This window comes from Acidaminococcus hominis, assembly GCF_022484025.1.
GTDB classification, from domain to species: Bacteria; Bacillota; Negativicutes; order Acidaminococcales; family Acidaminococcaceae; genus Acidaminococcus; species Acidaminococcus hominis.
The window spans coordinates 115,344-170,442 of the sequence record NZ_JAKVMG010000001.1 but is presented as its reverse complement, the minus strand read 5'-3'; the positions used below and the strand labels follow the sequence as shown (position 1 = coordinate 170,442).

Below are 55,099 nucleotides of genomic sequence, written 5' to 3'. Positions count from 1 at the left end.
GTAGTTCGGCATCAGATACCGGCTGATGTACAGGTCTTTTGGCTCCAGCACGATATTATTCAGCCGGACAGTCAGGTTAGGCGGCGGGGTCACCACCACCCCGACCTGCGTTCCCTGCGGCATTGCTCCATCGGCTACCTGGTGCATTACATCAACCACCTTAGCCATGGACTGGGCCGCAGATGGAATTTCAGCCATGGTTACACCTTCCTTTCAAAATCGGACAGTTCCTGTTTGTTCATCAGGTTTTCAAATTCGATTTCCAGCTTCATTGTGTGGATACCGTTTTCGAATGTGTGGCTGTCTGACTTAATCCAGAACTGTCCGGTCATCTCGGGCAAGATATCACTGATTTTGATGGAGTAGGAAGACTTTGCCCGGTAGTCTCCCAACATCTCCAGGACCCCGGTTCTGTCCGGACCATGAAAGATCTTGGTCAGCTGGTTCTTCATGGCTTTGTTTGGGTTCTGCTTGTAGACAGCCTGGACCATAGAATACTTCTTGATGGAATCATCCTTTGATTCATAGCCGGTCACGTTCCCCTGCTGATCCGTGAGCATAATCTTGTTCACAACCTTTTCAATGGATTCCTTGTACCGGCTGTTCATGATGTTGGCATATTGGTTGGCTTCGAAATTCTCGATGAGAGCGCCTTTGCGGATTACATCCAAGGCATCACCATTCATGATTGCCTGGAAGACCACATCCGGATCATCCTTGCCCTTGTTGGCATTCATTTTGGCAGCGGCCTCTGTGTACGCCATCATGATGATTTGGTACCCTGTTTTGTCCTGAGCGATGAATGATACAGCCACCCCAGTTTCTGCCAGGTTACCGACTTTAATCCCCATCTCCTGGCAAACAGACCCGGCAATGTCTTCCGCCTTTATATTCACAAATTTTCTAGTGGTCTTGGACCGGGTCAGGATAAACAGGTTGTCGTAGCAGAGCACATGGACGGAAGAAGCCTGGACATTCTTTTCAACGCTGTACACGTTGCCCTGGAATTGCAAGTTTCCAGATTCATCGTAGGCATAAATCGTTTCCCCGCAGTTGATGACATAGTTGGGCAGGTTCGGATCCCGGGCATCCTGGGCATAAGTGAATTGGAGCCTACGGGCAACCTGCAGCCGGGAGCCTTCCCAGGATACCTTCCCCATGATCAGGGTGGACAGGTCATCCATGGATTCCGTTGTTTTGGTAGTCTTGTTGCCATTCCGATCTGTGGTGGTTTCTGTCTTGATGGATTTATGCTTGATGATCATAGCTTCTTACCCACCATTCTCCCGATTTTCCCGGCATTGTTGATGATCAGAGAACTCAGGTTATTGCTCTTGGCCACCCTGCGCCAATGGTTATAATCACCATAGGCTTTCTTGGTGGCATCGAGGAAGTCCCCGGCCTTTTTCTGCCAGGTAACTTTCTTGGGCGTTTCCCCTTCCGGCCGTTTCTTCAGCCCCGTTTTTTCATCCACAGGCTTATTATTGTTGGCACTGGGGATGTTCAGGTCTTTGTATTCCGTGAAGGAAAGTTCGTAATAGATATCCCGGGTACCGTCTTTCTCGAAGTAGTTAAAAGACATCAGTCCCATCATCAGGTTGACAGGGCTGTCTGTGATGATTACCCGAACAGGTTTCCGGGCCTCTTTGACTTTGATGAAGTACTCCACCAATTCAGTGGGGCTTTTTGTGCTATCCACTGCAAAGGGATAATCATGGTTCAGATCCGGAAAAAAGCTGGAAAACGTCAGTGTCCTGGCTTTAGGCATCCCGAAGATAATGGCTTCCCCCACACGGGTAATATCCACTACCTTGTTTTTCTGTCCCCCAGTCATCTGGTACTTTTCTGGCGTAACCGGAATGATGACTTCTCCGAACTGTTCCGACTTCACCAGGATCTGCCTCCTAGTATTGACGAAATTCATTTCGTTGAAGAAGGCAGACAACACATTAAGAGCTGTTCCGAATGTGGTCATGCGTATCCACCTCCATAATTCTGCTGGCCCTGCATGATCAGCTGAGCCAATTCATAGGCAATCTGCTGGATATCGCTTTCCTGTCGGACAATAAAAGTATTTCCGCTGATGGTTACAGTAGGTGCACCAGCAGGGGCGGCTTTGGAAAACTGTTTTTCCAGCATCCTTTCCGTAGTGGCATGGGGATAAATCCGGGAACCGCCTGGCAGGTCGATAATTTCTCCTCCGTGTTCGTTGACTTCCGTTAAGCCTCCGGCATAGTACTCAGATCCGGTAGCATTATGGTCCCACCATTTGCCCAGGGACGTCCCAGCAAACCAGCTTTGAGCACCGGCCAAAGCATTGGAAGCTTTGGCTCCAATATCGGCCCAGGCACTGGCAGCCGATTCTTTGATATCCGCCCAGATGCCGGCAGCTCTGCCTTTCAGTCCTTCCAGGGCGCCTTCGATGGTACCAATGGCATCATCCACATAACCGCCCCATTCGCTGGTAGTTCCAGATACGGATTGGGCAATGTTTTCCCAGGCATTGCTCATAGATGTCTGCATTTCGCTGGCCTGGGTACCAATGCTTTCGCCCAGTTCCCCCATGGCCGTTCCAATGCCAGACAGCTTTTGCTGAGCAGTTTGCTTCATATTTTCCCAGTCCTGGTTGAACCGGTCTGCCATGCCGTCCATGGAATTTCCCCAGTCATCCATAGCACTGGGTGCGTCACTGCTAAACAGCCAGTTCTTGAAGTTGGCCGTATCAGTCTGGAACCGGGAGGCTATATCCTGGCCATTGCCCATGGTGTCACCATTGACGCCACCGTTCGTGCCCAGCCGGTCATCATAGGATGGCTGCAGGTACATTTCAGAACCAGCAGAACTCCGCTGAGAAGACCATGCCGGGTCCTGGATGGCCTGGTTGATAGCATCACCTACAGCGAAGCCCACAACAGTGCCCGCCGGGCCACCGATAGCCGTACCCAGGGCAACCGCCCCCGTTTGCACAGCACCACCAATTCCCACCCGGGTCTTTGCGTCTTTGCCTTCTGTCTTGACTACATCATAGGCCGTTTTCACTCCGGTCAGAATGGCCGGAAGATATCGGACAAAAGTGGCAGCCGCTGCAGCTCCACCAGATTTCTTTCTGCCGCCGGGGACCGGCACGGTGCCCCCTCCGGCAGAACCGGAAACTGTACCATTAACCACCACATTTCTGGCGTTGATCACCATGTCATTCATGCCGACACCTGTACCGGAAACTCCTCCAGACGTGCCAGTATTTTTAAACAGGCCATTGAACTTCTTCATCAGCCCAATTAGCTTCACCAACCCAAAAGCCAAAGTGCCGCCAGCCAGCACAGAGCCCATCCCATCCAGTTGGACGAATTTGTCAATGAGTTGCTGCACAGCAGTTTTTGCCACATCTACCAGGTCTTTAAACTGGAAACCATCTTCCAGGCTTTTGGTGAATTTTCGCAGGTCGATAGTAGCTGCATCCACGAATTCTTTCATTCCGCTGCCGGGCCCCTGGCTCATAATGCCCAGTTGCACCGCTTCCCAGGCTGACTGCAGCCCTTTAATGGATCCCCAGAGATTGGATGTGGAAATGTTTTCCATATTTTTTGCTGCGCCCTGGGAATGATCAATGGCTGTCTCCAGTTTCTTCCAATCTGATTCATTGGCATTCATGATAGCCAGGAACCCGGAAATGGCATCTTCTCCAGCCAGTTGTTTGGCCAGCCTGGTCTGATCCATTTTGCTGAGCCCCTTGAAGTCTTTCCGCAGCTCTTTCATGATGGACCGCAGGCTTTTCACCTTTCCGGCAGAATCCGTCATAGAAAAGCCCAGTTCCGCCATGGCAGAGCTGGATTCTTTGGTGGGTGCAGCCATACGGGTAAACATGGATCGCAGAGCAGTTCCGGCCTTTTCTGCCTTGATGCCGCTGTTTGCCATGAGCCCGATAGCCAGAGCCGTGTCTTCGATGTTGAAACCTAAAGTACCGGCCAACGGGGCCACATACTTGAAGGTATAGCCCATCATGCCCACATTGGTATTTGAGTTGGTGGCTGCCTGTGCCAGTACATCAGCAAAATGCCCGGCATCTTTCGCCTGGAGTTTGAAAGCGCTCAAAGCATCCGTCACAATGTCGGATACCTGCCCCAGATCTTCTCCGGAAGCCGCAGCCAGAGACATGATCCCGGAAATGCCGTTCAGCATATCTTCAGTTTTCCACCCAGCCATAGCCATGTATTCCATGGCTTTCCCGGATTCTGTTGCCGTGAACTGAGTCATCATGCCCTGTTCTTTGGCTTTTGCCGTCAATCTGGCAAATTCATCGTCAGTGGCTCCGGCAATAGCCTTTACCCGGCTCATCTGGTGAGTAAAATCCGTATAAACCCGCAGAGTATCGGCTACGCCATACCCGATGCCGGCGAATCCTACCAGCTGAGTCGGCAGCCCGGACAGGAACCCGGAAGTCGCATTGGACAGTTTGCCTTTAATGTTCCCCAGCGGGCCGGAAATCTGCTGCTGGATACCCACCCGGATGCTGTGCGTTTTGGTGGTCAATGCCTTGATTTCATTGGCCACCTTTTTCACAGTGCCGGTAGCGGAATCATTGGTCTTGAGGGTCGCTGTGTAAGTCCCCTTCAGGCCTTCCAGGGATTTTTTTGCCTTATCTGCTTTGGCGGCTGCCGAAAGAGCAGACCGCCCCATCTTTTCCATGGCGCTGCCGGTTTTATCGACAGATCCACTGGCGCCTTCCAGTGTGCTGGCAAAGGATTTCATGCCGCTTTTGGCTTTATCTACTACCGCGGTGAATTTATCCTTCAGTTCCAGTGTGGCGCTTAACTTGTAGTCGGCCATAAGCGAGGCATCCTCCCTTCTGCAATCGCCATTGTTCTTTCTCTCTGTTCCTTCTTTTCCTGTTCTACAGCGGCCCAACAAAACAGTTTTTCTGTTTTAGACAGGGAAAAGAAATAGTCCAAAGGGTGCCCATGGAGGACCAGATAAGCAGCTGCTGCCGCCTCCCAGTCCTCTCTGATCAGTTTTTTACTTCTTCATGGATGACCGCTTCGATTTTTTCTCCATAGCCCGCTTTGGCCATGATGGATTTCACGATTGCCACCACTTCACCAGGTTCAAAGAGCTTATCCACGATATCCGTAGGCTCTACACAGCCATAAGCCTGCTGCAGGGCATGGTCTTTCAGGGACGGAGCCACGCACAGGTTGTACAGCGTATATTCGTCAGATCCGGTTTCCAGATCCAGTGCCTCCGCCACAAATGCTTTGGTAGGCTTTTTGACGGTAATAGTCCCGATGGAAGTTGCCAGATCATACCGTTCTTCCTTTTTCTTTTCGATTTCTTCCCTGCGGGAAATCAGTTCTTCAATGGATACAGCCATGATTCATCCTCCTAGTCAAAAAGAACTGAGCCAGCAGCACAGCCGGCTCAGTATGATATTCATTCCACAGTTTCCAGGAACTGGGCATCCTGCGGGGTAAAGCCAAAGGGCAGTTCCTTTTCCACAACCTTGCCTTTTTCAAAAGTCATCAGCTGCAGTTCGTTGAACCACACATTGTCGATGACTACCCGTTCCTTCTGTCCGTCAACAGCATCCGGATCATCAATCAGCCCGGTCAGCTGGAACCGGGGATCATGGCCGTTCTTCCATTCTTCCAGGACGGCAGCAATATTTCTGTTGATGACGCTCTTGATGGTGATGGAGCCTTCCCCTTTCAGGCTCACAATCTTGGAGTCATCAGAGATATCACAGGTCACATCTTCCCGGTTGGCCGTAACCTTGCATTCATATTTCTGGATTTCAAAGATCAGTTCGCCGTTGCACCAGACCTTCCCATAAGATCCGTTCCAGCGCCGGCGGCCTCTGTATTTCACATCATATTCGCTTCTGTTCATCCTTCAGGACCTCCTCAGAACGTAAAGTTGATGGTCAGATCTTCCATGGCGTTCACCGGTTTCACATTGCCGGCCAGCACCAGCTGGGTCCCGGTGTTATACTCGCGGATCTGCATCTTGGTCATCTGGGTAGGATCATCACCATGGAGCTTGGCATAGTTGGCCTGGAATTCTTCATCGATGTCCACCGTGTTGTCCCAATCTTTATCCAGGACATTCCCCTTGATGCCTTCGAAATAAACCTTAATGGCACCGATAAACAGCATCTTGTGGTCATAGTCGTTGATGTACTTGCCCACATAATACTTTTTGAAGGTATCCCGCAGGTCATCCGTGATCATGTCCAAGGCTTCGATGATCTTGATGTACCGGTAATCTTCCCCTTTGTCCGTAGTGAAAGTTACCAGGGAGTTGCAGGCTCGGGCAATCTTGACACCATCCCCGTCCTGTTCGTCCAGCAGCAGCAGCTCCCCTTTATCGATCAGGGTGTCGATGTCTTCGTAGACTTCGACACTTTCGACTTCGGTCAATTTGAAGTACGTAGCGCTGCGGTCCAGTGCCAGGCCGGCCAGGATGCCGGCAATCCGTGCCGTATACTGGAGAGCCGTGTAAGTCGTATAGACAGCCTTCCCGCTGGAATCGGTATCAGTCTGAACTTTGATATTGTTAGTGCAGAAGTTTACAATGCCTTCATTGTCGGCAGCCTGGTCACTCAGGACAGCTTTGAAGGTCTTCCGCTTGTTGGTCCGCTGGGTCTTGATCCAGCTGGCCAGGTCCTGCTGTTCCTGGGTCGTTGCCGTAGGCGCGCACAGCCAGTTCCATTTGATGCTGGCCAGGATCTTCAGCACATTGGCCTGGGTATTCTTGGCCCCATCCACGGAAGTCAGCGGCAGGGTATAAACCAGGATCCGCAGGGGAGTCCCCAGCAGACATTTCTTGATCAGATCCACGTTTTCCGGAGTCAGCCCGGAATCCGGAATGTCAGACACATCCCGGATTGCATAATTCTTGATTTCGTCTGCACTTTCATTGTGCAGGATCATGACTACAATACCACGGGCAGACCGCTTGATGGCCGTAGTAGCCTTGGTGCGAAAATTGATAATGACCTGCGGCAGGCCAAATACTTCGGCTTCATTCGCCATTGTCATTCCTCCTTTATTCTCGTTCAGTCAGATCAGCCCTGTTTAGCTGAAACTCCAGGGACTGCATCAGTTCACCACGGATTTTTCCAACCTCTTCGTCAGTCCAGGCATCTGTAAACTGGAGGTCGAATATGTAGTGCAGCACATCATCCACCATGGTCGTTTCGGCCGACAGGATGGTGATGTACCGGTCCCCCACCTGCAGGTAGGGCCTAAACATCAGGTCCAGTGCATCTCCCACATCGAACACAGCGGAACGGTCCACCCGGCCCTTGGCGTCCTTGGGATGCACATACGTCACATCCACCTGGATAATCCTGTCCGTGTAGGTTTCGTCCAGCGTCTGGTGGATACTGGTGGTGAATTCCACATAAAAATAAGGTGCATTTTCCGGCTTCTCTACATTGTCGAAATGCACCTTACAGTTGGGATATTTGGTTTTCAGTTTGGCCGTTATGGCGGCCTTGATGGATCGCAGAGCAATCAAAGGCATCAGCCTCCCAGCAGTTTCTTGTAAATGGCGGCACCGTCAGCTTCAAAAGCTTTCCCAGATTGGAGCATGCCTCGGTGGAGCATTTTTCGGCCTTTTACAAAACCTCCGTTCCGGGTCCGGTGGCCATATTCCACATGGGCTGCATAGTCCACATTATTGTAAATCTGGCACTGTCCGCCGGAAGCTGGTGTATGATGCCAGCCAGCACGAAGATGGCCCCCATTCACTTTTCTTACAGGAGTATTGTCCTGCACCCGACCCTTGATGACTTCCGCCTCCTGGTCCAGGAAGTGGTCCACCACCTCCGGGCCCCGGTCCACAATGGTCTCCAGTTTGTCGCTGAATTTGTCGAAGCTGGAAAAATGGATTCCCATCAGGCTTCCTCCTTCCGTCTCACGCTGATTTCCACATGATCAGGATAAGGGAAAGGCTTTGCCGCATTCAGCTGGAACTGGTCTCCCTCATGGGTAATGGTCAGAATGTCGTTTGGCAGGATCTTGATATCCGGATCCACGCACAGCCGCAGATCATTGCTCATGGTGAAGGCCCTGGCTTCCTGCCCGCTCTGCAGTTCCTTGCCGTACTGGCTCAGCTTGCAGGGTACATCTTTATAGACGTCCTGCAGTTCATATGTATCAGCCCCATCTTCATCTACAGCAGCAACCTGCCTGGTGACGGTGACTTTATCCCTATACATATATTTAGCCAGGTATTTCCGGCAGCGCTCCCAGGGCGGGGTCATTGCGGCCACCTCAGTTTCCTGTACAGGTTCAGCCGGGGACGCAGGGCCGCGATATCGCTTTCCAGAGTACTGCCAGCCTGGGAAGCATCGGACACTGCAAACTGGTATTCCGTGTCATCTTGTTTGATGGATTTCAGGGCGGACCTGCCGCCATTTTCCAGATCGTCCAGCCACCGGCCAATGATTTCAGCCCCGGTCATACAGAGCGCCTGGGGAAAATCGTCCCGGTTGCAGTAGTCCAGGATCTCTGCCACAAAATATTTTGCATACAGGGCCAGTCTGGCCGCAGCCGTTTCATCCGCAGGTTTTCCCCGGATGGTGGCCACATTGCTCTGGATCTCCGTTTCCGCTGCAGAAGGTTCCAAGTATGTAGTCATAAGCATCACCTCATTTCAGGCATGAAAAAAGCACCAGGCATTTCTGCTAGGTGCTTTCTGTTAGATTTTATTCAGCTTCTGAATGCGCTGGTTCGTATTGAATCCCATGATCACCTGGATACGGCTTATCATGCTTCACCTTTTCGGTAAAAATATCAAAAGGAATCCCTTTTGGAAATGCGTCACAGTAGGGACATCCCCGCATATCTTCCCGCGGATAAACCACATAATGCTTACAGCACCTACATCTATTTATCGGAAACATATTCCAAGACTCCTTCCTTTTTTAACAAATTTACCACGGTTTTGGCATATTTGCAAGGGATTTTACGAAGCCATGCAGCAAGTGCATCTGCTGTAAATTCATACACATCAAAGGCTGAATTACCAGTAAGATATTTCCCAAACTTTCTTTGGTATAAAAGATGGAGTTTGGAACGAGGATGGTTATCCAGGAATTCCTGAGTTGCACAATGTGCCCATTCATGAGCAGCTATAAATTTTAAATCTGCTTTAGAAGGCAATATGTTTCGTTTTATAAATTCTTTGATTCCATCCTCAGCTAACAACTTCGAATTAAAATAATTTGCATTAAGGATTAAATGCTGACCAACCACTTCAGCAAAATCTGAAAATCCCAAATCTATGACGGTAATTTTGTTCAGTTTACCAACATTGTCATAGGCTTCATTCAATTCTTGAAAATATTCCAAGAACGGTTCGATAACATCAGCATTTTTCAATGCTGCAGCATCAAAAGCATTGACATTCATGACATCGTTTACGAATTTTTTTACTCGTTCGACACCTTCCTGATCCTCTGCGATTTTATACCGCGGATCAGTCAAGTCAAAGGTAATGGGCTCTTTCAGCTTCTTTTCAGTAGCCAGCCTATGAGGGATTTTCTCCCCTTCATACACCTTCACCGCGTCTCCGCCATTGCTTTCCGGTGTGATATCCACCAGGACCGCCTTGCCGGCATGAGGATTCTTTGGGAGCACCTGGGCCTTCACCACATACTTATCGTGCCATTGGCTATAGGTCATGTCTGCCGGCACATAGTAGTTCCGCCCTTTTTCGTCCCTGGCAATCCGCTTGCCTTCCTGTTTGTGCCCGTCTTCAGGACCGTACAGGCTGCCGGCAATAGTAGACCGGCAATTCGGGTGCAGGGGCGGCAAATTGTCCCCAGGAGAGGCTTCTTCCACACTTACGATACGTCCATCGTGTTCCCGGCAAATCGGCGTTGTACGGTTGTCCAGGGTGGCAATGAACCGGTAGTAATCCATGCCAGAAGCCCGGATGCTGTCCAGGGCCGCCCGGTTCTCCACATAGTTGAGTTCCGTCCGAACCAGGCGGGTGGCGTTTTTAGTAGAGACGTTCATCCGCTGGGCGATCCGCTTGGAAACAGCCTCGACAGACTCTCCTCTGTGGACGGCAGTAACCATTTCCTGTTTTAAAGTCTGCCCCAACAGTTTCTGATTCTTCCAGATCCGTTCTGAGTAATTTTTCCCGCTCCAGCGATCCCGCAGCACATCTTCCAGACTTTTGCTGGAAACCACCACCCGGGGAGATTTCAGCCCTACCGTGCGTCCGATTTCGTACATGGACTGGTAATAGTTGTCCTTGTAGGCATCAGAGAGGAACTTCTTCATGGAAGCGCTGGTCTTCCGGCCCAGGCTGTCCAGCTCCATCACCGTATCTGAATACAGCTTGTCCAGCCGGCTGATCCGGCTGCGCATGGCAAGGGTGTTGAGTTCCTTCAGGAGCCCCGTATTTCCAGCATTGATCTGTTTCACATACTCCTGGATAGTGTAGCGCCATTCCCGGAATTCCTGCCCCTGGAGAAGCTTTCTGGCTTCCACCTGACTCAGATGATTGTCAGCAGCGAATCGTCCGTAAAGGGCCTGGATATCTTTCTGGATTTCAGCCAGCGACCTGGCATAGTACCGGGCCAGTTCTTTTTCAATGGTCTCTTGGGACTTCTTGTGCCAGGCCCGTTCCCTTGCATCGGCCCGCCTGGCCCAGTACTTTTCGCTGTTCATCCAGAATCACTCCCATCAGCCCAGTTTGTGTTTAATGGCTACCAGGCGCACCTGCTTCGGTTCGTATACCAGGTTCCAGTTGGTCCCGTTGGCCAGTTCTGCCCGGGTAGGAGATTCTACAGCGGCGCGGGCCTTATTGGTCCAGGCAACGCCCCGGGGATGCATGATGATGGCATGGCGGTTGTACAGGATATTGACGCCAGCGCCCAGGTTCGGATCCCGATCCACTTCCGTCTGCACAAAGTCCACAGGGGTCCCTTCCCCGAAAGCAATGGCACCCTGGCCAAAGAGATAAGTAGTATAGACGCCATCTGCCACAGGGCAGCCATCATCCACGATCACCCGACGGTCCTGGTAAGTATCGAATTCCACAGAGTTGGAATCCCGTTCCGTTACGATCAGGTTCTGCTTCTTCAGGTAGGCTTTGGTAGCAGAATGCATGGCTACCGCCGTCAGCCGGTCCTGGGCGTCTCCCATCAGCTGCAGACCGTCAATAAAGGCGGAAGCAGAGATGTTGGCCGCTTTGCCGGTACCGCTGGACAGATCCAGCACATGGCTCTTCATGGAAGTGGAGGCGAATACACCAGCCAGGATAGCCAGCAGTTCCTTCTGGTACTGGCGGGCCCAGTAATCTGCCACCAAGTTCCCAATGGCTGCCATAGGATCAGATCCAGCTAGGGCGCCGGATAAGTTAGTGGCGCTCCATGCATTCTGCCGCATGATGGTGGTGGATACATCCTTGTTGGACGTAATTTTGTTCTGTTCGATTTTCGTGCCTTCCACGATGTTCTGGGCATCGCCATTCAGATCTTCGAAGAAAGGCATATTATGAGTCCGGGCCGCTTCACTGGCCAGGGCATCGAATTCCGCAGTCCGCTGGATAATGCCGGACTGAAACAGGGCAGAGCGTTCTGCCGTATGGTTGATCACATAAGGGGTAAACAATTCAGGGACGATAACGTCCGCAAGAGTCGTACCAGGCATAAATCTTTCCTCCTTAAATCTTTACCCCAGCCGCGGCGGCCATTTCCCGGGCTTGTTCGGGGTTTTCTCTCAGCATTTGGCCTTGTTTCGTCAGGTTGAAGGTCTCTTTGGCAAAGGGATTGTCAACCTGCGGACCCGTACCGCCATGGGGCTGGTAAGGATTCGTTTTTTCCTGCTTGAACAGGAAGGGCTTCTCTTTCATGAGAGCTTCCACCTGTTCCTTCAGGCCGGAGACTTTTCCGTCTTCTCCCAGGACGATGGCATCACGTTTGATCAGGCCGGAAACAATATCCAGATCCTGGACAGAATCTCCCAGGGCCAGCTTGATGGCACTGTCCATCTGGAGAGCCTTGAACCGCGCGTCCGCGGCTTCCTTCTGTTCTTTATTGGCTTTCTGGAGCCCTTCGATTTGGGCTTTCAGCTGTTCGTTGTCTCCCACTGCCTTTTTCAGGGTGGTCAGCTGTTTGTCCCGGTCAGCGATCTGGGCCGTCAGGTCCTTATTTTTCTCATTTACTTCGTTGAAGCGAGACTTCGGGATGTAAGCCCCGTCCAGAAAGCTTTTTACGTGGCTCGTGGCCGTTTCCATCTGATCAGCCTGGATGCCCAGCTGTTTCAGCAGTTCTTCAATGTTCATAGGTATCTCCTTCCGGTTTTTACCGAGGTTGACCTGCCTCGAGAGGGGATTTTAGATTGCTTCGGTTCCCGTTGTGGCAGCGGCAGCAGTAGTGGCTCCGTATGCCTTTTTGGTCTCCAGGCATTCCTGGATCATTCGACAGATTTCATATTCGTTCCGGTCCTTTACTTTGGATATCGGGAAATCTGCCCCAAACTGATCAATGTAAGCCAACAGCAGTTTAAGCATCTCCATCACCTCCTTCATCCTTCAAATCATCATAGGGATCCAGCTTGTCAGCCTGGGCTTTTTCCTCGGCTTCCAGCTCTTTTTCTTCGTCACTCACATCTTCCACAAAAGGATGATTCTTCAGCAGCGTCTTCCGGCTCACGATGCCTTCAGATTTGGCGCACATGTCAACCAGTTCGGCGTCGTTCCGAATGGCCGTCCTGGTCCATGTCTGGATGATGCCACCCTTTGTCCTGGCTAAATCTTCCTTGCCATGGAACCGGAGAATGGCCCGGATCAGCTCATTAAAGCTCAGGGAGAATTCCGTCTCTGTCATGCCTGCCTTCAATTCCAGGAGAGCATACAGAAATTTCATGGCTTCTCCGGAGGTTTTGTCCATCCCCTGCTGCTCCGGATCCACGCCCTGGCCCATGGAGAAAATGGCCTTTCGGGTAATGTCCAGCATCTTGTCCCTAGCTTCTACCGGGATATTGATGGTCAGCGTGGACACATTGCCGCCGGATCCAGTGCCCCCGTCTTCCAGGCTGATGGCTTTGTAATACTTCAGATCTTTCAGGAATTTCCCCAGATCTTCTCCGCCATAGTTGGTCAGGACGAAGATCACTTCCTGGATATCTTCCAGGTCATTCAGGAAGCCGGAGAAAACCCGGTCATAACAGTCAATCAGCTTCTTGACCTGTGCCAGATCACTTGTAGAATGGCTGTTGTTCTGGAAAGGGATAAACGGCACCCTGCCGAAATCGTGGTCAAAAACATTGGTGTTACCGTCCGGCAGACCGATGAGGAAGGCCCCGGTGGCGAACCTGGCCCAGGGAACCAGACTGCTCAGCCCTTCATCATTCCGTTTTTTGTAGGTCTGGCACTGCCGGTCATCCCAGATTTCATACAGATCCCACATGTGGCCGTCATCATCAATATCCTGATAGGCCCGCAGGCAGGCCGCCAGGCTGTGATCCAGATCAGAGGACCATACCGGGATTACCTCTTCGGACGGAACCACACCCCAGTGGAACTCGTTGTCGTTGCCTTTCCAGTAATGGACCCAGCCAATGCCGGCATTGCAGGCATTCACGCACAGTTCCATGCACTTCTTCTTGTAGGCATCTCCCAGATCTATGGAGATCTGCTCATTGGCTTCCTTGTCTTTTACGTCAAAAAGAGGCGGGGCCGTGAACATGTAGGAAGCCTTCTGATTTACCAGAAGCTGATAGAAAGAAAAGGGAATCCGGTTGTCTGCATTCCGCAGCGGATTCTCCATAGCCGATTCCCCGTTTTGGACTTCCTGCTTCTGTTTCTTCGGAGCATATAAAATATCATTATTGACCAGGTAATACCGCTTGGCCGTCATAGCCTGGGCAATGAAAGCTCCATGCCCGGCTGTATATTTTTTGATGAGCTGTTTGGCAGCTTCAATATTCATTAATCTCACCTCAGTATCCTGGCACGGCCATGAGGCATGCAGGGCTGCAGCCCATACCGCACAGCATCAATGGCGTGGTTGTTTTTATCTGGGAAGGCATTGATGATCTGCCCGTCCCGGTTTCTCTCGTATTCGTACCCGCTGAACTCCCGCCAGGCATTGGGACAGCGGTTCTGATCAATATAGATATGTGCCCGGGACTGGAGCCAGTTGATACCGAATCTGACGCTGTCCGGGCCCTTTCTGGCCCCGTTTACATTGGTCCCATACTCCCGCATCTCATAGATGCTTTTCGGCTCTGCAGAGTCCCCCAGGATTCTCACAGCAGGATACTTTCGGTTAATCAGTTCCGCCGCATTCCGGTTGGTCAGCTTCTGCTGATAGATTTCATCGAAGATGTACAGATCTTCATGTTTAGCGTCGTAGTGCATGGCCACAAAGGCCAGCGGATCCACAGCAAAGCCAAAGTCCAGACCAAAATATCTGCGATCAAACTGTCCAATCTGTTCTACCGTCATGGGTAGCGCTTCCACATTGTCGAACACAGCCCCGCCGGTGCCGGTCACTTCCCCAAGGTAAACATGCTTGTAGAGTGTTTCGTTTTTCTGCTTCAGCTTTTCTGCTTCCAGGAAGAACTGTTCCCCCAGCCATTCCCTGGGAACGTCCAAGTAGGAAGATGTATGAACAATCCGGTCCGGCATATCCACCAGGGCATCCTGATTCACCCATGAATCTCTGGATTTTGGTGGGTTATAAGAATAGAAAACCCAGTATTCCGGCCCGCCCCGGAGCAGGGACCGTAGTGTAGTGTCAATTTCTGAAGGCCCGGAGAACTCTGCCAGTTCCTCGAACCACACAATGCCAAAATAGCCATTGGAACACTTGATAGACTTCCCTTTGTTCTCTTCATCTAGGCCCCGGAACAGGATTTTCTGCCCGGTCGGCAGGTAGGTCAGCTCCAAGGGTGAAAAGGTCTTTTTCCAGTAGGCTGCCACCCCCAGCTGCTGTATGGCCCACAAGAGCTGTTCAAAAATGGAGTTTCTGGCCGTGTTTCCGACTTTCCGGAATGCCACTCCGTTCACATTTGGATGCTTCATCATCTGAAGGATAATTTCCACACTGATGAAGGAGGATTTCGTGCTGCCACGGCCGCCCCGCAGCCAGTAATGGGTGTAGTCATGGTGTTTCACTGCCCGGTGCAGGCCATAGAAAGATGGAGCCAGGAGGCTGGATAAGCTCACACGAACTGCATCACTCATTACCCCCGCCCCCTTTCATCAATATCATCTACTATCACTGGGACAGGCGCATTTTCCAGCTTCAGCTTGTCGTTATAGATGCCATAAACCCTGCCCAGCAGTTCCGCTGCCTTGTTCCGGTCCCGGCTGGCAACCCTCACCTGCATTTTTCTGGCAGAGCTCCGGCCGTCTCCAGTGCCTTCCACAACAACAGTTTCATCCATCTGCTGGCCTCTCATGACTGCCGTCAGATACTCTAGCACTTCAGTGGCATCCGCCGTCCTCTGGCTCTTCAGTTCGGCCAGCCGGGCGTCAATGGCGGATTTAATCCTAGGTTTTCCTAGGTTCTCCAATCCTATTGCCTCAGCCGTCTTTTTCGAGTACCCGGCCTTCCTTGCTGCTTCCGTGGCATTCCCACCGGTTTCGATGTAATAGTCCACAAATTTGGTCTGTTTTTCAGTTAACTTGTGACTCATTACATCACCACCTAAATAAAAAAGACGCCCTGACGGACGTCTTCAATAAGCATATGAAGAAGGGGCCCATGCCAGGCCCCTTTCCTCCTAGGTTGTGGATCTCAGGAGGCATTGAGTAGGAAGTGCAGGAGCTCGGCAGATTTCAAGTCTGCTGCCCCCCAAACTTTCACACTACTATTGTACCATGTTAAAAGCGGCATTTCTGTCGATTTCTGTCGAAATGTGTGCCTAGAGAATTTCACCCTGTTCCTCGCTGGTATCCAGCTCCAGTACTCCCTGGATAGGAGAAGCCTCTGCCCCGTAAACAATTCCCGTTAGGATGTCCAGGGCCCTGCTGTACTGTCGCCGACAGTAGCTGGTGTCCTCTTCTCCCAGCCGGTTGGCGATCTGTACCCAGGTCAGCCGGCGGGTCTTGTATCCGCTCTTCCATCGAAGAATCCTGGCATAGTCTCCCGGCATCCGTTGGAGGCCTTTGTCCACCCGTTCCATCAGCAGCTTTTGGTCATAGAACTTTTTCTTTTTGGCTTCCAGCCGGGTTTCCAGTTCTTCCTGGCGCAGGCAGAAGGATTCTTCCGGGCTGGCCTTGGAACCCCCGCCATTTTCGCTGTCAGGGCCATATCTGGTTGTTTTCGGTCCCGGGATAGTATGGAGTGCAGCCGTATCCTGGATGATTTCTTCCTTGAGGATCTCCAGATTGGCTTGCAGTTCATAGCTGCATTCCAGGGCATATTTGATTCTCTTTCGATATTTCTCCTGCACCATCCTGGGGATGCACCTCCTATTTTTTGTCTTCTTTGCCGTACAGATATTCTCGCAGCATCTTGATACACTGGATGGCTTTGTCCAAATCCTGCTTCCCGTTTTTACGGGGATAGCGGTACAGGTATTTGACCGCGCATCCCAGTAGGTAAGCCTCCACACCGGTGGCCGTAGACGTCATGATTTTCACCACTTCGATGGCTTCCACTCCACGAAAGGTATAGTGATCCGGGTGCTTGATCATATCCCCTTCCCGTTTTTTCGGGGGGTCGGTATATTCTTCCCGTAACATTTTAATGCACTCAATCGCCAGGTCCAGGTCATGTGTTCTGTTCCTTCGAGGATAGCGGTAGAGCAATTTTATGATGGCTCTCATCAGATAGCCATCTTTACTTTCGGCTTCCCCGTCCATGATTCGGACAGCCTCGATGGCTTCCCTGCCCCTGAAAGTGTATTGGTCCGGGTGCCGGATTAAATCTCCCATAGGCTTTTTCATCTTGAGATGGTAGGGACATTTGGCCGCAGCCTTCTGGATGGTGTCCCGATAAATCCGACAGCGATAGAGGACGCAGAGCCTCTTGCCGTCCCAGAAGAAATCTTCAAGGTCACAGTAGTCACATTTCACACAGCGTTCCTGTTCAGTGTTCATCGAATATGATTCCTCCTCATAAAATCCCGCATGCACCGGTAGGTGCAGAATCTTTTTACCTGGCGCATGTAGTAAATCCTCCAGGGCCATTTGCCTGTAGTACCTTCGAAGTAGGTCAATTGGCAGTTGGCACACTGGTGGAAAGTACCCACATAGCTCAGCTTGTAATGGTTTTCACTCATAAGCAGCTCAACTCCCTTGAGATGACATTCTCCTCATTTTTCAACCTTTCCCGCAGCTTGCTGATCCGGTCCAGTGCCTGGATTAGCACGTCATGTTCCTGGCTCCTGGTGGCCGTTGGATTAATTTTCATGGACAGATAGGCAAACTCTGCTTCCGCAGTCCCCAATGCATTGCTAATGTTTTGAAGATTGACTTTGAGTTCCAGAAGGGTATCATTCATTTATTTTCCTCCTTTGCAAATTCAGCCATAACCTTTGCAATATGGTCAGTCACCCTCTTAAGCCGGACGTCCCCGAACCCGAATTCCGCCCTCAGGGCATCCCGGCAATCACTGATGCCCAGGTTGTAGATCTGGCTGCTGTACTCCAGCAGCCACAGCCTAAAATCCGGCAGGCTCATAGCCTTAATCTGCTTTAACTGCTGTCGGCTAACACCGGGGATCCTGATTCCCTGTTCCATTATGACAGCGCCTCCTTCATTCGCTCCCATTTCATGCTGTACATGCTCATTTTCATTCCTCCCGATATGGGCAAATAGTCACCTCAAAACATTTCTTTTCAGCACAGCCAGTACATGTCACAAACGGCCAAAGCCTGTCATACTCCTGGAACTCCTTGGGGCTTGCCCACTGACATCCAGTGCAGCGCTTTTTAATTCTGGCTTCCTGCTTTTTGGCGTCCACGACTTTCATGGCTTCCCTCCTGCTTCCCATTCCCTGTAAAGACGGAACCATGCTGATGCTTCCATGGTCACCTTCCATCCGGTCCCGTTTTTCCGATGGAATACAACCGGAATGTGTCCAGTAGTCTTGCCTGCATCCCTGGAAGCCTGGGCCAGGGCATCATCCAGGTTCAGGTGCTCCACCCGTTTGACTTCGATGTGAATGCCCGGTAACCCTACCACATCGGCAGTGCCATCTTCATTGTTTCCACAGTACTGGGCAGAGCGCCTGGCTTCATAGCCCTGTGCCCGGCAGAGCCGGACCACTTCCAGCTCCCCGTTCTTGCCTTTCTTCTTTCCGTTGATCAATGATTTCACCATCCCTTCTTCAACAGATCTTCAACAGCTCTTCAGCAATCTCAGCTCTCCTTTCGGGGGGTATCCATAGATGGATAATTTATGACTTCCTCAATAGCTGCTGCCACAAAGTTGCAAATCGGTTCGTCCAGATGGTAGTCTCCCGTTAAATGGTGCCATCCCTTTCTGTACCTGCATATTCCTTCGTTAATAAAATTTTCGAGATTTTCAAAGCTTGCTAAGGCATCTTTAGTGACTTCCCCTTCTTCTTCCAACTGATATCTGATAAACTCATTGACAAAGTCAGTTGCGTTTACCTTGAAATTCAATTCCCGAATCCAATCGATGTAGGCCAGCTTATCCTGGATACGGTATTCTTCAGCCGTATGTTCCGTATAGGCACAAAACGAATTCCGGATTTGCTGCCTGAATTGGTCAGTCACCACAGACTGAGGAGTAATCCTCACTTCAACGCCTCTTGGAAAGTACAAAATCTTTTCCATTTGTTTTTCTCCTTTCGTTAACCATTTTTTATAATACGTTAACACTTTTAAATTTCTGGAAATCACTTTTCAATGTGTCTGCCTGATGGATAGGAGAGGGACATGTGTGTGGGGAGATTTCATCCCCACACATGTTCCCCTATCCCATCAAGGACACATATAGGAATGGACATGACTATATATATAAACTGTCGTGTCCACATGCGAATAATAATTATCAATTATTATTCTTTACAAGATACCCATCTCGGGACATTAATTCCGTCTGTTCTTTTAGGTATCGCTTGAGTGTTTTGACCGAAATTTCCAGGTATTCCGCTACATCTTCCATCGAAGCTTCTCCAGCTTCGTTCACACAGCAATCAAAAGCAGCCGGGAGCATTTCCTGCTTGCTTCTGGATTTTGCCTGCCGGGCTTTGACTCCTTCCTTACGTCCGTCTTCCCGAATGGTTTCGATGCTGCCCTCTTCCGCTGCCATGGACAGAAGGCCGCTGGCATCCGGTATGTGAATGGGATACTGGAAGAACACATTAACCGGCGGAAATTTGGGGAACTCCCGGAGAGTCCCGTCAATCCGCCAGGCGGTAGAAATGTCGTCTGGATCCTGGTTCTTCACCCGCAGCTGGATCATATCCAGCATGGCATCCGGGTCCCGGGCAAATACCCCGCTGCCGCTGGCCCGGTCCATGGACTTCTTGAAGCCCTGGTTCCCCTTACTGTGGTGGTGACAGTAAATCACGGCACAGCCCAGTTCCGTGCAGATCTTGTCGAACTGATTACAGAAATGGGCCATCTGGTCAGCGCTGTTTTCGTCTCCTGTGATAACCTTGTAGATCGGATCGATGATTACCGCCATGTATTTCTTGTTAGCGGCTCGCATGATCAGCCTGGGAGCCAGTTTATCCATAGGGATTGCCTTGCCCCTCAGGTTCCAGATGTCGATGTTTCCAAGATTATCCGTAGGCAGCTGGAGAGCTCGGTACACGTCCCGGAACCGGTGCAGGCAGCTAGCCCGGTCCAGTTCCAGGTTTACGTACAATACCCGTCCCTGGGCGCAGTCGAAGCTCCCCAGCCATTTGGTGCCGTTGGCGATGGCAATGGTCAGTTCGATCAGGGCAAAGGATTTCCCCGCCTTGCTGGGCCCGGCGATCAGCATCTTGTGCCCCTGTCGGAGTACCCCGCCAATGAGAGGGTCAGCCAGTTCCGGCATATTATTCCAAACATCGGCCAGGTCTTCCGGGTTGGGCAGATCATCGTTGACAGTCTCGAACCATTCCTTCCATTCCTCCCAGCTTTGTTTCCCGATGTTGGTATCCACCAGGAACTGCTTGTGGTCACCCCGCCAGCAGCCGGGAATCCGGGATAGCCGGGAGGGGTTCCTGTTCTGCTGGTCGATCTGGAGTCCGTTCTTCTGGCAGACCTTGTACAGGGATTCCACGCGCTGCCGATATTCCACCATGTCTTTGGCATCGATCCGCACCAGGGCATGGAGGCTTTTGCCGCCGCTGTAAACCAGAGTGGCTACCGGCAGCTGGAGAATCCGGATGGCTTCGTTCTGCTTTTCCAGGGAGAGGGAATCCGACTCTACCAGGGCATATTTGAAATCCGTCACATCGTCGTTCTTGACCCCTTTGCCATCCAGGGGGTTAATCCGTATCCAGACACCGGCGTTATGGTCATAATCTCCCAGGGCATTGGTGATGTCTCCATTGCATTTCTCCAGGGATTTGATGATTTCCCCGGCTGTCCGGTCCCAGTGGCCTGCATTGGCCGGGATGTATTTTCCGGCCCGTTCGTCCTGCTGGGTGGATTCCGTCACATAACAGATCCGGTCGTTGTAGTCATACAGGGTGGAAAGGAATCTGATCATCTCCTGGACCGGCTTCCAGCTGCTACCCGGTTCGAAAAATTTCTTCCCGGTCAGCAGGTTGGAATTCACCAGGACGCCCTTGTCCGGATCTTCTGTAATCACATCATCCCAGGCCAGCTCCCGGGATTCTTTCTTCTGGCTGCTCCAGCCATTGGCTTTGGCCATTTGAGTGATAGTGGCCCCTGTGATGGGGTTGGGATTGCCCCGGAAGCCGCTCCATTTTCGGGCGCATTCTCCCGGGTGGTAACGCTGAGGATCGTTCTGACTCCACCCGTCCCAGGCCTCCAGGGGAAAGCCTTCCGCCTGGAGACCCATCCCCACCTGCAGCCATTCCTCATAGCTGCAGGCAGCAGGGTCGATATAGGGCAGCAGTTCCACAAGATTGATCCTGCTCATGCTTCAATGTCCTTTTCCGGGTTGTAGGTGGCCGGGATGATCCCTTCCGGGATATGCCAGCCGTTTTCACTGATCTGCCCGATCATGCTGCTGGCAGCAGCAAAGCTCCAGGTCCCCACATGGGGGAACCCCTTCCGTTCCAAGAACCGGATCTGTTTCGGTGTGGAAAGATGGAGCCCTTGTCGTTCCTTTAGCCGGTTAATCAGGAGAGACGCCAGCCCGGCATTGGCCACTTCATCTGCAAAGATGCCGTGGTCCCGCAGGTATTCAATCTGCTTCTGGGAGGCAGGTGCCTTTTCCCAGTCAAAAGTGGGGACATAATCGGATAGGTCTTCGGAAGAAATACTGATGGCGAACTGGATGGGATCCACCAGCTTTCGTTTCCGGGTGCGCATCTCCTGTAGCTCCCGGGCCAGGGCCGCTTCCCGCTGGGCTACGATATCGGTGGCAGCCTTTTCTTCCGCTTCTTCCAAGTCGATGGCTTCCCCTGCTGCTTCTTCCAGGTTGGCTGTCATTTTGTCGGCCACTTCCTGTTTCTTGCAGATCAGGGATGCCGGCCGGCACAGATCGTGGCGGGATGTGTTCCACAGGAAATCCAGGAGCAGCAGTTCCCCTTTCCCTGGAAACAGCCGGGTTCCCCTGCCCACACACTGGCAGTACAGTGCCCGGATCTTGGTGGCCCGCAGCATCACCACGCAGTCCACGGCCGGGCAGTCCCAGCCTTCCGTGAGCAGCATGGCGTTGCAGAGCACGTTGTATTTCCCGGCATCGAAATCCGCCAGGATTTCAGCCCGATCCTGGCTATTCCCATTGACTTCTGCTGCCCGGAACCCGTGCCGGTTCAAGATATCCCGGAACTTCTGGGCAGTGGCTACCAGGGGCAGGAATACCACCGTCTTACGGTCCCTGCAGTACTTTTCCATTTCTGTAGCAATCTGTTCCAGGTAGGGGTCCAGTGCATCCCCCAGCTGGCCGGCAGAATAGTCGCCGGCTGATGTTTTCACCCCCTGGATGTCCAGGGTGAGAGGGATGGTCAGAGCCTTGATCTTGCACAAATATCCGTCATGGATGGCCTGGGGCAGGGTATATTCATAGGCCAGGGAATCGAAATATTCCCCCAGGCAGGCCACATTCTGCCGTTCCGGGGTAGCCGTCACTCCCAGGACGTCTGCATCCTGGAAGTGGTTTAGCACCCGTTGGTAGCTTTCTGCCAAAGCGTGATGGGCTTCGTCGATGATGATAGTGCCATACTCATCCGGCCGGAATTGTTTCAGCCGCTGGGGCTGCATGAGAGTCTGGACACTTCCCACCGTAATCCGGTAGAAGCTATCCAGAGATGTTTCCGGCCCTTTCTCTTTGGCACATTGGAGCCCGGTTGCGCTGGCAATCTTATCCTGCGCTTGATTCAGGAGCTCATCCCGATGTGCTAGGATGAGCACTTTCTTTCCTTTGCTGACCATATCTTTTGCTACCGTAGCAAAACAGATGGTTTTTCCCGTACCGGTAGGAAGGACAAGCAGAGTCCGTTTATGCCCGCTGTTCCATTCGTTTTCTACTGCCTGAACAGCTTCCTTCTGATACGGTCTGAGGCTCATAGCCATTTAGAATGTGCCAGCCTGGAAAGAGGCAGTCGCGGGCGCTGCCGGTGCAGGTTGCTTGATGTCCTTGGGATCGATGAAGTACTTGATGTCGTTGTATTCCTTGCCGTTATAGGTCCGGGGCTTCACATGGCACATCCCGGTGGAGCCAGGGACGGCTTGCCAGTTCATCCGCAGCGGTTCCCCGTGCTTTTTCTGTCCAATGGCCAGGAAGAAAGAAGCCAGGGCCCATTCCTGGGTGCTGTGGAGGTACAGGTTGTGGGGAATTTCTACCACTGGTTCTTCGTCCTCCGGCTTTTCGTAGACCAATACCTTCAGCTGGGCATTCCAGCAGGTCGGGATCTTGCTCCCAGGTTTAGGATTGTACCGCTTTTTCTCAAAACCGGCGATCAGGAACCGGTAATCCCCTTCCGGCAGAATGACATGGGGCTTGCTGCCCCCTTCAGCGGTAATCGTAGAATTCCAGTCCAGTTCGTGTTCCTGATTTTGATTTACAATAGTTCCCATTTCTTCAAAAGCCATTTTTCATTCCTCCTGTTAACTGTTTTGGTCAATAAATGCTTTGATCTGGGGCCAGGCTCCCAGGAGGACGCCTTCCAGGAATTCCTGGTCATAATCCATGATGCTCATGTCTTCCGGATAGTAGCCACGGGCTGCCACTGCCTTCCGAACCTTGTTTTCCGTGATTTTTTCCGTCTTCAGCAGGTCGAACACCTTGCGGATTGTGGCCTGCTTCGGGTCCGCGGCCATGACTTCTTCGGCTGTGACTGCCGGAGGCTGCTGCGGTTTGGCAACTTTTGGCGGTTCCTGCTGCGGTTCCGCAGCAGGGTCAGGAGCCTTCTGGATACCGACTCCTGGGATGAACCGGGCAATGCTTTCGTATTCGAAAGGCATTTCCATGGGTAGTCCCCAGCGGTTCTTGGCGTCCCAGGTGCTGGCATGCTGGGTGTACATAACCCGTTTGCCCCCTACCCCTTTCTTTTTACCGTTGTCATCTGCCACCACTACCGTCTTGTAGTTGATGAACAGCAGTGCATCCGCCCATTCCTTGACGATGGCAGCCGTCTGGGCCGTGGTCTTCTTGTTCAGCTTCAATTCCCACCGGTCGTAGGCTCCCATTTCGTCCGGCTGTTCGAATTTTCGAATCTGGGCATGGGCGTTCAGCACCACATTGATGCCAGCTTTCACGCTCAGGTTCAGGGCTTCTAGCAGTTTGGCGAATTCTTCCAGCAGCTTCACGTACCCGCTGCCGTAGCCGAAATCTTCGATGCTGCCCTTTTTGTTGACGGCGCATACATGCTGGATGCACAGCTTTTCCGCCCAGTCGGCAGTATCCACCACCACCGTCTTGCAGGGTCGCTCCCGATTGATTTGGCTGATCAGGGACAGCAGCATTTCCCAGCTGTTGATGCCCTGGATCCGTTTCACGTCCAGCTGGCTGGTGCTGTCCTCGATATCCAGGAACAGCGGGTCCGGGAAGTGACTGGCAAAAGTGCTTTTCCCAATGCCCTCGGGGCCGTAAACCACAACCTTCTGAGGTCGTTTCAACACTCCACTGGTAATCTCCATTACGATACCTCCTTAAAACGCTCCTGCCGTGAATTTCGGCTTGCTGGGGGCAATTTCATCGGTTGTCCCCTTGACCATTCCGTCTTCGATGATGATGCTGCATTCGGCTCCCGTGGATACCCGGGTGGCGATGACCTGGAGCCCCTGGTCCTTCAGCCATTCTCCGAACTTCTGGAGGGTATCCAGATCCATCTGTTCTAATTTGTCCATCAAGACAAAACCGCATTCCGGGTTCAGCTTCCGGACGATGGCTGTGGCCACCTTAAGCTGTTCTGCTCCGCTCATGCCGTCCCAGGGAATGCTGTTGTAGATCAGCTTGCCTTCTTCCACCGAAAGCCCCGGCAGGGGGAGATCGGCTCCATCCAGTAGGGCCTGTTTTTTGTTCCTGACGTCATCCAGGGCATCCGTTAGCTGGTTGTATTTCAGACTGTAGCTGTCGGCTTCTTCTTCCGCTTTTTTCTTGTCTTCATTGATCCGGATCTTTTGGTTGATTTCTTCAATGTCGGCAATGTTCTTTTCCAGTTCAGCGGTGCTTTCGTCTTGAAGATCTTCAGCTGCTTTTCGGGCAATCATGCAGTCCTGTTCTGCCTTTTCTAGTGCCGTCTTGGCCTGTTCATAAGCTGCCCGGGCCTGCTTCAGTACCTGGTCATAGTGGGCGGCGTTTTCTCGTTTCCTTTGGTTTTCCCCATTTTTTGCCAGGATGGACTGCTGCTGTTTGATCAAATCGCTGGCACTGATGGGAGTTTCCGGCAGGTTCGGGTAACTGGGCATGTTTTTGGCTGCCTTTTCTTTCATATCCCGGTACCGGCCGATTTCCGTCCGCTGGAAGTACAGCTTCTTTTCCTTCTCTTCCAGGGCGGTCAGCTGGTCCCCTACTCCGATGATTTTCAGCAGGGTATCCGCTTTTTCTTTATCGGTGGCAGATAGGAAAGCCGGCAGGTCCAGAGCCAGTTTGCTGATGAAGGCATCCAGGAGCCGCTGTCCGGACTTTTTGCCAGTAGCATCCACTACTTTTAGGGCACTATTCACCCCCTTCCGTTCCACCACCAGGCCATTATCCAACTCGATGTGGATGGAAGGCGGTACCAGGGCCCCGGTCCGCTGAGGGACAGAAGGCCGGTACTTTTCTCCGCCCAGTCCCCACATAATGGCATCCAGGACAGAAGTTTTGCCCTGGCCGTTCTTTCCGCCGATGATGGTAAGGCCGTTGGCAGAAGGTTCCAGCTTGACCGCCTTCACCCGTTTGACGTTCTCGATTTCCAGCGTATTGATTTTCATACTTTTTCCTCCGTGGTATACTAGAGGTGAATCGGGATAGATTCACCAGGTCCGCCAGCACTGCCATGCTGACGGGCCTCTTTGTTTCCGTTCATCATTGGCTTACCCCCAGATTGCCAGGTTGATGGCGACAATAAGCAGGCTGATTGCCCCGAAGAAGCCAATCACGATTCCCTGGAACCGGGGACCCAGGACGTCAAATCCGTCAGTCAACGTATCAATCAGCATCAGGAGCACATCCAAAGCCATCCGGATTATCAAATACGGCAACAGGATCATCGTCACCAGGATTGGTGCATTCTTCGGCGTCTTCTTCATCTTCCTCATCCTTTCCATACTCAGGAAATCCGTCTTCCATCGCATCACAGAGCTCAGAAGCCAATTGCTTCATGTTTTCGAACTTTTCCAGACTTACCAGGACAACTCCGGCGCCATCCAGCGTGAAGAAGTTTTTGGAGGCCTCCATGACCGAATCAAGAAGCACATCCACTTTATCCAGGAATTCGTCCGTAATTTCATACGTCATTTTCATGCCTCCCTATCAATTCCCGCAGATCTATAAACAAGGCATCTGCGATTTTCCACCAGGTTTTGATACTGAAATTTCCGTAGCCATTGAGGACCTTGTTGTAATGACCCTCACTAAGACCCAGGGACAGGCTGAACTGTCTCTTGGATACCCCTCGATGGTGCCGGATTTTTTCCAGGTTTTCCATTCCTGTCCGATGTTCTTCCGGACTGAGGTACAGCAGCAGATTTGGTTCTGTCTTGACCAAGTCACTGAGCCGAAGCCCTAGGGCATGGGCCAACTTGATCAGGTCAGCCGGTTTCGGCTTTTGGATTGCCCCTGCTTCGAACTGCTGCACCCAGCTGGCATCATGACCTATAGCATCGCCGATGTAGGACCCTGACAATCCATTAGCAAGGCGGTAGTATCGGGCATTGGCCCGGATGGTTTCCATCATTGCATCATCCATCACATTCCCTCCTCTGAAATCGCTGTCAAAAGAGCCAGGGCAGCAGAACGGATTCTCTGGTTCCTTGCCCTTTCGTTGGCCAGCTCAGTCTGGAGCTGGCGGAATTGGCACGGGCTGTACTCTTCCTGGTTCTGTTTGAGCTTTGCCAGGGCATATACGTCTTCTGCCCGGAACCGTACTCCTGGCAGATCTTCGAGTTGATTCAGGACGTGCCGATTTCGCATGTCGTAAATGGATGAAATCCCAACATTCAAGATTTCCGCCGCTTCGTCGGCTTTCAGGACTAGTTTCTCCATGGTCATTCCCCCCCTTACAGATTGTTTTATAGAATTATTTTCTAGTCTGAAGGCGCAAAATTAATGTAGTCAGAGGGGAAATTATATGCTTCAGAAATCTTGTGCTGGAAAATAGGATTCACCAGCCCAGGGTTTCTTTCCCATTTAATCAGCGTATCCTTGCTGATTCCAATGGCCTTTGCGCCGTCCAGCAGGGTTAATCCTGCGTTTACTCTCGCTGCACGCAGGGAAATTTGTACCGGCATCATGCTCACCTCCTTTTGGTTCACACGCATAGTATACTAGAATATTTTTCTAGTGTCAAGAAAATGTTTCTAGTTTTATCGTATTTTTGTTGTTTTAAAAAGAAAAATATTCTATAATATAACCATAATCACATTAAGGAGGCACAAGATTATGCCTACATCTGAAGAATTGAGAGCCTTATTTAGTAATAGATTATCTGCTTTGCTCAATGAACATAATATCAATCAGGCTGAGCTGGCTAAAATACTGGGCGTTAGTGAGTCAACTGTTGGGAAATGGATGCTTATGAAGTCTTTGCCTAGAATGGGTATCATTCAAAAGCTATCGGATTATTTTGGTGTTCCAAAAAGCTATTTCCTGGAAGAAGCCGCTGAAAAGAAACAAGCTTACTATCTTGATTCTGAAACTGCCCGGCTGGCTCAGGAATTAAAAGATAATCCTGGACAAAGGATTTTGTTTGACGCATCCAGGGATCTCACTCCTGAAGATATAAAAATAGTCATGACTGTGATAAAAGGTCTCAAAGCAAAGGAAGGATTAGATGAATGACGATCATCTTGACTTATCAATCCCTCCCACCACATGTTCCCGCTCTTGTCCATGCCAACCATGATGATTCATATACGATTATCGTAAACAAAAATCTTTCTGAAGAAGGTCGAAAAGAAGCTGTTAGACACGAAGTTAAGCATATTACCGGCGGCGATTTATACAAGGAAGCCAATGTTAACACCATAGAAGCTTCGTGTCATGGGGATACAAACAATTGTCAGATAAATGAAAATCTGGAAATCTACGTGAAAGATGGGGAATAAGGTGATGCTATGCTTATACTAATCATTATCATTATTTGTGTAATCGTTCACTTGAATAAAAAGGCGAATGAGAAAATGATTGCAGAATCTCCCATGAAGCCGAATGAGCTCGACAGATTCCGGCTCCCTGAAACCAGGGGATTTGCAAGGGTAAGTCTTCCGGTGACAAATGAATACAGGGTCCCGATGGACAGCTTTGTGGCATTTGATGTTGAGACAGCCAATGCACAGCCATACTCCATCTGCAGTATTTCTGCTGTCAAAGTGGAAAACAGGCAGTTCACAGGATCCATCACATCTTTGATCAAACCACCAGAGGCAAAATTCACAAATTCCTATATCCATGGAATTACCTGGTCAAAGGTTCGTAATTCTCCGACCTTCAAGGAATTTTATGAATCTACCTTCCGTGACTTCATCAAAGGGTTCCCCCTGGTTGCACATAATGCAAACTTCGACATGGGCTGTTTAATCTACACTGCGAAAACGGAAGGAATCGTCCTGGATAAACCACTTCTCTTTGCAGATTCTCTGCAGAGTGCCAGATATACATACCGAAACTTGAAGGACTACAAGCTGGACACCATATGCAAATATCTCAACTTCGACTTGAACCATCACGAATCATTGTCGGATGCCAAAGCCTGTGCCCAGATAATGCAGGACACCATTGATAAAGGAACCATCCCCATCATCAAATCCTTGTACAAGTTCTCGGAAGAGCTCTTTGTAAAGAGTGTATTGTATGAAGCTGAGACGTATGTCGGAGGAATCTCCTATGAATCCTTATACAAGGAAAAGCCAAAGAATTACACGAAAGACGATTTCATCCGTGACTTCGTTAATCCTGGTACCTATGCCCGTCTTGTAGATGTTTCCAATGAGATTGAATTGAACAAGCTGCATAAGGTAGATTTGCAGAAGATCTTAGCAGATGCAGGCCTTCCTACGAAGGGCCTGAAAAAGGATCTTATTGCCACCATCATAGAAAAGAAACTTGCACCACCGCTTCCTGCTGATTATGTGCATCAGTACAAAATCAGAGAAGATAAATAAAAAAATCCCTGCCGGTACTGCGAATACCGACAGGGAGAAGCGTAACCCACCTACCAAAGGGGTTTACTCTATCATTGTACCACAGAGGCCCCTTTCTGCCCAGAAGGAGGCCGATTTTTTATGGAATACAGTTTCAGTTATCGAGAAAAGAACGGATCTGTATGCCTGATTTTGTCTTACAAGGTCGGGAAAAGATGGAAGCAGAAGACCAAACAAGGGTTCAAGACCCAAAGAGAAGCCAGGAAGTACCAGGATACCCTCCTGGCCCAGGTAAAAGAAACCGCCGGGCTGACGGATGATATCCGTCTGAAAGATATCTCCCTCAGAGATTTCTTCCCGATTTTTGTCCGGGACAGGGAAAATGCTCTTGCTTATAATACGCTGCGTAACTACCATGACGGGATTGCCAACCTGGGATCCGTGGCAGATATCCCCATCCGGGATCTTACTACAGCGGAAATCATAAATGCCCTGATGGCATCTGAATGCAAACCCAGCAGCAGGAAGTCACGGCTGCGCTTTATCACCCCAGTCCTGGAGCATGCCCTGAAAATGTACAACATCATAAAGGTCAACCCCGCCAAAGGAATCAAGCTTCCCATGGACAAGGCCCCGAAAACGCTGCGGGCTTTCACCAGGGCAGAGCTGGCCGCCTTGCTGAAGCTCCTGGAGCCCTGGCCGCTCCGGCATCTGGTGGTAACCCTGGGGGCTGGCACCGGTATGCGCTTCGGAGAGATAGCCGGCCTCCCATGGGCTGCCATCGACTGGGACAAACAGGCCATCACGGTACAGCAGCAGTATGCCCAATCTGCGCACAATCAGTACAGCATAGGACCCTGCAAGACGGCCAACAGCAACAGGGTCATCCCGGCTTCAGCGGCAGTCCTTCAGGAGCTCAAAGCATGGAAGAAAACGCAGCCGATGACCATTACCGGGACAGTCTTCCCTCTGGATCGTATGCCTACGGAGCGCACCAGCATCAACACCCTGATCCGGAAACATTTTCCCGGCCGGTCTCTCCACGCTCTGCGGCACACCTTTGCGACGCTGCTGCTGTCCAGGACGGGAGACATAAACCTGGTGGCCCACGTATTGGGGGATACCGTGGGAACGGTGTCATCCATCTATGTGAATTACACCGAAGACATCAACCAGGTTGCGGTCAAGGCCATAGGATCCCTGTACTAAAAATATTTTTGCCGTATTTTTGCCGTGAGCGCAAAAAAGCCCGTATCCACTAGGGGTACGGGCTTTAAATTACTTATTTCGGGTAGTTGTTGGAGGAATTTTCCTTCAGCAATACGTCGTGGGCACCGCCTTCTACCAAGCTGGTAGCAGAAACCAAAGTCAGTTTGGCTTTCTTCTGCAATTCAGGAATGGTGAGCGCACCGCAGTTGCACATGGTGGAACGAATCTTGGAGGTGGTCAGGTTTACGTTGTCCTTCAGGCTGCCTGCGTAAGGAACGTAGGAATCAACGCCTTCTTCGAAGGACAGCTTCTTGTCGCCGCCCAGATCGTACCGCTGCCAGTTGCGGGCACGGGCAGAACCTTCGCCCCAGTACTCTTTCATGTAGGTGCCGTTGATGTTCACCTTGTTGGTAGGAGATTCATCGAAGCGGGCAAAATAGCGGCCCAGCATGATGAAGTCAGCACCCATGGCCAGAGCCAGGGTCATGTGGTAATCGTACACAATGCCGCCGTCGGAGCAGATGGGCACGTAGATACCGGTTTCCTTGTAGTATTCGTCCCGGGCTTTGGCTACTTCAATCACTGCGGTAGCCTGGCCGCGGCCGATACCTTTTTGTTCACGGGTAATGCAGATGGAACCGCCGCCGATACCGATTTTCACAAAATCAGCACCGCATTCCGCCAGGAAGCGGAAGCCTTCAGCGTCAACCACGTTGCCGGCGCCAACCTTTACAGAGTCGCCATATTTGGCACGAATCCATTCCAGGGTCCGTTTTTGCCATTCGCTGTAGCCTTCGGAGGAGTCGATGCACAGCACATCGGCACCAGCTTCCACCAGAGCAGGAACGCGCTGTTCATAGTCCCGGGTGTTGATGCCGGCACCTACTACGTGGCGCTTCTTGTCGTCCAGCAGTTCCAGCGGATACTGCTTATGGGTGGAATAGTCCTTGCGGAATACCATGTACATCAGGTTGCCGTCTTTGTCAATGATGGGCAGGGTATTCAGCTTGTGTTCCCAGATAATGTCGTTGGCTTGCTTCAGCGTAGTATCGCTGGTACCAATGACCATATCCGCTACAGGGGTCATGAAGTCCTTTACCAGGTCCGTCATTTGCATCCGGCTGATCCGGTAGTCACGGCTGGTCACAATCCCTTCCAGATGACCATGTACGGAGCCGTCAGAAGTAACTGCCATGGTAGAATGGCCGGTTCTTTCCTTCAGAGCCAGTACATCAGCCAGGGTGCAGTCAGGCCGCAGGTTGGAATCGCTGACTACGAAACCGGCTTTATAGCTTTTTACCCGGGCAACCATGGCTGCTTCGCTTTCAATGCTCTGGGAACCGTAGATGAAGGACAAGCCGCCTTCACGGGACAGGGCAATGGCCATGTTGTCGTCGGATACGGACTGCATGATTGCAGACACCAGGGGAATATTCAATGTCAAGGGTGCTTGTTCACCCTTCTTAAATTTTACCAGCGGTGTTTTCAAACTCACATTTGCAGGAATGCATTCGCTGGAAGAGTATCCAGGCACCAAGAGGTACTCACTAAAAGTGTGCGCAGGTTCATCATAAATAAAAGCCATTGTAATCCCCCTTTTGAAGTATTTTTTCTATTCTAGCACCACACTGTCACAATTGCAACAATTTATTTCAATCTTTTTAAGGCTCTCCAGGCAATATCGTGACGATAGTGCACACCTTCAAAATGGATCTTTTCTACAGCGGCGTAAGCCTTCTTCTGGGCCGCAGCAATGGAGTCGTCCACAGCCGTAACACCCAGTACCCGACCGCCGTTAGTGACAATCTGGCCGTCCTTTTCCTTGGTCCCGGCGTGGAAAACCACCACCTGGTCCAGGGCGCCAGCTTCTGCAAGGCCGGTAATGGGCAGGCCTTTGGGATAGGATTCCGGATAGCCGCCGGAAGCCATAACCACGCACACCGCAGCCTTGGTGCTCCATTTTACCAGGTCCGGCGTCAGGGTACCCGTGGAGCAGGCCACCATAATCTGAGCCAGGTCGCTGTCCAAGAGGGGCAGCACTACCTGGGTTTCCGGATCCCCAAAACGGGCGTTGAATTCTACTACCTTAATGCTGTCGCCTTTGATCATCAGGCCAGCGTACAGGCAGCCCGTGTAGGTGCGGCCTTCCTTGGCCAGGGCATCTACCACCGGGCGCAGAATGGTTTCCACCGTCTTCTGCTTCAGGGCGTCCGTCATCACCGGAGCCGGGCAGTAAGCCCCCATGCCGCCGGTGTTGGGGCCTTCGTCCCCATCGTTCACCCGTTTATGGTCCTGGGCAGCCAGCATGGGCACAATGGTCTTGCCGTCCGTAAAGGCCAGGAGAGAAGCTTCCTCCCCTTCCATAAATTCTTCGATAACCACCCGGTTGCCGGCGGTGCCAAACTTGTGGTTGCCCATCATCTCGTCCAAAGCGTCCAGGGCTTCCTGCTTGGTCATGGCTACCACCACGCCCTTGCCGGCTGCCAGGCCGTCCGCCTTGATGACGATGGGAGCGCCCTTTTCCTCTACAAAGGCCCGGGCGTCCGCCAGGTTGTCACAGACCTTGAAAAAGGCCGTGGGAATATGGTATTTCTCCATTAGTTCCTTGGAGAAAATCTTGGAACCTTCAATTTCCGCAGCCTTGGCGCTGGGTCCAAAAATGGTCAGGCCCCGGCCTCTGAAAACGTCCACAATCCCGGCCACCAGAGGGGCTTCCGGCCCCACTACGGTCAGGTCGATTTGATGTTCCTCAGCCCAGTCCGCCAGCCCTTCCAGGTTGGTTACGTCCAGGTCCACACATTCTGCCAGGTTCTTCATGCCGGGATTGCCCGGTGCTGCATATACTTTATCCACACTGGGGCTTTGGGCCAATTTCCATACCAGGGTATGTTCCCGGCCGCCGCCGCCAATTACCAATACCTGCATCTTGCTCCCCCTTATGCCTTTTCGCTGTCCAGCTGCTTTTTCAGATAGGCGCTGATGGCCGTATCATAGGCTGCCGTATGGGCAAAGGCTTCCTGGGCCAGCATTTTCCGGGTATGCAGGTCGATATCGCCCTTTTCGTCCAGCAGCTTCATCAGGCCTTCATAACGGTCCGGATTGGTGATGATCACCACATCGTGGAAGTTCTTGGCAGAAGCCCGCACCATGGCAGGGCCGCCGATGTCGATGTTCTCGATGGCTTCCGCTTCCGTTACGCCAGGTTTGGCAATGGTCTGTTCAAAAGGATACAGATTGCACACCACCAGGTCGATGGGGCGAATGCCGTTGTCCTTCATGTCCTGCATATGCTGGGGATTGCTGCGGATGGCCAGAATGCCCCCGTGAATTTTCGGGTTCAGGGTTTTTACCCGGCCGTCCATCATTTCCGGGGTACCGGTCACGTCACTGACATAGGTGACAGGAATCCCTGCAGCCTTGATGGCTTTCATGGTGCCGCCGGTGGAAATGATTTCAATGCCTTTCTTATGCAGGAAAGCAGCCAGTTCCACAATGCCTTTTTTATCGGATACACTCAACAATGCTCTTGCAATGGTCATAACGCGCTACTCCTTCCGGATTTTTACTTTTCTGCCTTTGACTTCCAGCCGATTTTCCGCCCACAGCTTCACCACTTCCGGCAGGATGGTATGTTCCTGCACCAGAATCCGGGCAGCCAGGGTATCGTGGGTATCCTCATCCATGACAGGCACCGCAGCCTGCATAATGATGGGCCCCGTGTCCATGCCGGCATCCACAAAGTGCACCGTGCAGCCGGCAATCTTTACCCCGTAGTTCAGTGCCTGTCCCTGGGCGTCCAGGCCCGTAAAGGACGGCAAAAGCGCCGGGTGGATGTTGATAATCTGATGGGGCCAGGAGTTTACAAAATCAGCGCTCAAAATGCGCATAAAGCCAGCCAGGACCACCAGTTCCACCTGTGCGTCCCGGAGCTTTTTGTCGATGGCCGCCTCAAAGGAGGCCTTGTCCTTGTAATCCTGCCGGGCAATGGCATAGTGGGCAATCCCCGCCTTTTGGGCCCGTTCCAGGGCGTAGGCTTCCGGACTGTCACTAATCACCACAACCACTTCTATAGGAAGGTTTTCTTCCCGGATTTTGTCCAGGACGGCCTGAAAATTGCTTCCCCGGCCGCTGACCAAAACCCCGATTTTCCGCTTATTCACCGAATACGCCGCCTTTCAGCACAGTCTTCTTGGTGCCGGGTACCACTTCACCCAGTTCGTAGAAGGTTTCCCCTTCAGCCTTCAGATGCGCCCGCAGAGCCTCGGCTTCTTCCGGAGCCACAACCAGGACCATGCCCACGCCCATGTTGAAGGTGCGGTACATTTCCGGCCAGGGCACATTGCCCCATTCCTGGAGCTTCTTGAAGACCATGGGTACTTCCCAGGCATCTGCATGTACCAGGGCGTCGCAGCCTTCCGGCAGGATCCGGGGAATGTTGTCGTAGAAACCGCCGCCGGTAATGTGTACCATGCCGTGGAGGTTGAACTTGTGAATCAGCGGCAGCACCGTGCGGGGATACAGCCGGGTAGGCGTCAGCAGTTCTTCGCCCAGGGTTTTGCCAAATTCCGGAATCATAGTGTCCACGGACAGGCCCTGTGCTTCAAAGCAGATCTTCCGCACCAGGGAGAAGCCGTTGGAATGCACGCCCGTAGAAGGCAGGCCCAAGAGCACGTCCCCCGGTTTTACCTGGTCCCCGGTAATCATCTTGTCCCGTTCCACAACGCCCACGGAGAAGCCGGCAATATCGTATTCATCTTTGGCATAGAAGCCGGCCATTTCCGCCGTTTCCCCGCCAATCAAAGCACAGCCGGATTCCTTGCAGGCCCCGGCCACACCCTTAACGATGTCGGCAATCTTCTGGGAGTCTACTTTTGCCGCAGCAATATAGTCCAGGAAGAACAGCGGTTCAGCACCCTGCACCAGGATATCGTTGACGCACATGGCCACAGCGTCCTGACCAATGGTGTCGTGACGGTCCATCATAAAAGCAATCTTCAGTTTGGTGCCCACGCCATCGGTACCGGATACCAGGACCGGATCCTTGTACTTATTGCCCAGGGCAAACAGGCCGCCGAAGCCGCCCAGGTCCCCGATTACTTCCGGACGGTACGTAGCCCGCACACTGTCCTTCATCAATTCAACGGCTTTGTTGCCGGCATCAATATCTACACCTGCATCTGCATAGGTAATAACCTTTTTCTCAGTCACGCTGTTTCCTCCTCAGCAACTCGTCTCAAACTGGAATTTGGAGCCCAGCTCCATTTCTTTATCTGCTCCATCTGGATACTTGGCGTTGAAGCAGGCATAGCACATATCATCGGGGTTCAGCACGGACAGGGAACTGCGCAGACCTTCCATACTAATATAATGAAGGCTGTCAGCCTTGATGTATTCCCGGATTTCTTCTTCCGTCTTGCTGGCGGCAATCAGTTCCTTCCGTTCAGAAGTATCAATGCCGTAGTAGCAGGAATCCATAACCGGAGGAGAGCTGATGCACACGTGCACCGCCGTAGCCCCGGCATCCCGCAGCAGCTGGACAATCTTGCCGCTGGTAGTGCCCCGGACGATGGAGTCGTCCACCATCACCACGGATTTGCCGGCCACCAGGCTCCGGTTGGCATTCAGCTTCAGGCGTACCGCGTTCAGCCGCTGCTTTTGGGTGGGCTGAATGAAGGTACGGCCAATGTATTTGTTCTTGGTCAGACCTTCCACAAAGGGAATGCCTGCTTCCAGGCCGTAGCCAATAGCAGCAGGGGTACCGGAATCAGGCACGGAGATAACAATATCCGCCTTGATGTTCTTGGTTTCCCGAGCCAGCTGCCGGCCCATGTTGATCCGGGCCTGGTAAATGCTTTCCCCGTCCATAATGCTGTCCGGACGGGCAAAATACACGTATTCAAACACGCAGTGGGCCAGATGTTCCGGCTTGTGGGTGCTGTACATAATGCTCTTGGGTTCGGCGTTTTCATCGTCAATGACAATCATTTCGCCGGCTTCCAAATCCCGCACGTATTTGGCCCCTACCAGGTCCAAGGCACAGGTTTCCGAAGCCACCACCCAGCCCTTGTCCAAGCGGCCCAGGCACAGCGGCCGGAAGCCATAGGGATCCCGGAAAGCAATCAGCTGTTCGTCGTTCATAATCAGGATGGAAAAGGCACCCTTAATGGTGTTGGCAGCTTCCGCCACCCGTTCCGGCAGCGTTGCTTTCCGGCTCCGGGTAATCAAAGACAGCACCACTTCGCTGTCCACCGTGGTCTGGAACATAGTGCCTTCCTTGGCCAATTGAGAACGCAGCTGGGCTGCATTGGTCAGGTTCCCATTATGGGACAGGGCCAAGTTGCCGCCATCATAAAAAACTTTCAGAGGCTGAACATTGTAGGGAATGCTGGAACCCGTAGTGGAATAACGCACGTGGCCAATAGCCATATAGCCGTCCAGTCCCCGGACCCCGTCCTTGAACACATCATTGACCAAACCCATGGCCTTTTTGATATGCATATGGCGGCCGTCGGATACGGCAATGCCGGCACTTTCCTGGCCTCTATGCTGCAGGGCAAACAAGCCCCAGTAGGTATTGAGCGCTACATCATCTTTTTTCGAATAAATGCCGAATACGCCGCATTCTTCGTGCAGCTTATCCTCTGCAAAGTCTCTTTCCGTCATAGTTCCTCCTGAACTTATTGCTTATTGGCCGCAGCGCGGGTGGCAGCCAGTTTTTCGCCTTTTGCTTTTACTTCTTCCTGCATTTGTTTTCTATGGGCAGCCAGTTTTTCCACCAGTTCCGGATACTTTTCAGCCAGGATTTGGACAGCAAACAAAGCCGCATTCTTGGCCCCGTTAATGGCCATGGTAGCCACAGGGATTCCAGAAGGCATTTGGACAAAGCTCAAGAGAGCGTCTACGCCATTTAAGGCCGTAGCATTGATAGGCACGCCGATCACCGGCAGGGTGGTATAGGAAGCAATTACGCCGCCCAGATGAGCCGCAGCCCCGGCAGCCGCAATAATCACTTCTACGCCCCGGTCTCTGGCACCGGCAGCAAATTCCTTTACCAGCTCAGGAGTGCGGTGTGCACTGGCAACCACAACTTCCACTTCAACGCCGAAATCCTTCAAGGTTTTTTCAGCAGGTTCCAAAACAGGCCAATCAGAATTACTTCCCATAATCAATGCAACTTTCATATCAGCACCTCCAAAGAAAAAAGGCTCAAGAGTCCTTCTAGCATCAATGTATCGGTTACTCCCAAGCCAAACTGTGACCAGCTTAATTCGTATTATCATTCTATCAATGCTATTGGGCAATGTCAATATTTTATCGAACTTTTATCATATATGTTACACTATCGTTCGTAATAATCGAAAACTTTTCAATTTGTAGCCCCCATTTCACTAAAAGCATACTATAATAGTAATATAAGAGGTGATTCCTATGCTGCATTTTTGGCGAAAAGCAGCCCTGCTGCCGCTTTTCCTTTTTACTCTAGTGGCCGCTTTCCCCAGGGCAGGTGAGCTGTCCCCGGCTATAGCCGTGCCCCATCCTTCCCTGGGCAGCGGCTCCTCCATTCCTACGCCCCACGTAAGCCAGCCCCAGGTGAGCACCCATCCCGTTTCCGTACCCACCCCGGTGCCCCACGCCCCAGCCCGGATTCCCCAGGTGCGTTCCCTGCCCATTCCGGAGCCCCAGGTGACCACGCCGCAGGTGACGGCCCCCAGCCGTAGCCCCCAGCCCTATGTGAGCCCCGTGGTTCCCGGCGCCGGAGAAAAACTGGACGTGTACCGGCCCGGCCTTACCCTGTTTTCCTGGGAAGCACCCCGTACCTACGGCGTCTTTGGCCAGTACACCACCCTGTTCCCCTACCGCCACGACCCGAACTATACAGCCGGCTGGTGGAAGCCCTGGCCCCTCCTTTCCCCGGAAGACCTGTTCCGCACCCGTCTCTTGGGCCAGCCCCTGGAAACTGTCATTCATTAACAAAAATGACCTTCCTGCCGCAAAAGCAGAAAGGTCATTTTTTATTCACTTACTTCGTAAAGGGTACAACGCCTTCCACCGCCTGGGCAGCGGTAATCCGCTGTCCTTCATGGTCCAGGTCGATGAGCACATACTTGCTGTTGCCCATGCCCAGTTCTTCCATATAGGTCAGCTGGCGCAACCCGTGCCGGGATTCCATCCGTTCCACCAGGTCGTGGTGGTCCTTTTCCTGCATGGCGTACACCATATCAATGGAAGCCTGGTCCACGGACAAAATATCCAGGGACGCTGTAATGCCTACGTTAGGAGTTACCACCGGCTGAGCCGCTACCCCTTCGCAGTCGCAGGACACGGACATATTCCGCAGCACATTGATGTAGGCCACATGGCCGGCAAAATAATCAATGGTGGCCTTGGTGGATTCCGTCATCCGTTCCATAAATTCTTCCTTGGCAATATCCCATTGGTTGGGCTGCCCCGGAGTGGTATGGATCATGGCCTTGCCAATCCGGCCGTCAGCGCAGCCAATGCCGATGTTCTTGTCAGAGCCCCCAAAACCGCCCTGGACATGGCCCTTAAAATGGGTCAGGGCCAGCAGGGAATCGTAATTGGTCAAATGGCTGCCCATGGACATTTCCGTAAACCACTTGCCGCCCTTGACCGGCAGCATAACCGTGCCTTCCTCGTCCAGGATATCCACCGGAGCAAAGGTCCAGCCGTTGGTTTCCAGGGTCTTCCGGTGCTCCTCCGTGGTGTACCGGCCGCCCTCGTAATAAGTGTTGGTTTCAATAATGGAAGCCGTGGGCAGACGCTTTTCCAGCAGTTCCTTCACCCAGGGCCGGGGAATGATGTTGGGACCGTGGGGTTCACCCGTATGGAGCTTGACCCCCACCTTGCCGGTCAAATGGGCCGAAATCTTATCGTAAATCTTCAGCAGCCCTTGGGCGGACAAATCCCGGGTAAAATACACAATGGATTCATTGCCCGTTCTTTTTTCATAGGGAATATACGTATCACCGTCAAAACGAGTTACCTTTTTTTCTGTCATAGGAATTCCTCCTTCAGCTAAAACCATGGGTTGTGCAGAATTCGCACAGTCTTGCATACTACCATTGTACTCGCCTTTCAGGACTTTTTCCAATGCCTATCCTCTTTTTGCCGTTATACCAAAAAAGCATGGTGCCAAAATGCAGCCAGCGGCCGCCCAATTACAGGCAGCCGCTGCGCTTTGTTTCTAGGTGGTTTTGTTGGTTTTGCGTACCATTACCGCAGGTAGATGGAGAAGATGAAGGAAGCTACCACCAGCACAATCCCGCCGCCAACACGGCTGGACAGCTGTGCATAAGAAATCAGTTCCAGCCGGCGAGCTGCCCCCAGTACCGCAACGTCCCCGGCGCCGCCCCGGTTAGCCATGCACAGGCCGGCGGTAATGGCCGTATCGATGGGATAGAAGCCCACCAGTTTGCCGGTCAGGGCACTGCCGATAATGGCACCGATAACTACCATCAGGGCAATCAGCACATTGCTGAAAGTCAGGGCTGCGGCCAATTGGCCCAGGTCAAAGTCCACACCCATGCAGACCATGACCAGCACAGCAATAATGGAAGCTGTAAAAGACTGGATTTTCTTGGCCGCCATCCGTACGCCCGGAGGAATAACCCCCAGCACAGCCAGGATAACTACAAACAAAATGGTATAGGCAAAGGCATGAATCTTGGCTCCCAGCACCACCGGGAACAAAATCTTACTGCACAGCAGGCCTACCGCATAGGCCGTGCCGGCCAGGAACAGGGCACCCCGGTAATCGTCCTTGGAGGGGGTGATATCCAGGTCCGGTTTGATCAGGTTTTGGTCCGTAGGCATAATGTTGGTCCGGTCCCCGGTCCATTCCGGTTTCTTTTCGCCCAGCTTGTCCAAAAGAGCTCCGGCGAGAATGCAGATCAGGTTGGCAATGGTCAGAATGATAATGGCAAAGGAGTAATAGTTGGCTGCCGGCTGCCCTGTCACCTGCTCATAAATCTGGGACAGAGGAATGGCACCGGCCCCGTTGCCGCCGCCCATAATGGGCAGAACAAATTGAATCATGGCGTTAGGCGGGGTAACCCCAAAGACTAGGCCAATGGCAATACCGAAAATGGAAGCACCCAGAAGGCTGCCGAACAGGGCGGGAATATACCCGGCAAAGCTGCGGATTAAGACCTTCCGGTCCAGAGCCAAAATGGAACCCAGAATCAAGAAGATGATGAATACCGTCAAGAGGCCCGTGGTCCCCTGCTCCGTATCCATAATGGCCTTCACATATTTCACAGGAATCAGGTCCGCCTGCTTCAGGGCAGCCACCCCGAAGAATACCATCAGAAGGCCCCCGCCGATATACGTATTCCAGATGGGAAGCTTTTCCCCCAGCTTATACAGGAACAGGGTCAGCATCCCGGTAATGCCCAGGAACCCAATAAAGTCCGTACTCAGGACGCCTCTGGACATCAAATAAGCAACAATAGCAGAAAACAGCAGATATAAGTACCAGGGAAGTCCCCCAAACATCAAGAAATCACTTTTCTTTTCGTTCACGACTGCACGCTCCTTTTTTGTCGGGATCCGGATCCGATTGATACATTTAGTATAAGGTAATTCTGATTTTTTCGATAATACTAGCTTATTATCTGTTAATAAGTCTAGGTTATAAGCCATGAATAAAACTAATTATCCGATGCATTTTTTAGAAGGTTTGCTTCCGCTGACTTCACACACTTTTCCTAAATTCCTCTCATGCAGCAAAAATTTTCCAGTGCTACAATAAGGACAGTGAAACCTCACGAAGGAGCTGATTCCATGCAAACCTCTAAACAAGCGGCGCTTCTCTGCGCCCTCTGTCTGCTGGGTACCGGCACGGTCCTGGCCGCCCCGGCCGCCCCAGCAGCCTCTTCGGCAGCGGCCCCGGTGACCCAAAAGGCCCCCGCCTCTGCCGTTACTTCTGTCACCACCATTGCCCATAACTACGGCTTTGGCGAAGCCATTTCCCAGGTGGCCCTGCGCTACCCTGAAAAAATTGCCGCAGCCCAACTGTCCCCCAGCGATTTTCTGGTGCCGGGAGCTGCCATTTCTGCCGTCTATCCTTCTGACAAAGCCTACCCTGCCCAAAAAGCGGACAAGGGCCAATACGTGATTCTGGAGCTGGAGCACAAGAATCCCCAGTCCGATATGCCCCTGCCCCAGCGTGCCCCCAGAAAGGACGAGGCAGGAGCCAAACACCCCGGGGACGCCTCCTCCCACAGCGACCGGACAATGCCGGACCTGAGTCTTTCCGTGACCCAGCTAAAGCCCCTTACCAGCGTCAAGGGCACCACCTTTGCACCCACCACGGCACCCCTTACTGCCACCACTACCCTGGAACCAGAGCTCCAGGGCTTTACCGCCGGCACCTATACGGACCCCCAGGTGGGCGCCTCCATTCCCTATTATCTCTATCTGCCCGCCCATTATAATCCCAAGAAAAAGTACCCCCTGATGGTGTTTATTCCCGACGCCAGCACCAATATCGACAATTCCAAAATCACCCTGGTCCAGGGCAACGGCGCCACCATTTGGGCCTCCCCAGAAGAACAGGCCAAGCACCCCTCCCTGGTGCTGGCCGTCCAGTATCCCCAGCGCCTGGTGGATTCCCTGGGCATGATGACCACCGACGATAATGTCTGGACCCCAGGGCTGACCCTGGTGACCGACCTGATCCACCACATTGCGGACACCTACAGCGTGGACCCGGACCGAATCTACGGCACCGGCCAATCCCAAGGCGGCATGGCCAATATCGCCATCAGCGACAAGTACCCCGACCTTTTTGCTGCCCAGTTCCTGGTGGCCTGCCAATGGAATACCCAGGAAATGGAAGCCCTGAAGGACAAGAAACTGTGGATTCTGGTGAGCCAGGGCGATACCAAAGCCTTCCCGGCCATGAACGATGCTGTCAGCCGCTGGCAAAAACTGGGCACCCAGGTGGCCACCGCCCCCTACTGGGACAGCCATTCCACCCAGGAGCAATTCTCCCACCTGGTGGGCCAGCTGGAACACCAGAACGCCCCCATCAACTACAGCGTCTTCCAAAACGGCAACCACATGTACACCTGGACCATTGCCTATAATATCCCTGGCATCAGGGACTGGGTCTACCTCCAAAGCCGGTCGGACAAGCCCGTTTTCTTCCAAACGAACCAGCTTTCCGCCTGGCAGAAACGGGAACTGGCCGGCCAGCTGCTAAACCAGGGCATCAGCGCCTATAAGGAAGGGACTTCCCAGGGCGATGCCCGGGCCTTGGCCTATTTCCAGGAAGCAGACCGGCTGGGCCATTTCAAGGCCGCCCGGTACCTGGGTCTCCTGTACGCCGAAGGCCGGGGCGTGCCCCAAAGTGACAAAAAAGCGGCCGCCTTCTACCAGAAAGCAGCCAAAGCCGGGGACATTACCGGCACCACCCTGCTGGGTGCCTGCTACGAAAACGGGAAAGGCGTACCCCAAAATGATGCCAAAGCCCTGGTTCTGTACCAAAAAGCCGGAGAACGCGGTGATATTATTGCCGCCCCCGCCCTTTTTGCAGAAGCAAGGCTGTACGAATTGGGCAAAGGCACTGCCCCGGACCTGGCAAAAGCCAAGGCCCTGTATGAACAGGCCGCCAAGGCCGGCTACCAGCCTGCCAAGGACAAACTGGCCCAGTGGAAATAACGCATATTCTGCACAAAAAATGAGGGTGTGGAATAATACTTACCCCAGAACAAAAAAACGGCTTACGAGCTCAAAAGAGTTCGCAAGCCGTTTTTTGTTCGTTATGCCGTATCCAAACCTCAAAACTTCCTCAGTCAGTCCTGCGGACTGACAGCCCCTGAGTGGTTCGCCGTGCTCCGTTTCCCTCCACCCTACGGGTTCGGCTCACGGACGGCTATCACATGGCTCACATGATCCAAGAGTCCTTAGAAATTCTGCCGGACTCTTGGATGTGAGCGCAACGCTTTGGATGGGCCGGTCTTAAGCCTATACTGGTCGTGTGCTAAACGGGTTTTGAGATGAAATCATGGTATGTATATACTAGCACTACCCTTCTCTGTCACTTGACCAGTAGAGGTCTGGAATGCTTCCTGCAAGCATTGCGGCCGCATCCAAACAGCCCAACAAATTCTACAAGTGGCTGTTTGGTCAATAAGGCCCATGCGATAGCTGCCCAGGAATTGAGCCTGTAAGGCGAAAATGACTGGCTAGCAGCGAACCGCTCAGGAAGTGTCGCCGCAAGGCGACGATAGAAGTTTTATTTTTTCATCTGTGCTTATTTCAAATTTTCCTTAAAGAAGCTTTCAATCTTGTCAAACGGAATCACGTCCATCTTGTAGTACAGGTCCGTATGCACCGCACCGGGGATGATCAGCAGTTCCTTGTTATTGCCCTCCATTCTCTTGAACACATCTTCGCTGAAATACCGGGAATGGGCCTTTTCCCCATGGATCAGCAGCACCGGCGTTTCAATCTCGTCCGCATACACATCAATGGGCATATTGGCAAAATTCAATACCGAGCTCAGAGTTGCCCCAGTAGTGGAACCAAAGGAACGAGGATGGTACCCCAGTTTGGTCTGGTAGTAGTCATGATAATCCTTGACGAATTGGGGCGTATCCTTGGTCACTTCCGTAATTACCCCGCCGGCCATTTTGTAGGTGCCGTTTTTGTAGTCCAGGGTCCGCTGTGCACTGATGCTCTCCCGCAGGGCCTTCCGTTCTGCCTTGATGTCTTCGGGCTTCCGGCCGTTGTCAAAGTAGCCGTTGGCAATCACCCGGCTCATATCGTACATGGTGGAGGTTACCGTAGCCTTGATCCGGGGGTCCATGGCTGCTGCGTTAATGGCAAAGCCGCCCCAGCCGCAGATGCCCACAATGCCGATTTTCTGGGGATTCACGTCATTGCGGTTGGACAGATAGTCCACCGCTGCGGAGAAGTCCTCCGTGTTGATGTCCGGAGACGTGGTGTTTCGGGGTTCCCCTGCAGATTCCCCCGTAAAGGACGGGTCAAAAGCCAGGGTCAAAAAGCCCCGGGCAGCCAGTTCCTGGGCATACCGGCCGGACACCTGTTCCTTCACTGCGCCGTAGGGCCCTGCCAGGGCAATGGCTTCGTATTTTTCCCCGGCCTTGTGATTTTTCGGCGTGTACAGGTCCCCCACCAGGGTAATCCCAAACCGGTTGTGGAAGGTCACCTTCTGGTGAGCCACCCGCTGATCCTCCGGGAAAGTCTTATCCCAGGCATTGGACAGCTTGGACGCATCAATGGTTTCCTTGACTGCCACCGAAGGTTTCACTTCTGCCCGCTTAAAGTCCTCCGCTGCCTCTGCGTCCAGGCCAAAGCCTGCCATAAAAAGACCGCAGGACAGCATTACCAAAATCCGTTTTGCCAGCTTACTTTTTTGGGCTCTTCACGTTTTATTGTGGGATGGCAGATTTCTGCCATCCTTCTTTTATGTCTAGCAACATCCCACTGTCGCAATCTCTAGACAGTGCCGTTTCGTATAGATGGTAATGCTGAATATCGAATCAGAGTGAAAAAATATTCATCATTTTTGTATCCATACCCTATTCGTTTTGCAACCTTAATCTTGTTATTGACGCCTTCAAGCTTTCCTGTGGTAATCGGATGGGCTGAGTGAGCAATCAAACCCTCTTTGCGTTTTCGCTTTAAGCGGGCAAACTTTTGCAGCTGCGGTATGTTGCTCTCCTCGGCTCCTTTAAACCATTTTTCCCATTCTACGGCAGCTAAATCGGGGTTTCTAAGCTCGAATAGATCACTTAGTTCCTCTTTCATTGTATGGCAAACTGTCAAATTTTCATGTTTTTTAAGGATTTCCTTGAGATTTTCTGCCTTTTTATCGCTTAGTGTTTCTTCCTTGCAAAGCAGCGTCCAGCGAGCTTGTTTTACTTCCTTGTAAAGCCGATTCTCCTCTTTAATTGAATCCTCTGCTTTTGTTGCCTGCTCTTCAGCAATATTCTCTGTAATCCCAAGCTTTAGGTTATCGGCTTTCTCTTTGTGCTGTCTTGCTTCCTCCAGCCTTACGGCTCCCAGCACATCTCGTCCATACTGGGCTTGCATATGGTAGCGGTCGTATACTATTGCCGCATGAGGCAGATACTTTTCTACCAGGGTGTTGAACGATGCGTTCATGTCCATTGCGACAGCTTCTACTTCAGACAAATACTCCAGGTCTGTCTCTTCAAAAAACTTTGTAAAGGCAGCTATAGAGCGTCCCGCACCAACCCAGAGGATGTCTCCCATATCAAGGTCCATAACACAGGTTGCGTAAGTATGGCCTTTGTGCATTGCAAACTCATCAACGGCAAGATGCTTAGGACGGTAGCCACTTTTGCGAAGTTCCTCGCTTCGCGTTTTGAGAGCCTCGTCCATAATTTCCTTATGGATTTTAGAAACTGTTCCCCAATGGATACCGGTCAAATCGCTGACTGCTTTAATCGTCATTTGATGCATAAGCAAAATCTTGATCCATAAAGCGGCACGAGAAGTGACTCTGGTTCCAGGATACTTAAAGGTTATGTTTTCATTGAAGGTATGCCCGCATTTTTGGCACCGGTAGCGGTGGAATCTCACACGAAGAATCCGTGGCTTTCCGGGTATCCAGGGCATGTCTTTAAGTGTAGTTACAGGGTTGTCATGGACATGGACCTTACCGCCGCAGCAAGGGCATACAACGTCGGCTGTAGGCCGGGTACTATTTACATCTATGATCTCTTCAAAAAGAGAAGCAATACTCGTAGGAATATTAAAATTGTCCTGTATGTTTTTGCATAAATTTGCTATACTTGAGGTTGAGAGCACGTGGATCATTCCTTTCGTAGTTTTGTCGCTATTACTTAGAATGGAGCATCCCGTGCTCTTTTTCAATACCTTTTTTCAGTTTTTAAATTCTGTCTTAGATTTCGTATCCCCCAATTTTCCGTGATGAGCCCTTTTTTGCATCCTATTTCCTCCTATTCTCTAGACCGCCAGAACCGGCGGCAATTCTTGCATTTTCGCTAAAATTAGTGTAACATTAAACTCGAGTTTAAGGTCAAGCCCTTATTTCCAGATTATTTCAGGTCAATACCAAGGAGGAAAATTCCATGACCTATTATTCCATTCAGCAAGTATCCGAAATGACCCAGATTCCCGCCACCACCCTGCGCTACTACGACAAGCAGGGCCTGCTGCCCTTTTTGGAGCGCAGCGAAGCCGGCTACCGGGTTTTCCAGAAAAAAGACCTGGGTTCCCTGCAAATCATCCAGTGCCTGAAAAGCGCCGGCCTGTCCATTGTGGAAATCCGCCAATTCTTCCAATGGGTCCAGGAAGGAGATACATCCCTGAAAGAACGCCTGAACCTGTTTCTCAAACGCCGGGAAGAAGTCCAGCGCCAAATGGCCGAACTGCAAAAGACCCTGGACGTCATCAACTTCAAATGTGACTACTACACCAAAGCGGTAGCAGCCGGTACGGAAAAGGTCGTAGCCGATAACCAAAAACTGCCCCACTCCGACGAATTTATCGCCGGCCAGCCCCCGCTTTCCGCTGCCCAGCAGCCCCAGGCCCCTGCCCAGTCCTACTAAACGGCCCACACAAAAAAGGAGAGAACCTCGTTAAGAAGTTCTCTCCTTTTTTGTTTTGTCAGCCGCTTAGGACTTCAGCTTATTCGTGGGCCAGCGCCGCATGATGCGGTTCCGGTTTCTTTACCCTCCGTTCCCAGCCGCTGTAGCTGTAGTAGAGCCGCAGCAGGGTGGTGCACATCAGCCAGCCAATGGGATAGCCAAAGGACACGGCGATAATGGAGTCGGTAATGTGGGTAATAATCAGCAGATACAGCTGCCGGAACACCACAAAGGAAAACAGCATAATGTACATGGGCGCCCGGGCGTCCCCCACCCCCCGGAGCATACCGGCGTGAATCTGGTTCATACAGGCAAAAATATCAAACAAGCAGTTCACCCGGATGAACAAGGTCCCGTAGGCCACTACCCCTGGGTCCTGGTTAAACAGCCGGATTACGTTGGGCGCAATGATAAATTCCGGAATACACAATAGGGCCGTTGCCAAAACAGCCATACGGATGGAAACGGATACCCCTTTGCGAATCCGCTCCAAATTCCCGGCCCCGGCATTTTGCCCGGTAAAGGTGGTAATGGCCAGGGCAATGCTCTGCATGGGCATGATGATAAACATATCAATCCGGAAGTAGGCTCCCCAGCCGGCCGTACTGTCGGCGCCGAAGGAGTTGATGTAGGACTGGACAAATACGTTGGAAAAGGCCGTCAGGGCCATCTGGAACCCAGCTGGGAACCCTACGTTAATGATTTTCTTTAAGATCGTCAGGTTCAGCCGCATTTCCGCCCAGGACAGCCGGTACACTTCCTGGCTGCGGAACAGCACCACCAGCACCAGGAAGGCGGAAATAAACTGGGACAGGATGGTAGCATAAGCCACCCCCGCCACTGCCATACGCAATTTCAGCACAAAAAACAGGTCCAAAATCACGTTCAGCACGGACGTAAAAATCAAAAAATACAGCGGCCGCTTGGAGTCCCCCACCGCCCGCAAAATAGCGGACCCCATATTGTAGATCATCAGCCCGGTAATGCCCAGGAAATAGATGCGCAGATACGTAGTGGAATACGGCACAATGGTGGCGTCCGTCCGCATAAATTCCAGCAGGAACGGCGTAATGTTCCACCCCAGTACCATGAATACCAGACTCAAAAGAAACGTCCCCACCAGGGACGTATGCACTGCCTTGCGCAGATTGGGCACATCGTGGGCCCCGAAATACTGGGAAATGATTACGCTGGCCCCGGTGCTCAGCCCCATGAAAAACCCCACCAGGGTGTTGATGGCCGGCGTAACGGTAGTAACCCCGCCCAGAGCGGCACCCCCTACAAAGTTGCCCACCACCACGCTGTCCACCGCATTGTACATCTGCTGGAACAAGTTCCCAAACAGCAGCGGCAGGGCAAACCACAGCAAGTGCCGCCAAATGGAGCCTTGGGTCATATCTTTGGTTGTTGTTTTGGCCAAATGGATCCCTTCCCTTCTGATAAAAACCCTCCCGGAGCAGAATACCTGTCCAGGAGGGCCTGTGTTCTCATACTGTTGGCTAATTTATCGCAGCAGATTGTCGTCGTCGAAGTAGTTGATTTTCATGGCAGCCCGTACATCCTTCAGGGTTTCCGCAGCCTTGGCTTCTGCCTTGGCAGTGCCGGCCCGGAGGATTTCCACCACTTCCGGCTTTCTTTGTTCCCAATACTCCCGGCGTTCCCGGATAGGAGTCAGCACGTCCTGAAGTACGTTGTTCAGGAACTTCTTGACCTTCATATCCCCCAGCCCGCCGCGGGTGTAATGGTCTTTCAGTTCGTCCAGATTGGCGTAATCCGGCAGGAACTGGGTGAAATGTTCAGGCTTGGAGAAAGCATCCAGGTAGGTGAATACCGGGTTTCCTTCCACGTGGCCCGGGTCGCTGACCTGCACATGGGTAGGATCCGTGTACATGGACATCACCTTCTGCTTTACCGTAGCCGCATCGTCGGACAGGTAAATGCAGTTGCCCAGGGATTTGCTCATCTTGGCCTTTCCGTCCAGCCCCGGCAGCCGCAGGCAGGCCTTGTTGGAGGGCAGCACAATGTCCGGCATGGTCAGGGTTTCCCCGTACACACTGTTGAACTTGTGGACAATCTCCCGGCACTGTTCCAGCATGGGTTTCTGGTCTTCCCCTACCGGCACCGCCGTAGCCTGGAAAGCCGTAATGTCCGCTGCCTGGCTTACCGGGTAGCAGAAAAAGCCCAGGGGCACGCTGGCTTCAAAATTCTTTTGTTGGATTTCATTTTTCACGGTAGGATTCCGCTGTACCCGGGCCACCGTTACCAAATCCATATAATAGGTGGTCAGTTCAAACAGTTCCGGAATCAGGGACTGGATAAAAATCGTTGCCTTGTTGGGGTCAATGCCCACTGCCAGGTAATCCAGGGCTACCTGCAAGATATTTTGGCGTACCTTTTCCGGATTCTCCGCATTGTCGGTCAGCGCCTGGGCGTCCGCAATCATGAAATAAATCTCATCGAACTTCCCAGAATTTTGCAGCTCCACCCGCTCAGCCAAAGAACCTACATAATGTCCCACATGAAGATGGCCCGTTGGACGATCCCCGGTCAGAATAATTTTTTTCATTTTATCTCCTCACCTGTTCTCTATTTCAGAACCGGCGCCTGCATATTCCCAAAAGACATTCCGGTTCAAACGTACATAATATAAATATACTATGGTTGGCAGTTTTCTTCAAGTATCCCGCCGGAAAATCAAAAACCGTTGCTTTTCTTCTCCCGGCTTTTCCGTTCCCTGTGTACAATTTATGGATGGATGTCTTTATACTTTCTCAATCCAATGATAAATAGAACATTTCTCGTTCTATTTTAGCTGAAATGTAATTTTTTTAGAACTCTAGATTTATCTACAAATACTATTGTATTTATTTTTTATTTTGATATACTAGGTTATGTTCTTTTACTTATTTTATCCAGAGAAAGGAAGTTCATCGTATGAATGCCATTTTGTATTACCTGAAGCACACACCGATTATCAAGCAAATTGCTGTAGGCTTGGTCATCGGCATCCTCATCGCCAGCTTCGCTCCCGGAGCCATTCCGTTTGTGGGCATTTTCGGTGATCTGTTCGTCAAGGCCCTGAAGGGCATCGCACCGCTTTTGGTGTTTATCCTGGTCATGAACGCCATGATTCAGAGAAAAGACAACGGCGACACCCAAATGAAACCCGTCATCAAACTGTACATCATCGGGACCTTTGCCGCTTCCCTGGTAGGGGTGGCCATGTCTTTCCTGTTCCCCGTGACCCTGTCCCTGCAGCTGGCTGACACCAAAGTTGCTCCTCCCAGCGGCATCGCAGAAGTCCTCCACACCCTGATTCTGAACGTGGTAGACAACCCGGTAAACGCCCTGCTGACCGCCAACTACATCGGAATCCTGGCCTGGGCCATTTTCCTGGGGCTGGCACTCCACAACACCGTGGGTGACAAAAGCAAGGCCGTATTTGAAGACCTGGCCCAAGGCATTGCCATCGCCGTCAGCTGGGTAATCCGCTTCGCTCCCTTCGGCATTATGGGCCTGGTAGCCGAATCCATCGGTGCCAGCGGCCTGGGCGCCCTGCTGTCCTACGTAAAACTCCTGGGCGTACTGTTGGGCTCCTACTTCCTGGTTGCCCTGGTCATCAATCCTCTGATTGTGTACCTGAACGTCCACAAGAACCCCTATCCTCTGGTTTGGACCACCCTGAGAGAATCCGGCGTGTATGCCTTCTTCACCCGCAGCTCCGCCGCCAACATTCCGGTAAACCTGTCCCTGTGCCATCGCCTGGGCTTGAACCCGGATACCTTCACCATCTCCATTCCTCTGGGTGCTACCATTAACATGGCCGGTGCTTCCATCACCATTTCCGTACTGGCCCTGGCAGCTGCCAACACCCTGAACATCAACGTGGATATGCTCACCGCCCTGCTCCTGTGCATCGTTTCCACCATTGGTGCCTGCGGCGCTTCCGGCGTAGCCGGCGGCTCCCTGCTGCTGATCCCCGTAGCCTGCGCTTCCTTCGGGATTGGCAACGATATCGCCATGCAGGTAGTCGGCGTTGGCTTCATCATCAGCGTATTGGAAGATGCCTGCGAAACCGCCCTGAACAGCAGCAGCGACGTACTGTTCACCGCCACCGCAGAATTTGCCCAAAGAGCCAAAGAAGGCACCCTGAAAGCCTCCGACATGGTTCCCAAAGACGAAGAATAAGTAAATATTCGGAAACAATTAATCCCCTGCCGGCCACCCGGCAGGGGATTTTTGTGTTTAAAAGGAGACTGTGAAAAGCGGACCGCACCAGCACCAGGAAGTCCCTTGACCGCACGACCAAAAACCGCTACAGAGTTTTCTACAGCAAAAATGGCTCTTCACGTTTTATTGTGGGATGGCAGATTTCTGCCATCCTTCTTTTATGTCTAGCAACATCCCACTGTCGCAATCTCTAGACAGTGCCGTTTCGTATAGATGGTAATGCTGAATATCGAATCAGAGTGAAAAAATATTCATCATTTTTGTATCCATACCCTATTCGTTTTGCAACCTTAATCTTGTTATTGACGCCTTCAAGCTTTCCTGTGGTAATCGGATGGGCTGAGTGAGCAATCAAACCCTCTTTGCGTTTTCGCTTTAAGCGGGCAAACTTTTGCAGCTGCGGTATGTTGTTCTCCTCGGCTCCTTTAAACCATTTTTCCCATTCTACGGCAGCTAAATCGGGGTTTCTAAGCTCGAATAGATCACTTAGTTCCTCTTTCATTGTATGGCAAACTGTCAAATTTTCATGTTTTTTAAGGATTTCCTTGAGATTTTCTGCCTTTTTATCGCTTAGTGTTTCTTCCTTGCAAAGCAGCGTCCAGCGAGCTTGTTTTACTTCCTTGTAAAGCCGATTCTCCTCTTTAATTGAATCCTCTGCTTTTGTTGCCTGCTCTTCAGCAATATTCTCTGTAATCCCAAGCTTTAGGTTATCGGCTTTCTCTTTGTGCTGTCTTGCTTCCTCCAGCCTTACGGCTCCCAGCACATCTCGTCCATACTGGGCTTGCATATGGTAGCGGTCGTATACTATTGCCGCATGAGGCAGATACTTTTCTACCAGGGTGTTGAACGATGCGTTCATGTCCATTGCGACAGCTTCTACTTCAGACAAATACTCCAGGTCTGTCTCTTCAAAAAACTTTGTAAAGGCAGCTATAGAGCGTCCCGCACCAACCCAGAGGATGTCTCCCATATCAAGGTCCATAACACAGGTTGCGTAAGTATGGCCTTTGTGCATTGCAAACTCATCAACGGCAAGATGCTTAGGACGGTAGCCACTTTTGCGAAGTTCCTCGCTTCGCGTTTTGAGAGCCTCGTCCATAATTTCCTTATGGATTTTAGAAACTGTTCCCCAATGGATACCGGTCAAATCGCTGACTGCTTTAATCGTCATTTGATGCATAAGCAAAATCTTGATCCATAAAGCGGCACGAGAAGTGACTCTGGTTCCAGGATACTTAAAGGTTATGTTTTCATTGAAGGTATGCCCGCATTTTTGGCACCGGTAGCGGTGGAATCTCACACGAAGAATCCGTGGCTTTCCGGGTATCCAGGGCATGTCTTTAAGTGTAGTTACAGGGTTGTCATGGACATGGACCTTACCGCCGCAGCAAGGGCATACAACGTCGGCTGTAGGCCGGGTACTATTTACATCTATGATCTCTTCAAAAAGAGAAGCAATACTCGTAGGAATATTAAAATTGTCCTGTATGTTTTTGCATAAATTTGCTATACTTGAGGTTGAGAGCACGTGGATCATTCCTTTCGTAGTTTTGTCGCTATTACTTAGAATGGAGCATCCCGTGCTCTTTTTCAATACCTTTTTTCAGTTTTTAAATTCTGTCTTAGATTTCGTATCCCCCAATTTTCCGTGATGAGCCCAAAAAATTGCCTCAGGCAATTTTTCTGTAGTTGGACTACCTAACGGTCCGCACTAGCCCCAAATGGGGACGAGCTTTCCCCTTGGGGAAAGTGGCACCACAGGTGCCGATAGAGGAACCCCCCGAAGGGCCGTCCAGGTATTAGCGGCCACCGGCCGCCTGCCTTCCCCTTCTCCTGTTCGCTGCGTTGCGCGAACAGGAGAAGGGGAAGGTCGGCATTGCCAACAGCAATGCCGGGTTGGGGTTCAAAACCAAGCTTCACAACAATCCCCCATTCAGTACATGACCAGTAGTGGCCTAAGACCGGCCCCTGCAAGAGTGTAGGGGCTGGCAGTCCGTAGGACTGACTGAGGAAGTTTATTAGAATACGGCTATAACGAACGTACAAAAAAAAGACTTGCGAACTCAAACTAGTTCGCAAATCTTTTTTTCACAATCTTGTTTCACTTTATATACTTCTATTCTCCCCACCCCTACTGCAGCAGGTACGGCAGGAACATCTTGCTGAGCCCCAGGAAAATAAAGAAGCCGCAGACATCCGTTGCCGTGGTAATGAAAATACTGGAGGCAATGGCCGGGTCAAAATTGAAGGCCTTGAGCACCACCGGCACCAAAAAGCCCACAAACGCCGCAATCATCAGGTTGCAGGTCATGGCCACCAGGATAATCAAGCCCAGCGCCGTATTCCCGCTCATCTGGCTGATGACAAAACCGGCGATAATCCCGTTCACCAGCCCGTTGATAAAGCCCACAGCGATACCCTTAAAGATCCGTTTCTCGTTGCCATGGAGGCGGATATCCCCCAAAGCAATCCCCCGGACCACCACCGCCAGGGTTTGGGTCCCAGCGTTGCCCCCCATGCCCGCTACAATGGGCATAGCAGCCGCCAGGGCCACTACCTGGGAAATGGTATCCTCAAACAAAGATACCGTAGCAGACGCCAAAAATGCCGTAATCAGGTTGACCAGCAGCCAGGGCAGACGCATCCGCACCGATTCAAACACCGTGCTGTCCACGTCTTCTTCCTTGCTGACACCGCCTAATTTCAACATATCCTCGGTGTTTTCTTCTTCGATAACATCGATGATATCGTCGACGGTGATGATGCCGATAATCCCCTTGCGCTTGTTCACAACCGGAATGGCGTGCAGGTCATATTTGGATACCAGCCGGGCAACGTCCTCCTGGTCCGCTTCCGGCTCCACAGAAATGACATTGTCCTCCATGATATCGTTTAACGTATCATAGTTTTTGGCCACCAGCAGTTCCCGGAGAGAAACCGTGCCTACCAGCTGCTTCCGGTCGTTGGTGATGTAGAGAATGTTGATTTCCTCAGTCTTGGGAGCAATCTCCTTTACCTTTTCCAACGCCTGACTCACCGTCAGCGTGCTGCGCATGGAAATGTACTCGGTGGTCATAATACCACCGGCAGTGCTCTCCCCGTAGCCCAGCAAATCCCGAATAACGGTCTGGTCGCTGGTCTTCATCAGCTTGACCAGTTCCTTCCGCCGATTGGCCGGCATATCTCCCAGAATGTCTACGATATCGTCCTTGGACATATGCTGGAAAATCCGCAGAATCTTGTTCAGGTCAAACAGCTTCATGATCCGCACCTGCAGATCCTCGTCAGCCTGTTCAATGATTTCTGCGTTTTGGGCATCATCCAGCAAACTGGTCAAATACACAATATTGCTGTCCGAAGCCTCCTCCATGGCAATGGCCAGGTCGATGGGGTGGGAATCCTCCACCAACCGTCTTACCGCTGCCTCATCCTTATGATTCAGAGCCTCGTTCAGTTCGCTTTCCATGCGTTCTTCCAGCAGCTCCTGCTTTTCTTCTTCGCTTTGTGCGCTAACTTCCTTTTCTTCGTCCATGCCAAGCTCTCCCCTCACCTGCTGTGCCTGGCTCCTCCCTAGGAGGTCCCCTTGCTGCAGGCTAGATTATTTTCTAGAAAATGCTGCATCCTCGGAGAGCAGCCATCCTACAGCGCCATCAAACCGGATGGCCAGGTTGTAGGTTTTCTGCTCCGCCGCGTTACGGGTTTGGTTTATCGGAACAAAGAGTGTACCCTTGGGATAGAACCCCAAAGTCAAACTTTTTTGGGACGGTTCCGCGTAGAACGGAACCTGATTGTGGGTGGTTACCAGCACAATCTTGGACTGCTGAAAGTGGGTTTCTGTGCTTTCCGCGTGGGCGGCCGGCAGCTGTCCAGCAGGGAACAGGCCAAAACCCAGGGCGGCACAAAAGGCCGTCAGCAGACAAAATTTCTTAATCATAGCACACCTCACTTCTCCAGGCCTTACACCACCTGGAAAATATAGAACTTCAGATAATCAGTTTCCGGCACATTGTACAAAATCGGATGGTCCGGAGCCTGCTGCCGGGCTTCCACCTGGCGCAGGGACACCGCTGCATCGTGGGACGCTTCCCGGAGCATCTGGACAAACAGCTCGTCCGGCATAAAGTGGGAACAGGAACAGGTGGCCAGGTACCCGCCCCGGGGCAGCAGCTTCATGGCCTT

Annotated in this window: 60 protein-coding genes (2 of these 60 only partly in view); 8 read left to right on the top strand and 52 right to left on the bottom strand. The window is 51.8% G+C overall.

Going from position 1 to position 55,099, the window contains the following annotated elements; all coding sequences use genetic code 11:
• From LKE88_RS00740 to LKE88_RS00570, 35 genes are all read right to left on the bottom strand, one after another.
• Nucleotides 1-198: the start of a DUF2577 family protein gene (locus LKE88_RS00740; RefSeq protein ID WP_276802392.1), read on the bottom strand. It extends 198 nt beyond the left edge of the window; only the first 198 of its 396 coding nucleotides appear in the window; it begins with the start codon at nt 196-198; the stop codon falls past the left edge of the window.
• A gap of 2 nt (nt 199-200) precedes the next feature.
• Nucleotides 201-1,265, bottom strand: a complete 1,065-nt coding sequence (locus tag LKE88_RS00735; protein ID WP_276802390.1) for an XkdQ/YqbQ family protein — start codon at nt 1,263-1,265, stop codon at nt 201-203.
• Nucleotides 1,262-1,975, bottom strand: coding sequence for a hypothetical protein (locus LKE88_RS00730; RefSeq protein WP_276802389.1), 714 nt, complete (start codon nt 1,973-1,975; stop codon nt 1,262-1,264). The genes LKE88_RS00735 and LKE88_RS00730 overlap by 4 nt, the downstream gene beginning before the upstream one ends.
• Entirely contained in the window at nt 1,972-4,827 is a 2,856-nt protein-coding gene (locus tag LKE88_RS00725; RefSeq protein ID WP_276802387.1) for a phage tail tape measure protein, read from the bottom strand. The genes LKE88_RS00730 and LKE88_RS00725 overlap by 4 nt, the downstream gene beginning before the upstream one ends.
• 178 nt (nt 4,828-5,005) lie before the next feature.
• Nucleotides 5,006-5,368, bottom strand: a complete 363-nt coding sequence (locus tag LKE88_RS00720) for a phage tail assembly chaperone (protein ID WP_276802386.1) — start codon at nt 5,366-5,368, stop codon at nt 5,006-5,008.
• 59 nt (nt 5,369-5,427) lie between these two features.
• Entirely contained in the window at nt 5,428-5,883 is a 456-nt protein-coding gene (locus LKE88_RS00715; protein WP_276802385.1) for a phage tail tube protein, read from the bottom strand.
• A gap of 14 nt (nt 5,884-5,897) precedes the next feature.
• Entirely contained in the window at nt 5,898-7,028 is a 1,131-nt protein-coding gene (locus LKE88_RS00710) for a phage tail sheath C-terminal domain-containing protein (RefSeq protein ID WP_276802382.1), read from the bottom strand.
• Between the two features lie 13 nt (nt 7,029-7,041).
• Complete coding sequence (locus LKE88_RS00705; protein WP_423767607.1) at nt 7,042-7,521, bottom strand: phage tail terminator family protein; 480 nt, start codon at nt 7,519-7,521, stop codon at nt 7,042-7,044.
• Nucleotides 7,521-7,895, bottom strand: a complete 375-nt coding sequence (locus tag LKE88_RS00700) for an HK97 gp10 family phage protein (protein ID WP_276802379.1) — start codon at nt 7,893-7,895, stop codon at nt 7,521-7,523. Before LKE88_RS00700 ends, LKE88_RS00705 begins: the two co-directional genes overlap by 1 nt.
• Complete coding sequence (locus LKE88_RS00695) at nt 7,895-8,263, bottom strand: hypothetical protein (protein WP_276802378.1); 369 nt, start codon at nt 8,261-8,263, stop codon at nt 7,895-7,897. Before LKE88_RS00695 ends, LKE88_RS00700 begins: the two co-directional genes overlap by 1 nt.
• Nucleotides 8,260-8,640 carry a hypothetical protein gene (locus tag LKE88_RS00690; RefSeq protein ID WP_276802376.1) on the bottom strand — a complete coding sequence of 127 codons (381 nt, stop codon included), beginning with the start codon at nt 8,638-8,640 and terminating at the stop codon, nt 8,260-8,262. The genes LKE88_RS00695 and LKE88_RS00690 overlap by 4 nt, the downstream gene beginning before the upstream one ends.
• 248 nt (nt 8,641-8,888) lie before the next feature.
• Entirely contained in the window at nt 8,889-10,682 is a 1,794-nt protein-coding gene (locus LKE88_RS00685; RefSeq protein ID WP_276802374.1) for a minor capsid protein, read from the bottom strand.
• Nucleotides 10,683-10,697: 15 nt separating this feature from the next.
• Nucleotides 10,698-11,666 (bottom strand): major capsid protein, encoded by a 969-nt coding sequence (locus LKE88_RS00680; protein ID WP_276802373.1) that lies wholly within the window; start codon nt 11,664-11,666, stop codon nt 10,698-10,700.
• 13 nt (nt 11,667-11,679) lie between these two features.
• The gene (locus tag LKE88_RS00675) at nt 11,680-12,300 is read right to left on the bottom strand and encodes a phage scaffolding protein (RefSeq protein WP_276802372.1); all 621 of its coding nucleotides are present in this window, start codon (nt 12,298-12,300) and stop codon (nt 11,680-11,682) included.
• A gap of 51 nt (nt 12,301-12,351) precedes the next feature.
• Nucleotides 12,352-12,528 carry a hypothetical protein gene (locus LKE88_RS00670; protein ID WP_276802371.1) on the bottom strand — a complete coding sequence of 59 codons (177 nt, stop codon included), beginning with the start codon at nt 12,526-12,528 and terminating at the stop codon, nt 12,352-12,354.
• The gene (locus LKE88_RS00665; protein ID WP_276802370.1) at nt 12,521-13,948 is read right to left on the bottom strand and encodes a phage portal protein; all 1,428 of its coding nucleotides are present in this window, start codon (nt 13,946-13,948) and stop codon (nt 12,521-12,523) included. Before LKE88_RS00665 ends, LKE88_RS00670 begins: the two co-directional genes overlap by 8 nt.
• A 5-nt stretch (nt 13,949-13,953) precedes the next feature.
• Nucleotides 13,954-15,207: a PBSX family phage terminase large subunit gene (locus LKE88_RS00660; RefSeq protein WP_276802368.1), complete on the bottom strand. Its 1,254-nt coding sequence runs from the start codon at nt 15,205-15,207 to the stop codon at nt 13,954-13,956.
• A complete protein-coding gene (locus tag LKE88_RS00655) occupies nt 15,207-15,662 on the bottom strand; it encodes a terminase small subunit (protein WP_276802367.1) in 456 nt (151 codons plus the stop codon). Before LKE88_RS00655 ends, LKE88_RS00660 begins: the two co-directional genes overlap by 1 nt.
• Before the next feature lie 228 nt (nt 15,663-15,890).
• Entirely contained in the window at nt 15,891-16,424 is a 534-nt protein-coding gene (locus LKE88_RS00650) for a hypothetical protein (RefSeq protein ID WP_248604836.1), read from the bottom strand.
• A 16-nt stretch (nt 16,425-16,440) separates the two neighbouring features.
• Nucleotides 16,441-17,070 (bottom strand): DUF3310 domain-containing protein, encoded by a 630-nt coding sequence (locus LKE88_RS00645; RefSeq protein WP_211219243.1) that lies wholly within the window; start codon nt 17,068-17,070, stop codon nt 16,441-16,443.
• 178 nt (nt 17,071-17,248) lie between these two features.
• The gene (locus LKE88_RS00640; RefSeq protein WP_026385481.1) at nt 17,249-17,473 is read right to left on the bottom strand and encodes a hypothetical protein; all 225 of its coding nucleotides are present in this window, start codon (nt 17,471-17,473) and stop codon (nt 17,249-17,251) included.
• On the bottom strand, nt 17,470-17,712 hold the full coding sequence (locus tag LKE88_RS00635) for a hypothetical protein (RefSeq protein WP_276802361.1): 243 nt from the start codon (nt 17,710-17,712) through the stop codon (nt 17,470-17,472). The genes LKE88_RS00640 and LKE88_RS00635 overlap by 4 nt, the downstream gene beginning before the upstream one ends.
• Before the next feature lie 52 nt (nt 17,713-17,764).
• A complete protein-coding gene (locus tag LKE88_RS00630) occupies nt 17,765-17,944 on the bottom strand; it encodes a hypothetical protein (protein WP_276802359.1) in 180 nt (59 codons plus the stop codon).
• Complete coding sequence (locus LKE88_RS00625) at nt 17,941-18,294, bottom strand: hypothetical protein (RefSeq protein ID WP_276802358.1); 354 nt, start codon at nt 18,292-18,294, stop codon at nt 17,941-17,943. The genes LKE88_RS00630 and LKE88_RS00625 overlap by 4 nt, the downstream gene beginning before the upstream one ends.
• Nucleotides 18,295-18,332: 38 nt before the next feature.
• Nucleotides 18,333-18,773, bottom strand: a complete 441-nt coding sequence (locus tag LKE88_RS00620) for a hypothetical protein (protein ID WP_276802356.1) — start codon at nt 18,771-18,773, stop codon at nt 18,333-18,335.
• 217 nt (nt 18,774-18,990) lie between these two features.
• The gene (locus tag LKE88_RS00615) at nt 18,991-21,039 is read right to left on the bottom strand and encodes an AAA family ATPase (RefSeq protein WP_276802354.1); all 2,049 of its coding nucleotides are present in this window, start codon (nt 21,037-21,039) and stop codon (nt 18,991-18,993) included.
• A complete protein-coding gene (locus tag LKE88_RS00610) occupies nt 21,036-22,634 on the bottom strand; it encodes a DEAD/DEAH box helicase (RefSeq protein WP_276802352.1) in 1,599 nt (532 codons plus the stop codon). The genes LKE88_RS00615 and LKE88_RS00610 overlap by 4 nt, the downstream gene beginning before the upstream one ends.
• Before the next feature lie 6 nt (nt 22,635-22,640).
• Nucleotides 22,641-23,159: a hypothetical protein gene (locus LKE88_RS00605; RefSeq protein WP_276802351.1), complete on the bottom strand. Its 519-nt coding sequence runs from the start codon at nt 23,157-23,159 to the stop codon at nt 22,641-22,643.
• Between the two features lie 15 nt (nt 23,160-23,174).
• Nucleotides 23,175-24,206 carry an ATP-binding protein gene (locus LKE88_RS00600; RefSeq protein ID WP_276802349.1) on the bottom strand — a complete coding sequence of 344 codons (1,032 nt, stop codon included), beginning with the start codon at nt 24,204-24,206 and terminating at the stop codon, nt 23,175-23,177.
• 12 nt (nt 24,207-24,218) lie between these two features.
• Nucleotides 24,219-25,484, bottom strand: a complete 1,266-nt coding sequence (locus LKE88_RS00595; protein ID WP_276802347.1) for an AAA family ATPase — start codon at nt 25,482-25,484, stop codon at nt 24,219-24,221.
• Nucleotides 25,485-25,586: 102 nt separating this feature from the next.
• Nucleotides 25,587-25,712 carry a hypothetical protein gene (locus LKE88_RS00590; protein WP_276802345.1) on the bottom strand — a complete coding sequence of 42 codons (126 nt, stop codon included), beginning with the start codon at nt 25,710-25,712 and terminating at the stop codon, nt 25,587-25,589.
• Nucleotides 25,702-26,010 (bottom strand): hypothetical protein, encoded by a 309-nt coding sequence (locus LKE88_RS00585; RefSeq protein ID WP_276802343.1) that lies wholly within the window; start codon nt 26,008-26,010, stop codon nt 25,702-25,704. Before LKE88_RS00585 ends, LKE88_RS00590 begins: the two co-directional genes overlap by 11 nt.
• Nucleotides 26,000-26,461, bottom strand: a complete 462-nt coding sequence (locus tag LKE88_RS00580; RefSeq protein WP_276802341.1) for a helix-turn-helix domain-containing protein — start codon at nt 26,459-26,461, stop codon at nt 26,000-26,002. Before LKE88_RS00580 ends, LKE88_RS00585 begins: the two co-directional genes overlap by 11 nt.
• Nucleotides 26,461-26,757 (bottom strand): helix-turn-helix domain-containing protein, encoded by a 297-nt coding sequence (locus tag LKE88_RS00575; protein WP_276802339.1) that lies wholly within the window; start codon nt 26,755-26,757, stop codon nt 26,461-26,463. The genes LKE88_RS00580 and LKE88_RS00575 overlap by 1 nt, the downstream gene beginning before the upstream one ends.
• A 41-nt stretch (nt 26,758-26,798) precedes the next feature.
• Nucleotides 26,799-27,002 carry a helix-turn-helix transcriptional regulator gene (locus LKE88_RS00570; protein ID WP_074739144.1) on the bottom strand — a complete coding sequence of 68 codons (204 nt, stop codon included), beginning with the start codon at nt 27,000-27,002 and terminating at the stop codon, nt 26,799-26,801.
• A gap of 151 nt (nt 27,003-27,153) precedes the next feature.
• On the opposite strand from LKE88_RS00570, the gene LKE88_RS00565 reads away from it, so the two are divergent.
• From LKE88_RS00565 to LKE88_RS00550, 4 genes are all read left to right on the top strand, one after another.
• Nucleotides 27,154-27,552, top strand: coding sequence for a helix-turn-helix domain-containing protein (locus LKE88_RS00565; RefSeq protein ID WP_276802337.1), 399 nt, complete (start codon nt 27,154-27,156; stop codon nt 27,550-27,552).
• On the top strand, nt 27,549-27,818 hold the full coding sequence (locus LKE88_RS00560; RefSeq protein ID WP_276802335.1) for a hypothetical protein: 270 nt from the start codon (nt 27,549-27,551) through the stop codon (nt 27,816-27,818). Before LKE88_RS00565 ends, LKE88_RS00560 begins: the two co-directional genes overlap by 4 nt.
• 75 nt (nt 27,819-27,893) lie before the next feature.
• A complete protein-coding gene (locus LKE88_RS00555) occupies nt 27,894-28,874 on the top strand; it encodes an exonuclease domain-containing protein (RefSeq protein WP_276802333.1) in 981 nt (326 codons plus the stop codon).
• 120 nt (nt 28,875-28,994) lie between these two features.
• A complete protein-coding gene (locus tag LKE88_RS00550; protein ID WP_276802331.1) occupies nt 28,995-30,062 on the top strand; it encodes a site-specific integrase in 1,068 nt (355 codons plus the stop codon).
• A gap of 73 nt (nt 30,063-30,135) precedes the next feature.
• Here the strand turns inward: LKE88_RS00550 and LKE88_RS00545 are convergent, their stop codons facing one another.
• The 7 genes from LKE88_RS00545 to purE form a co-directional block, all read right to left on the bottom strand.
• Complete coding sequence (locus tag LKE88_RS00545; RefSeq protein ID WP_105325767.1) at nt 30,136-31,647, bottom strand: IMP dehydrogenase; 1,512 nt, start codon at nt 31,645-31,647, stop codon at nt 30,136-30,138.
• A gap of 62 nt (nt 31,648-31,709) precedes the next feature.
• Nucleotides 31,710-32,987, bottom strand: a complete 1,278-nt coding sequence (purD, locus tag LKE88_RS00540; RefSeq protein ID WP_105325768.1) for a phosphoribosylamine--glycine ligase — start codon at nt 32,985-32,987, stop codon at nt 31,710-31,712.
• Nucleotides 32,988-32,998: 11 nt separating this feature from the next.
• Entirely contained in the window at nt 32,999-33,601 is a 603-nt protein-coding gene (locus LKE88_RS00535; protein ID WP_105325769.1) for an IMP cyclohydrolase, read from the bottom strand.
• Nucleotides 33,602-33,607: 6 nt separating this feature from the next.
• Nucleotides 33,608-34,222: a phosphoribosylglycinamide formyltransferase gene (gene purN, locus LKE88_RS00530; RefSeq protein ID WP_276802329.1), complete on the bottom strand. Its 615-nt coding sequence runs from the start codon at nt 34,220-34,222 to the stop codon at nt 33,608-33,610.
• Nucleotides 34,215-35,270: a phosphoribosylformylglycinamidine cyclo-ligase gene (purM, locus tag LKE88_RS00525; protein ID WP_276802327.1), complete on the bottom strand. Its 1,056-nt coding sequence runs from the start codon at nt 35,268-35,270 to the stop codon at nt 34,215-34,217. The genes purN and purM overlap by 8 nt, the downstream gene beginning before the upstream one ends.
• Before the next feature lie 12 nt (nt 35,271-35,282).
• Nucleotides 35,283-36,725, bottom strand: a complete 1,443-nt coding sequence (gene purF, locus LKE88_RS00520; RefSeq protein WP_276802325.1) for an amidophosphoribosyltransferase — start codon at nt 36,723-36,725, stop codon at nt 35,283-35,285.
• Between the two features lie 14 nt (nt 36,726-36,739).
• The gene (gene purE, locus LKE88_RS00515) at nt 36,740-37,243 is read right to left on the bottom strand and encodes a 5-(carboxyamino)imidazole ribonucleotide mutase (protein WP_105325773.1); all 504 of its coding nucleotides are present in this window, start codon (nt 37,241-37,243) and stop codon (nt 36,740-36,742) included.
• A gap of 247 nt (nt 37,244-37,490) precedes the next feature.
• Here purE and LKE88_RS00510 point away from each other — a divergent pair, with 247 nt between their 5' ends.
• A complete protein-coding gene (locus LKE88_RS00510) occupies nt 37,491-38,033 on the top strand; it encodes a hypothetical protein (RefSeq protein WP_118287248.1) in 543 nt (180 codons plus the stop codon).
• A gap of 49 nt (nt 38,034-38,082) precedes the next feature.
• Here LKE88_RS00510 and LKE88_RS00505 read toward each other — a convergent pair whose 3' ends face one another.
• Complete coding sequence (locus tag LKE88_RS00505) at nt 38,083-39,081, bottom strand: DUF362 domain-containing protein (RefSeq protein WP_118287249.1); 999 nt, start codon at nt 39,079-39,081, stop codon at nt 38,083-38,085.
• 215 nt (nt 39,082-39,296) lie between these two features.
• Nucleotides 39,297-40,604: a 2-hydroxycarboxylate transporter family protein gene (locus LKE88_RS00500; RefSeq protein WP_231086629.1), complete on the bottom strand. Its 1,308-nt coding sequence runs from the start codon at nt 40,602-40,604 to the stop codon at nt 39,297-39,299.
• A gap of 261 nt (nt 40,605-40,865) precedes the next feature.
• Here LKE88_RS00500 and LKE88_RS00495 point away from each other — a divergent pair, with 261 nt between their 5' ends.
• Nucleotides 40,866-42,746, top strand: coding sequence for a hypothetical protein (locus LKE88_RS00495; protein ID WP_276802322.1), 1,881 nt, complete (start codon nt 40,866-40,868; stop codon nt 42,744-42,746).
• Nucleotides 42,747-43,341: 595 nt separating this feature from the next.
• Here LKE88_RS00495 and LKE88_RS00490 read toward each other — a convergent pair.
• Both LKE88_RS00490 and LKE88_RS00485 read right to left on the bottom strand, forming a co-directional pair.
• Entirely contained in the window at nt 43,342-44,436 is a 1,095-nt protein-coding gene (locus tag LKE88_RS00490; protein ID WP_105325780.1) for an alpha/beta hydrolase, read from the bottom strand.
• A gap of 113 nt (nt 44,437-44,549) precedes the next feature.
• Nucleotides 44,550-45,896: an ISL3 family transposase gene (locus tag LKE88_RS00485; protein WP_276803890.1), complete on the bottom strand. Its 1,347-nt coding sequence runs from the start codon at nt 45,894-45,896 to the stop codon at nt 44,550-44,552.
• Between the two features lie 275 nt (nt 45,897-46,171).
• Between LKE88_RS00485 and LKE88_RS00480 the strand changes: the two genes are divergently transcribed.
• A complete protein-coding gene (locus LKE88_RS00480; protein WP_105325782.1) occupies nt 46,172-46,651 on the top strand; it encodes a MerR family transcriptional regulator in 480 nt (159 codons plus the stop codon).
• 79 nt (nt 46,652-46,730) lie between these two features.
• On the opposite strand, the gene LKE88_RS00475 is transcribed toward LKE88_RS00480, so the two are convergent.
• Together LKE88_RS00475 and trpS are read right to left on the bottom strand one after the other, a co-directional pair.
• Nucleotides 46,731-48,110: an MATE family efflux transporter gene (locus LKE88_RS00475; RefSeq protein WP_231087038.1), complete on the bottom strand. Its 1,380-nt coding sequence runs from the start codon at nt 48,108-48,110 to the stop codon at nt 46,731-46,733.
• An 84-nt stretch (nt 48,111-48,194) separates the two neighbouring features.
• Nucleotides 48,195-49,256, bottom strand: coding sequence for a tryptophan--tRNA ligase (gene trpS / locus LKE88_RS00470; protein WP_105325783.1), 1,062 nt, complete (start codon nt 49,254-49,256; stop codon nt 48,195-48,197).
• A gap of 368 nt (nt 49,257-49,624) precedes the next feature.
• On the opposite strand from trpS, the gene sstT reads away from it, so the two are divergent.
• Nucleotides 49,625-50,878 carry a serine/threonine transporter SstT gene (gene sstT, locus LKE88_RS00465; RefSeq protein WP_105325784.1) on the top strand — a complete coding sequence of 418 codons (1,254 nt, stop codon included), beginning with the start codon at nt 49,625-49,627 and terminating at the stop codon, nt 50,876-50,878.
• Between the two features lie 232 nt (nt 50,879-51,110).
• Here sstT and LKE88_RS00460 read toward each other — a convergent pair whose 3' ends face one another.
• The 4 genes from LKE88_RS00460 to LKE88_RS00445 all read right to left on the bottom strand — a co-directional run.
• Entirely contained in the window at nt 51,111-52,457 is a 1,347-nt protein-coding gene (locus LKE88_RS00460) for an ISL3 family transposase (RefSeq protein WP_276803888.1), read from the bottom strand.
• Nucleotides 52,458-53,051: 594 nt separating this feature from the next.
• A complete protein-coding gene (gene mgtE / locus LKE88_RS00455; protein WP_105325786.1) occupies nt 53,052-54,452 on the bottom strand; it encodes a magnesium transporter in 1,401 nt (466 codons plus the stop codon).
• A gap of 66 nt (nt 54,453-54,518) precedes the next feature.
• Nucleotides 54,519-54,854, bottom strand: coding sequence for a hypothetical protein (locus tag LKE88_RS00450; RefSeq protein WP_118287259.1), 336 nt, complete (start codon nt 54,852-54,854; stop codon nt 54,519-54,521).
• 23 nt (nt 54,855-54,877) lie between these two features.
• Nucleotides 54,878-55,099, bottom strand: partial view of a class I SAM-dependent rRNA methyltransferase gene (locus LKE88_RS00445; protein ID WP_105325788.1) — the 3' end only. The gene runs 1,005 nt beyond the window's last position; only the last 222 of its 1,227 coding nucleotides appear in the window; the start codon falls outside the window, past its right edge; it ends in the stop codon at nt 54,878-54,880.

What these genes read in the sequence shown, in the direction of transcription:
- purE (WP_105325773.1), bottom strand. Translation starts at nt 37,243, where the DNA reads ATGAAAGTTGCATTGATTATGGGAAGTAATTCTGATTGGCCTGTTTTG.
- LKE88_RS00480 (WP_105325782.1), top strand. Translation starts at nt 46,172, where the DNA reads ATGACCTATTATTCCATTCAGCAAGTATCCGAAATGACCCAGATTCCC.
- LKE88_RS00710 (WP_276802382.1), bottom strand. Translation starts at nt 7,028, where the DNA reads ATGGCGAATGAAGCCGAAGTATTTGGCCTGCCGCAGGTCATTATCAAT.
- LKE88_RS00560 (WP_276802335.1), top strand. Translation starts at nt 27,549, where the DNA reads ATGACGATCATCTTGACTTATCAATCCCTCCCACCACATGTTCCCGCT.
- LKE88_RS00725 (WP_276802387.1), bottom strand. Translation starts at nt 4,827, where the DNA reads ATGGCCGACTACAAGTTAAGCGCCACACTGGAACTGAAGGATAAATTC.
- LKE88_RS00695 (WP_276802378.1), bottom strand. Translation starts at nt 8,263, where the DNA reads ATGACCCCGCCCTGGGAGCGCTGCCGGAAATACCTGGCTAAATATATG.
- LKE88_RS00590 (WP_276802345.1), bottom strand. Translation starts at nt 25,712, where the DNA reads ATGCTGATTGATACGTTGACTGACGGATTTGACGTCCTGGGTCCCCGG.
- LKE88_RS00550 (WP_276802331.1), top strand. Translation starts at nt 28,995, where the DNA reads ATGGAATACAGTTTCAGTTATCGAGAAAAGAACGGATCTGTATGCCTG.
- LKE88_RS00575 (WP_276802339.1), bottom strand. Translation starts at nt 26,757, where the DNA reads ATGGAGAAACTAGTCCTGAAAGCCGACGAAGCGGCGGAAATCTTGAAT.
- trpS (WP_105325783.1), bottom strand. Translation starts at nt 49,256, where the DNA reads ATGAAAAAAATTATTCTGACCGGGGATCGTCCAACGGGCCATCTTCAT.
- LKE88_RS00665 (WP_276802370.1), bottom strand. Translation starts at nt 13,948, where the DNA reads ATGAATATTGAAGCTGCCAAACAGCTCATCAAAAAATATACAGCCGGG.
- LKE88_RS00715 (WP_276802385.1), bottom strand. Translation starts at nt 5,883, where the DNA reads ATGAACAGAAGCGAATATGATGTGAAATACAGAGGCCGCCGGCGCTGG.
- LKE88_RS00670 (WP_276802371.1), bottom strand. Translation starts at nt 12,528, where the DNA reads ATGCTTAAACTGCTGTTGGCTTACATTGATCAGTTTGGGGCAGATTTC.
- LKE88_RS00580 (WP_276802341.1), bottom strand. Translation starts at nt 26,461, where the DNA reads ATGGATGATGCAATGATGGAAACCATCCGGGCCAATGCCCGATACTAC.
- LKE88_RS00685 (WP_276802374.1), bottom strand. Translation starts at nt 10,682, where the DNA reads ATGAACAGCGAAAAGTACTGGGCCAGGCGGGCCGATGCAAGGGAACGG.
- LKE88_RS00510 (WP_118287248.1), top strand. Translation starts at nt 37,491, where the DNA reads ATGCTGCATTTTTGGCGAAAAGCAGCCCTGCTGCCGCTTTTCCTTTTT.
- purF (WP_276802325.1), bottom strand. Translation starts at nt 36,725, where the DNA reads ATGACGGAAAGAGACTTTGCAGAGGATAAGCTGCACGAAGAATGCGGC.
- LKE88_RS00555 (WP_276802333.1), top strand. Translation starts at nt 27,894, where the DNA reads ATGATTGCAGAATCTCCCATGAAGCCGAATGAGCTCGACAGATTCCGG.
- sstT (WP_105325784.1), top strand. Translation starts at nt 49,625, where the DNA reads ATGAATGCCATTTTGTATTACCTGAAGCACACACCGATTATCAAGCAA.
- LKE88_RS00485 (WP_276803890.1), bottom strand. Translation starts at nt 45,896, where the DNA reads ATGATCCACGTGCTCTCAACCTCAAGTATAGCAAATTTATGCAAAAAC.
- LKE88_RS00675 (WP_276802372.1), bottom strand. Translation starts at nt 12,300, where the DNA reads ATGAACATTGAAGAACTGCTGAAACAGCTGGGCATCCAGGCTGATCAG.
- LKE88_RS00495 (WP_276802322.1), top strand. Translation starts at nt 40,866, where the DNA reads ATGCAAACCTCTAAACAAGCGGCGCTTCTCTGCGCCCTCTGTCTGCTG.
- LKE88_RS00635 (WP_276802361.1), bottom strand. Translation starts at nt 17,712, where the DNA reads ATGGAACAGGGAATCAGGATCCCCGGTGTTAGCCGACAGCAGTTAAAG.
- LKE88_RS00545 (WP_105325767.1), bottom strand. Translation starts at nt 31,647, where the DNA reads ATGGCTTTTATTTATGATGAACCTGCGCACACTTTTAGTGAGTACCTC.
- LKE88_RS00565 (WP_276802337.1), top strand. Translation starts at nt 27,154, where the DNA reads ATGCCTACATCTGAAGAATTGAGAGCCTTATTTAGTAATAGATTATCT.
- LKE88_RS00490 (WP_105325780.1), bottom strand. Translation starts at nt 44,436, where the DNA reads ATGCTGTCCTGCGGTCTTTTTATGGCAGGCTTTGGCCTGGACGCAGAG.
- mgtE (WP_105325786.1), bottom strand. Translation starts at nt 54,452, where the DNA reads ATGGACGAAGAAAAGGAAGTTAGCGCACAAAGCGAAGAAGAAAAGCAG.
- LKE88_RS00730 (WP_276802389.1), bottom strand. Translation starts at nt 1,975, where the DNA reads ATGACCACATTCGGAACAGCTCTTAATGTGTTGTCTGCCTTCTTCAAC.
- LKE88_RS00645 (WP_211219243.1), bottom strand. Translation starts at nt 17,070, where the DNA reads ATGAACACTGAACAGGAACGCTGTGTGAAATGTGACTACTGTGACCTT.
- LKE88_RS00505 (WP_118287249.1), bottom strand. Translation starts at nt 39,081, where the DNA reads ATGACAGAAAAAAAGGTAACTCGTTTTGACGGTGATACGTATATTCCC.
- LKE88_RS00535 (WP_105325769.1), bottom strand. Translation starts at nt 33,601, where the DNA reads ATGACCATTGCAAGAGCATTGTTGAGTGTATCCGATAAAAAAGGCATT.
- LKE88_RS00660 (WP_276802368.1), bottom strand. Translation starts at nt 15,207, where the DNA reads ATGAGTGATGCAGTTCGTGTGAGCTTATCCAGCCTCCTGGCTCCATCT.
- LKE88_RS00600 (WP_276802349.1), bottom strand. Translation starts at nt 24,206, where the DNA reads ATGGAGATTACCAGTGGAGTGTTGAAACGACCTCAGAAGGTTGTGGTT.
- LKE88_RS00630 (WP_276802359.1), bottom strand. Translation starts at nt 17,944, where the DNA reads ATGAAAGTCGTGGACGCCAAAAAGCAGGAAGCCAGAATTAAAAAGCGC.
- LKE88_RS00625 (WP_276802358.1), bottom strand. Translation starts at nt 18,294, where the DNA reads ATGGTGAAATCATTGATCAACGGAAAGAAGAAAGGCAAGAACGGGGAG.
- LKE88_RS00680 (WP_276802373.1), bottom strand. Translation starts at nt 11,666, where the DNA reads ATGCCTGGTACGACTCTTGCGGACGTTATCGTCCCTGAATTGTTTACC.
- LKE88_RS00450 (WP_118287259.1), bottom strand. Translation starts at nt 54,854, where the DNA reads ATGATTAAGAAATTTTGTCTGCTGACGGCCTTTTGTGCCGCCCTGGGT.
- LKE88_RS00620 (WP_276802356.1), bottom strand. Translation starts at nt 18,773, where the DNA reads ATGGAAAAGATTTTGTACTTTCCAAGAGGCGTTGAAGTGAGGATTACT.
- LKE88_RS00650 (WP_248604836.1), bottom strand. Translation starts at nt 16,424, where the DNA reads ATGGTGCAGGAGAAATATCGAAAGAGAATCAAATATGCCCTGGAATGC.
- LKE88_RS00705 (WP_423767607.1), bottom strand. Translation starts at nt 7,521, where the DNA reads ATGCCTTTGATTGCTCTGCGATCCATCAAGGCCGCCATAACGGCCAAA.
- LKE88_RS00690 (WP_276802376.1), bottom strand. Translation starts at nt 8,640, where the DNA reads ATGACTACATACTTGGAACCTTCTGCAGCGGAAACGGAGATCCAGAGC.
- LKE88_RS00735 (WP_276802390.1), bottom strand. Translation starts at nt 1,265, where the DNA reads ATGATCATCAAGCATAAATCCATCAAGACAGAAACCACCACAGATCGG.
- LKE88_RS00595 (WP_276802347.1), bottom strand. Translation starts at nt 25,484, where the DNA reads ATGAAAATCAATACGCTGGAAATCGAGAACGTCAAACGGGTGAAGGCG.
- LKE88_RS00605 (WP_276802351.1), bottom strand. Translation starts at nt 23,159, where the DNA reads ATGGCTTTTGAAGAAATGGGAACTATTGTAAATCAAAATCAGGAACAC.
- LKE88_RS00700 (WP_276802379.1), bottom strand. Translation starts at nt 7,895, where the DNA reads ATGGGAATCCATTTTTCCAGCTTCGACAAATTCAGCGACAAACTGGAG.
- LKE88_RS00460 (WP_276803888.1), bottom strand. Translation starts at nt 52,457, where the DNA reads ATGATCCACGTGCTCTCAACCTCAAGTATAGCAAATTTATGCAAAAAC.
- LKE88_RS00610 (WP_276802352.1), bottom strand. Translation starts at nt 22,634, where the DNA reads ATGAGCCTCAGACCGTATCAGAAGGAAGCTGTTCAGGCAGTAGAAAAC.
- LKE88_RS00655 (WP_276802367.1), bottom strand. Translation starts at nt 15,662, where the DNA reads ATGAGTCACAAGTTAACTGAAAAACAGACCAAATTTGTGGACTATTAC.
- purD (WP_105325768.1), bottom strand. Translation starts at nt 32,987, where the DNA reads ATGCAGGTATTGGTAATTGGCGGCGGCGGCCGGGAACATACCCTGGTA.
- LKE88_RS00570 (WP_074739144.1), bottom strand. Translation starts at nt 27,002, where the DNA reads ATGCCGGTACAAATTTCCCTGCGTGCAGCGAGAGTAAACGCAGGATTA.
- LKE88_RS00585 (WP_276802343.1), bottom strand. Translation starts at nt 26,010, where the DNA reads ATGACGTATGAAATTACGGACGAATTCCTGGATAAAGTGGATGTGCTT.
- LKE88_RS00640 (WP_026385481.1), bottom strand. Translation starts at nt 17,473, where the DNA reads ATGAATGATACCCTTCTGGAACTCAAAGTCAATCTTCAAAACATTAGC.
- LKE88_RS00720 (WP_276802386.1), bottom strand. Translation starts at nt 5,368, where the DNA reads ATGGCTGTATCCATTGAAGAACTGATTTCCCGCAGGGAAGAAATCGAA.
- LKE88_RS00615 (WP_276802354.1), bottom strand. Translation starts at nt 21,039, where the DNA reads ATGAGCAGGATCAATCTTGTGGAACTGCTGCCCTATATCGACCCTGCT.